Annotated in this window: 56 protein-coding genes and 2 pseudogenes (1 of these 58 cut by a window edge); 20 read left to right on the forward strand and 38 right to left on the reverse strand. The window is 61.8% G+C overall.

All coding sequences use genetic code 11. The features are described 5' to 3' along the window. The first annotated feature begins 391 nt into the window (after positions 1-391). The 4 genes from IFT44_RS13080 (at position 392) to yfcF (ending at position 2,807) form a co-directional block, all read left to right on the forward strand. Complete coding sequence (locus IFT44_RS13080) at positions 392-598, forward strand: hypothetical protein (protein ID WP_192176012.1); 207 nt, start codon at positions 392-394, stop codon at positions 596-598. A gap of 162 nt (positions 599-760) precedes the next feature. Beyond that, complete coding sequence (locus IFT44_RS13085) at positions 761-1,018, forward strand: DUF3077 domain-containing protein (protein ID WP_192053035.1); 258 nt, start codon at positions 761-763, stop codon at positions 1,016-1,018. Between the two features lie 262 nt (positions 1,019-1,280). Then, positions 1,281-1,724, forward strand: a complete 444-nt coding sequence (locus IFT44_RS13090) for a hypothetical protein (RefSeq protein WP_122476218.1) — start codon at positions 1,281-1,283, stop codon at positions 1,722-1,724. 456 nt (positions 1,725-2,180) lie between these two features. Then, entirely contained in the window at positions 2,181-2,807 is a 627-nt protein-coding gene (gene yfcF, locus IFT44_RS13095) for a glutathione transferase (RefSeq protein WP_192058031.1), read from the forward strand. 52 nt (positions 2,808-2,859) lie between these two features. Here the strand turns inward: yfcF and IFT44_RS13100 are convergent, their stop codons facing one another. From IFT44_RS13100 to IFT44_RS13135, 9 genes and pseudogenes are all read right to left on the reverse strand, one after another. Continuing rightward, positions 2,860-3,321 carry an SRPBCC family protein gene (locus tag IFT44_RS13100; RefSeq protein WP_192058032.1) on the reverse strand — a complete coding sequence of 154 codons (462 nt, stop codon included), beginning with the start codon at positions 3,319-3,321 and terminating at the stop codon, positions 2,860-2,862. An 84-nt stretch (positions 3,322-3,405) separates the two neighbouring features. Further along, positions 3,406-3,507, reverse strand: a pseudogene (locus IFT44_RS21275) (NAD-dependent dehydratase); the annotation flags it as partial. A 59-nt stretch (positions 3,508-3,566) separates the two neighbouring features. Then, positions 3,567-3,953 (reverse strand): nuclear transport factor 2 family protein, encoded by a 387-nt coding sequence (locus IFT44_RS13105; protein ID WP_192053041.1) that lies wholly within the window; start codon positions 3,951-3,953, stop codon positions 3,567-3,569. Between the two features lie 63 nt (positions 3,954-4,016). Beyond that, the gene (locus tag IFT44_RS13110; protein ID WP_192058034.1) at positions 4,017-4,760 is read right to left on the reverse strand and encodes an SDR family oxidoreductase; all 744 of its coding nucleotides are present in this window, start codon (positions 4,758-4,760) and stop codon (positions 4,017-4,019) included. 98 nt (positions 4,761-4,858) lie between these two features. Then, positions 4,859-5,962, reverse strand: coding sequence for an alkene reductase (locus IFT44_RS13115; RefSeq protein WP_192058036.1), 1,104 nt, complete (start codon positions 5,960-5,962; stop codon positions 4,859-4,861). A 59-nt stretch (positions 5,963-6,021) separates the two neighbouring features. Next, a complete protein-coding gene (locus tag IFT44_RS13120; RefSeq protein WP_192058296.1) occupies positions 6,022-6,603 on the reverse strand; it encodes a TetR/AcrR family transcriptional regulator in 582 nt (193 codons plus the stop codon). A gap of 282 nt (positions 6,604-6,885) precedes the next feature. Further along, entirely contained in the window at positions 6,886-7,338 is a 453-nt protein-coding gene (locus IFT44_RS13125; protein WP_122476208.1) for a hypothetical protein, read from the reverse strand. A 108-nt stretch (positions 7,339-7,446) separates the two neighbouring features. Continuing rightward, positions 7,447-7,779, reverse strand: a complete 333-nt coding sequence (locus IFT44_RS13130) for a hypothetical protein (protein WP_192058038.1) — start codon at positions 7,777-7,779, stop codon at positions 7,447-7,449. Positions 7,780-7,936: 157 nt separating this feature from the next. Continuing rightward, positions 7,937-8,197, reverse strand: a complete 261-nt coding sequence (locus IFT44_RS13135; RefSeq protein ID WP_122713851.1) for a type B 50S ribosomal protein L31 — start codon at positions 8,195-8,197, stop codon at positions 7,937-7,939. A 280-nt stretch (positions 8,198-8,477) separates the two neighbouring features. On the opposite strand from IFT44_RS13135, the gene IFT44_RS13140 reads away from it, so the two are divergent. Beyond that, positions 8,478-9,326 (forward strand): AraC family transcriptional regulator, encoded by an 849-nt coding sequence (locus IFT44_RS13140; protein ID WP_244647918.1) that lies wholly within the window; start codon positions 8,478-8,480, stop codon positions 9,324-9,326. On the opposite strand, the gene IFT44_RS13145 is transcribed toward IFT44_RS13140, so the two are convergent. Together IFT44_RS13145 and IFT44_RS21280 are read right to left on the reverse strand one after the other, a co-directional pair. Then, positions 9,277-9,864, reverse strand: coding sequence for a LysE family translocator (locus tag IFT44_RS13145; protein ID WP_192176013.1), 588 nt, complete (start codon positions 9,862-9,864; stop codon positions 9,277-9,279). The two genes, IFT44_RS13140 and IFT44_RS13145, sit on opposite strands and share 50 nt — an antisense overlap. A gap of 396 nt (positions 9,865-10,260) precedes the next feature. Continuing rightward, positions 10,261-10,626: pseudogene (locus IFT44_RS21280) on the reverse strand (AraC family transcriptional regulator); the annotation flags it as partial. 208 nt (positions 10,627-10,834) lie between these two features. Here IFT44_RS21280 and IFT44_RS13150 point away from each other — a divergent pair. Next, positions 10,835-11,284 carry a hypothetical protein gene (locus tag IFT44_RS13150; protein ID WP_192053059.1) on the forward strand — a complete coding sequence of 150 codons (450 nt, stop codon included), beginning with the start codon at positions 10,835-10,837 and terminating at the stop codon, positions 11,282-11,284. Positions 11,285-11,372: 88 nt separating this feature from the next. Here IFT44_RS13150 and IFT44_RS13155 read toward each other — a convergent pair whose 3' ends face one another. Next, the gene (locus IFT44_RS13155; protein WP_192176103.1) at positions 11,373-12,704 is read right to left on the reverse strand and encodes an aminotransferase-like domain-containing protein; all 1,332 of its coding nucleotides are present in this window, start codon (positions 12,702-12,704) and stop codon (positions 11,373-11,375) included. Positions 12,705-12,793: 89 nt separating this feature from the next. Between IFT44_RS13155 and IFT44_RS13160 the strand changes: the two genes are divergently transcribed. After that, a complete protein-coding gene (locus tag IFT44_RS13160) occupies positions 12,794-13,711 on the forward strand; it encodes a DMT family transporter (RefSeq protein WP_192137990.1) in 918 nt (305 codons plus the stop codon). On the opposite strand, the gene IFT44_RS13165 is transcribed toward IFT44_RS13160, so the two are convergent. From IFT44_RS13165 to IFT44_RS13185, 5 genes are all read right to left on the reverse strand, one after another. Beyond that, positions 13,689-13,913 carry a YgdI/YgdR family lipoprotein gene (locus IFT44_RS13165; RefSeq protein WP_192176014.1) on the reverse strand — a complete coding sequence of 75 codons (225 nt, stop codon included), beginning with the start codon at positions 13,911-13,913 and terminating at the stop codon, positions 13,689-13,691. The genes IFT44_RS13160 and IFT44_RS13165 overlap by 23 nt on opposite strands. A 106-nt stretch (positions 13,914-14,019) precedes the next feature. Beyond that, positions 14,020-14,406, reverse strand: coding sequence for a hypothetical protein (locus IFT44_RS13170; RefSeq protein WP_192176015.1), 387 nt, complete (start codon positions 14,404-14,406; stop codon positions 14,020-14,022). A 97-nt stretch (positions 14,407-14,503) separates the two neighbouring features. Beyond that, positions 14,504-14,851: a type II toxin-antitoxin system ChpB family toxin gene (locus IFT44_RS13175; protein WP_122794938.1), complete on the reverse strand. Its 348-nt coding sequence runs from the start codon at positions 14,849-14,851 to the stop codon at positions 14,504-14,506. Further along, a complete protein-coding gene (locus IFT44_RS13180) occupies positions 14,848-15,102 on the reverse strand; it encodes an AbrB/MazE/SpoVT family DNA-binding domain-containing protein (RefSeq protein ID WP_192137988.1) in 255 nt (84 codons plus the stop codon). The genes IFT44_RS13175 and IFT44_RS13180 overlap by 4 nt, the downstream gene beginning before the upstream one ends. Positions 15,103-15,302: 200 nt before the next feature. Beyond that, on the reverse strand, positions 15,303-15,914 hold the full coding sequence (locus tag IFT44_RS13185) for a LysE family translocator (RefSeq protein WP_192053062.1): 612 nt from the start codon (positions 15,912-15,914) through the stop codon (positions 15,303-15,305). Between the two features lie 240 nt (positions 15,915-16,154). Between IFT44_RS13185 and IFT44_RS13190 the strand changes: the two genes are divergently transcribed. Together IFT44_RS13190 and IFT44_RS13195 are read left to right on the forward strand one after the other, a co-directional pair. Beyond that, complete coding sequence (locus tag IFT44_RS13190; RefSeq protein ID WP_122476172.1) at positions 16,155-16,418, forward strand: CopG family ribbon-helix-helix protein; 264 nt, start codon at positions 16,155-16,157, stop codon at positions 16,416-16,418. Continuing rightward, positions 16,381-16,671 carry a type II toxin-antitoxin system RelE/ParE family toxin gene (locus tag IFT44_RS13195; RefSeq protein ID WP_192176016.1) on the forward strand — a complete coding sequence of 97 codons (291 nt, stop codon included), beginning with the start codon at positions 16,381-16,383 and terminating at the stop codon, positions 16,669-16,671. The genes IFT44_RS13190 and IFT44_RS13195 overlap by 38 nt, the downstream gene beginning before the upstream one ends. 66 nt (positions 16,672-16,737) lie before the next feature. On the opposite strand, the gene IFT44_RS13200 is transcribed toward IFT44_RS13195, so the two are convergent. From IFT44_RS13200 to IFT44_RS13270, 15 genes are all read right to left on the reverse strand, one after another. Further along, positions 16,738-17,520, reverse strand: coding sequence for a DODA-type extradiol aromatic ring-opening family dioxygenase (locus IFT44_RS13200; RefSeq protein WP_192176017.1), 783 nt, complete (start codon positions 17,518-17,520; stop codon positions 16,738-16,740). Positions 17,521-17,534: 14 nt separating this feature from the next. Next, positions 17,535-18,170, reverse strand: coding sequence for a hypothetical protein (locus IFT44_RS13205; protein WP_207106116.1), 636 nt, complete (start codon positions 18,168-18,170; stop codon positions 17,535-17,537). A gap of 188 nt (positions 18,171-18,358) precedes the next feature. Continuing rightward, entirely contained in the window at positions 18,359-19,510 is a 1,152-nt protein-coding gene (locus tag IFT44_RS13210; protein ID WP_192176019.1) for an iron-containing alcohol dehydrogenase, read from the reverse strand. Between the two features lie 48 nt (positions 19,511-19,558). Next, positions 19,559-20,173: an ANTAR domain-containing response regulator gene (locus tag IFT44_RS13215; RefSeq protein WP_122476163.1), complete on the reverse strand. Its 615-nt coding sequence runs from the start codon at positions 20,171-20,173 to the stop codon at positions 19,559-19,561. Positions 20,174-20,189: 16 nt separating this feature from the next. Next, positions 20,190-21,314 (reverse strand): transporter substrate-binding domain-containing protein, encoded by a 1,125-nt coding sequence (locus IFT44_RS13220; protein ID WP_192176020.1) that lies wholly within the window; start codon positions 21,312-21,314, stop codon positions 20,190-20,192. Further along, a complete protein-coding gene (locus IFT44_RS13225; RefSeq protein ID WP_192176021.1) occupies positions 21,311-22,831 on the reverse strand; it encodes an amidase in 1,521 nt (506 codons plus the stop codon). The genes IFT44_RS13220 and IFT44_RS13225 overlap by 4 nt, the downstream gene beginning before the upstream one ends. 12 nt (positions 22,832-22,843) lie before the next feature. After that, the gene (locus IFT44_RS13230) at positions 22,844-23,548 is read right to left on the reverse strand and encodes an ABC transporter ATP-binding protein (protein ID WP_122476157.1); all 705 of its coding nucleotides are present in this window, start codon (positions 23,546-23,548) and stop codon (positions 22,844-22,846) included. After that, positions 23,541-24,266: an ATP-binding cassette domain-containing protein gene (locus IFT44_RS13235; protein WP_122476155.1), complete on the reverse strand. Its 726-nt coding sequence runs from the start codon at positions 24,264-24,266 to the stop codon at positions 23,541-23,543. The genes IFT44_RS13230 and IFT44_RS13235 overlap by 8 nt, the downstream gene beginning before the upstream one ends. Then, the gene (locus tag IFT44_RS13240) at positions 24,263-25,294 is read right to left on the reverse strand and encodes an ABC transporter permease subunit (protein ID WP_192176022.1); all 1,032 of its coding nucleotides are present in this window, start codon (positions 25,292-25,294) and stop codon (positions 24,263-24,265) included. Before IFT44_RS13240 ends, IFT44_RS13235 begins: the two co-directional genes overlap by 4 nt. Next, a complete protein-coding gene (locus tag IFT44_RS13245; protein WP_185794423.1) occupies positions 25,294-26,163 on the reverse strand; it encodes an ABC transporter permease subunit in 870 nt (289 codons plus the stop codon). Before IFT44_RS13245 ends, IFT44_RS13240 begins: the two co-directional genes overlap by 1 nt. A 10-nt stretch (positions 26,164-26,173) precedes the next feature. Next, on the reverse strand, positions 26,174-27,412 hold the full coding sequence (locus IFT44_RS13250; protein ID WP_192176023.1) for an urea ABC transporter substrate-binding protein: 1,239 nt from the start codon (positions 27,410-27,412) through the stop codon (positions 26,174-26,176). A gap of 488 nt (positions 27,413-27,900) precedes the next feature. Then, the gene (locus tag IFT44_RS13255; protein ID WP_185794424.1) at positions 27,901-29,553 is read right to left on the reverse strand and encodes an AMP-binding protein; all 1,653 of its coding nucleotides are present in this window, start codon (positions 29,551-29,553) and stop codon (positions 27,901-27,903) included. Further along, positions 29,550-30,290, reverse strand: coding sequence for a nitroreductase (locus IFT44_RS13260; protein ID WP_192176024.1), 741 nt, complete (start codon positions 30,288-30,290; stop codon positions 29,550-29,552). Before IFT44_RS13260 ends, IFT44_RS13255 begins: the two co-directional genes overlap by 4 nt. 12 nt (positions 30,291-30,302) lie before the next feature. Next, positions 30,303-31,691, reverse strand: a complete 1,389-nt coding sequence (locus IFT44_RS13265) for an MFS transporter (RefSeq protein WP_122476145.1) — start codon at positions 31,689-31,691, stop codon at positions 30,303-30,305. Between the two features lie 219 nt (positions 31,692-31,910). Then, entirely contained in the window at positions 31,911-32,930 is a 1,020-nt protein-coding gene (locus IFT44_RS13270) for an AraC family transcriptional regulator (protein ID WP_192137982.1), read from the reverse strand. Between the two features lie 213 nt (positions 32,931-33,143). Here IFT44_RS13270 and IFT44_RS13275 point away from each other — a divergent pair, with 213 nt between their 5' ends. The 3 genes from IFT44_RS13275 (at position 33,144) to IFT44_RS13285 (ending at position 36,179) form a co-directional block, all read left to right on the forward strand. Next, positions 33,144-34,118 carry a quinone oxidoreductase family protein gene (locus IFT44_RS13275; protein WP_192176025.1) on the forward strand — a complete coding sequence of 325 codons (975 nt, stop codon included), beginning with the start codon at positions 33,144-33,146 and terminating at the stop codon, positions 34,116-34,118. Beyond that, entirely contained in the window at positions 34,115-35,038 is a 924-nt protein-coding gene (locus IFT44_RS13280) for a LysR family transcriptional regulator (RefSeq protein ID WP_192137981.1), read from the forward strand. Before IFT44_RS13275 ends, IFT44_RS13280 begins: the two co-directional genes overlap by 4 nt. A 493-nt stretch (positions 35,039-35,531) precedes the next feature. Beyond that, on the forward strand, positions 35,532-36,179 hold the full coding sequence (locus IFT44_RS13285; RefSeq protein WP_192053093.1) for a serine protease: 648 nt from the start codon (positions 35,532-35,534) through the stop codon (positions 36,177-36,179). A gap of 94 nt (positions 36,180-36,273) precedes the next feature. Here IFT44_RS13285 and IFT44_RS13290 read toward each other — a convergent pair whose 3' ends face one another. After that, positions 36,274-36,735, reverse strand: a complete 462-nt coding sequence (locus tag IFT44_RS13290; RefSeq protein WP_122476136.1) for a PA2169 family four-helix-bundle protein — start codon at positions 36,733-36,735, stop codon at positions 36,274-36,276. 186 nt (positions 36,736-36,921) lie between these two features. Next, positions 36,922-39,036, reverse strand: a complete 2,115-nt coding sequence (locus IFT44_RS13295; protein ID WP_192176026.1) for an ATP-binding protein — start codon at positions 39,034-39,036, stop codon at positions 36,922-36,924. 287 nt (positions 39,037-39,323) lie between these two features. Between IFT44_RS13295 and IFT44_RS13300 the strand changes: the two genes are divergently transcribed. Both IFT44_RS13300 and IFT44_RS13305 read left to right on the forward strand, forming a co-directional pair. Further along, a complete protein-coding gene (locus IFT44_RS13300) occupies positions 39,324-39,749 on the forward strand; it encodes a cell wall hydrolase (RefSeq protein ID WP_192176027.1) in 426 nt (141 codons plus the stop codon). 294 nt (positions 39,750-40,043) lie between these two features. Next, a complete protein-coding gene (locus IFT44_RS13305; RefSeq protein ID WP_192176028.1) occupies positions 40,044-42,467 on the forward strand; it encodes a glucose/quinate/shikimate family membrane-bound PQQ-dependent dehydrogenase in 2,424 nt (807 codons plus the stop codon). 494 nt (positions 42,468-42,961) lie between these two features. Here IFT44_RS13305 and IFT44_RS13310 read toward each other — a convergent pair whose 3' ends face one another. After that, entirely contained in the window at positions 42,962-43,426 is a 465-nt protein-coding gene (locus IFT44_RS13310; protein WP_122476129.1) for a GreA/GreB family elongation factor, read from the reverse strand. A 122-nt stretch (positions 43,427-43,548) separates the two neighbouring features. On the opposite strand from IFT44_RS13310, the gene earP reads away from it, so the two are divergent. Continuing rightward, the gene (gene earP / locus IFT44_RS13315; protein WP_192137979.1) at positions 43,549-44,691 is read left to right on the forward strand and encodes an elongation factor P maturation arginine rhamnosyltransferase EarP; all 1,143 of its coding nucleotides are present in this window, start codon (positions 43,549-43,551) and stop codon (positions 44,689-44,691) included. Between the two features lie 49 nt (positions 44,692-44,740). Further along, entirely contained in the window at positions 44,741-45,310 is a 570-nt protein-coding gene (locus IFT44_RS13320; protein ID WP_049858924.1) for an elongation factor P, read from the forward strand. Positions 45,311-45,492: 182 nt separating this feature from the next. Here IFT44_RS13320 and IFT44_RS13325 read toward each other — a convergent pair whose 3' ends face one another. After that, entirely contained in the window at positions 45,493-47,232 is a 1,740-nt protein-coding gene (locus tag IFT44_RS13325) for an IlvD/Edd family dehydratase (protein ID WP_192137978.1), read from the reverse strand. A 206-nt stretch (positions 47,233-47,438) separates the two neighbouring features. Between IFT44_RS13325 and IFT44_RS13330 the strand changes: the two genes are divergently transcribed. The 4 genes from IFT44_RS13330 to IFT44_RS13345 all read left to right on the forward strand — a co-directional run bounded on the left by IFT44_RS13330 (position 47,439) and on the right by IFT44_RS13345 (position 51,370). After that, entirely contained in the window at positions 47,439-48,749 is a 1,311-nt protein-coding gene (locus IFT44_RS13330; protein ID WP_192058081.1) for an MFS transporter, read from the forward strand. 21 nt (positions 48,750-48,770) lie between these two features. Next, positions 48,771-49,760, forward strand: coding sequence for an AraD1 family protein (gene araD1, locus IFT44_RS13335; RefSeq protein ID WP_192176029.1), 990 nt, complete (start codon positions 48,771-48,773; stop codon positions 49,758-49,760). Positions 49,761-49,833: 73 nt separating this feature from the next. Continuing rightward, positions 49,834-50,109 carry a DUF5629 family protein gene (locus IFT44_RS13340; RefSeq protein WP_122476122.1) on the forward strand — a complete coding sequence of 92 codons (276 nt, stop codon included), beginning with the start codon at positions 49,834-49,836 and terminating at the stop codon, positions 50,107-50,109. Positions 50,110-50,212: 103 nt separating this feature from the next. Beyond that, a complete protein-coding gene (locus tag IFT44_RS13345) occupies positions 50,213-51,370 on the forward strand; it encodes a lactonase family protein (protein WP_192176030.1) in 1,158 nt (385 codons plus the stop codon). Between the two features lie 57 nt (positions 51,371-51,427). On the opposite strand, the gene IFT44_RS13350 is transcribed toward IFT44_RS13345, so the two are convergent. After that, positions 51,428-55,060, reverse strand: coding sequence for an AAA family ATPase (locus IFT44_RS13350; RefSeq protein WP_192176031.1), 3,633 nt, complete (start codon positions 55,058-55,060; stop codon positions 51,428-51,430). Then, a protein-coding gene (locus tag IFT44_RS13355) for an exonuclease SbcCD subunit D C-terminal domain-containing protein (protein WP_192176032.1) crosses the window boundary here: on the reverse strand, positions 55,057-55,300 show its 3' portion. 998 nt of this gene lie beyond the right edge of the window; 244 of the gene's 1,242 nt are visible here — the last part of the coding sequence; the start codon falls outside the window, past its right edge; it ends in the stop codon at positions 55,057-55,059. The genes IFT44_RS13350 and IFT44_RS13355 overlap by 4 nt, the downstream gene beginning before the upstream one ends.

Consider the following 55,300-nt stretch of genomic DNA (forward strand, 5'->3'; position numbering starts at 1 on the left):
GTCAAATCTTACCTGTAGCGAGATCTTCGATAAAGTGTAGTTTGTTGTCTGCTTCTGGCCGAAAGCGGTCGTTCAACCATCGCCTGGGACCAGCAACGCCTTCCCCCCCCAACCTTGCCTTCCCCCACCACCTCCGCTAACCTCACACCCGTCGCTGCCAATTCAGCGACCGGGTTTAGCAGCTCGAACAATTCGTCAGGCGTACAGCGCCTCCATACCCATTGTCGGCGTTTTTTTTCGCCTACAGTGTCGATCTATGGCGGCTGTGCGTGGGGCACCTTCGGGTGCGCCGGGTGCCTGACGGTCCGGTCTGCTAACCCGCGTACAGCTGCCACCCTTTTCGTTTAGCAGCGGAAGGTGGCGGTTCAATCGAGCCGTCAGGAGTTGCATCATGGTCAAGCCGACCCCCGATCCACCCGTTGTCGATCTTCCTTCCGATCACCCGTTGTTTCATTTCGCAACAGACTTTTCTGAGACCGATGGCCGTGTGCTGGCCGAGCGTTTCCAGCGTCAGCGTGCGTTGATGGAGCAGGCGCGGAGAAATGCGCAGCGCGAGAGTCAGCCGCCGCGGCGCTTTTGGCAGTTCTGGCGGACATAGACCGCGGCGCGGCATTCGCGGGCAGAGCCCGCTCCCACAGGTGCCCGCCTGTGGGCGGGGCTCGCTCCCACAGATGCCTGCCTGTGGGCAGGGCCCGCTTCCACAGGTGCCTGCCTGTAGTTAAGCCTGTTGGCGTGTTCATTGTAGATAAGGAGATTGACCATGATCGAAATCACGGAAACCAACGTCTTGCCGTTCGGCCGCCATGGCTCGGACCAGCAGCCGATATTCAGTGTTAACTCCGGTGTTGCCTTGGAAGATGCCTTGACGCAATTGTCCCATCTGCTGACGTGCGCCCATGCTTCGGCATCTGAAATGTGCGATGCCCGGGTGGTGGATCCAGGACTGGTTGGCGCCACGGTGCATTGCATCGAGGGGGCGAAGGCATTGGTAGATGCGTTGTTGATTCGCGGTGAGTGACTTGGAAGGAGATTGGCGCGATTCATTCTGTTGATCGCGCCAAACACAAGTCTCGCAATGCAGCCAAAGCAGCCACACGGCATGCCAACCGCAGGGATATTCTGGCATCAAGTGATGGCTCATCTCGGTAGGTTGGAAAGGTCTACCTGGACGCGGAATGCAATCTGTCTCAGCAACGATACAATGCCCGCCTCACAGGGCGCTTGGACTGCTACTGAACATGCAATGGAATCATCTGGTCATCAACGGTGTTACCAAGAGTATGGCGCATTTGCAGCCGTTCGAGATGACCTTCGAGGTGGCTGGTAACCAGCTGACCGTCCGTTTCGAATTCGGCTTTCATTGCTTCACGGACGATAAAGGCAACGGTGAGCCGCTGCGGCACAAGCATGAACATAGATATTTCTGCCCTTCGCGGTACCACTGCAGCACCCAGCTGCGTGACTACATAGAGCGCCGCTTCTATACCGGAATGGTAGTGCCGCATAACAGCAAGAACAGTGGCCAGAGGTACTTTTGTCTGGATCTACATGATTACGCGATTTTCTTTTCCATCACCAAGCCCGCCGAAACGACGAATCTACTGCGAATGCACGTCATCAGCGCTTATGAGGTTGATACCTGGGGTCGCCACTCGCTGCCCAAAGGGAAAGCATTCAACACGCGTTACGTACTGGAGATGCGCAATAAAGGAAAGTCGGTGTGACAGGAAGCAAAAAGCCCCTGTGCTTACGCACAGGGGCTTTTTGCGTGTCTCAATATCGGCCTGTTCTTTCGGCTTGCGCCTTATCCCGCACACTGGCTGGGAGAGCTTTCGCTCCGAAATCAACACCCCTTCAAGCGAAGGTTCCGGTCTGTGCTGACGAGGCTATGATATCAAACAAGCTGTCACTTGTGCCAACCTTTAAACGCCTGGTCTGGAATCGCGTAGCCACTGGGACGCTTGATTCGTACCTCGAGACTGCCATGGTCCGCACCGAGCCGGTACTCGCCTGAGCCGATAAACGCGTGGTCTGGGTACTATCGACCCAGACCCTAGCCTATCCAGACCAACACCCCAACACCGCCCATTCCTACCAAGAATACCCCCATGAAAATCATTGATTTCCCTCTCTCTGCTTAATCTCGTAGCGTGGAGTCTTCTGCATAAGGAGATCAGTCCATGAGCCGTTTGCACTTGTACGTCGATTCGCAGTTCACCAGCCCCTATGCCCTGTCGGTGTTTGTTGCACTGCGCGAGAAAGGCATCGATTTTGCGATGAGCGCAGTCGACCTGCAGAAACTTGAACACCAGGCAGATGCCTACGCTGTTCTCTCGCAAACCCAGAGGGTCCCAACCTTGGTGGATGGAGATTTTGCCTTGTCGGAATCTTCAGCAATCACGGAGTATCTCGAAAGCGTTTACCCCGAAGTGCCGATTTATCCGAAAGACGTTCGGCTACTGGCGAAGGCGCGGCAGGTTCAGGCCTGGATTCGCAGCGATCTGCTGCCCATCAGGCAGGAGCGCTCCACTGCTGGGGTGTTCTATGGTCAGCAATATGGCCCTTTGTCGCCGACGGCTCGTGAGTCAGCGGACAAGTTGTTCTATACGGCGCAAGCGCTGCTCAAAGACGGCGCAGAAAATCTTTTCGGCCAATGGTCGATAGTGGATGTCGATCTGGCGCTCATGCTCAACCGGCTGATACTCAATGGCGATGCTGTGCCTTCAGCGTTGGTGGAGTATGCGCAACGTCAATGGCAGCGCCCCAGCGTGCAGGCCTGGGTCGCCCTCGAGCGCCCGCCGCTTTAGATCGCAGGCTGGCCGGTGATGGGGCATCAGTAGTCCTTCAAACCGGCTGGCTTCAGTGCCCGTCTTTACACGGCGGTGACTGAGCGAGGTACAGCACCAGGCTGTCATGGCCATCCACGACCAGCCGGGTGATCAGCGCTTCAAAGTGGGCAGTCATTTCTGCATCGCGGACGTCGAAGCTCGCACGCCATTCAATGACACACTGAAGCTCTCCACTGACCTTGATCACCCTGACGTCTGCTCGATAGTTGTCGAGCGGTAGAGGTGATTCTTCGAATTTGTATGTTAAGCGCATCTGGGGGTTATCCAGTACCAGAAGGCGTTCGCGAAGAACGCCTCCGTCTGCCAGATCAAGCCGTCTGACTGAGCCAATCGTGCTTTCTGATTGCCCATCTTCGAGGCTGCTTTCATTGATTGCCGGGTGCCATTGGGCTATTTCCCCAAAGTTTCTTAGCACTTTCCAGGCGTGTTCTGCAGTGGTTGCGATAACGGCGCTGTATTCAACTGTTGCCATACATCAAACTCCAAAAGCCTTCAAAGCCATATCTTTAAAAATTATCGTTGGCTGAGCGTGCTTGCAGCCAAATCAATCGACGCGCTGCCGATGCAGTGGGGCTACGTCGTGACCGTTGCTGACAAGAAGACTGACAAGGCGTTTGCCGACTTTACCGGCGGCGCCAATGACAAAAACTCTGGACATGGGTTGCTCCTGTTGTGGGGAAGTGCCGGTGCGGCTTGCACCGGCACAGGCCTGCGCAGTCAGCCTTCGAATTGGTGGTAAACCTTGGCAATGACTTTCCAGGCACCATCGATTTTGATCAACGTCAGGTAGTCGTTGTAGTCAGCGCCGATCGCGTCTTTTTCCATATCGACGCGTACGACAGCGGTGGTCGGAGTGATAGCCAGCACGTCCAGACGAGTGCTGATGTCTGGCGCCGTGCCGTTGGTTTCGACGAACGTATACAGGTTGCTGATCGGCCCGCCCAACAGTTGACCGTTGGTGAAGCCGTACATCACGGCGTCTTTATGAAACGCTTCCGCGATGATGGCAACGCTGCCTGCACGCAAGCCTTCGACATAGTTGCTGGCGGTTTCGATGACGGCGTTGTAATCGCTGGTTGGCACGGCTTTGATGTTGTTGCTCATAGGGTGTTTCTCCTGAAGTTGGATTCGACGGATCACTGGGTTACATCGACGTGCATAATCCGATCACCAGTCCTGACGCGTCGGCGAAATGATCAGATCGTTCACAGTTACGTTGGCTGGTTGATTGAGTGCGTAGATCACCGCGCGACTGATGTCCTCGGGCGCGATAGCGATTTCATTCAGCGCCTTGGCGGCTTTGCGGCCTTCGGGATCGGTCACTTTGTCGGCCCAGCCGGTATTGATCACGCCTGGACTTACGGTGTTGACGCGGATGCCGTGGTGCACACCCAACTCCTTGCGCATGGATTCAGTCATAGCCTGAACGAAGAATTTGGTAGCGCTGTAGACACCGGCGGCTGGGCCGACCTGATGCCCTGCCACTGAGTCCATGTTCAAGATCTGTCCGGACTTCTGCTGAATCATGAATGGGAGAACGGCCGCGATGGCGTTCAGGTAGCCCTTGATATTCACATCGATCATGGCGTTCCAGTCGCGGGTGGCGAGGTCGACCCAGTTGGAAAACAGCATCAGGCCTGCGTTGTTCACCAAGATATCCACTGAGCCGTAGGTGTCCTTGGCGAACTGGGCCATCGCCAGTGTTTGCTCTGGGCAGGTAACGTCCGTTACGTAGCTCACCGCTTCATAACCGGCGGCACGTAGCTCGCTGACCAGAACGACGAGGCCCGCTTCTTCGTGGGCCGCGGCGATGACGTTGGCGCCATGGGCCGCCAGCGCTCTAGCCGTGGCGGCTCCAATGCCAGAAGAGGCGCCAGTGACGATGGCGGTTTTCTTGTCCAGGTAATTCATGTCGTGTTCCTTTGTGGCGGTGTTCCCGCGTAGGTGGCGCGTACTAACCGTTGGGGAGTGCCAGATGAACCGGGCAGGGGAGTAGGTAAGTGCTGGTCTTAGTAATTACCCAATGGCCAGTCGGTGTAGCCTTCGGCGCCACCGCCGTAGTACGACTCACGAGGCGCGATGGTCAGCTCGGCACCGTGGCGCAGGCGCGCGACGAGGTCTGGGTTGGAAATGAACAGGCGGCCGAATGCCACAGCGTCGATCTTGCCCGCTGCACGCCGCTCGACCGCCATCTCCAGGTCGTAGTTGTTGTTGCCAATGAACCGACCATTGAACTGGGCACTCAATGCGTCCATGTCGACACCTTCCGGCACTTCTCGGGAGGTGGCTGTGGCCCCTTCGACAAAATGCAGGTAGGCCAGATCCAGCGCGTTGAGCTGTTGGATAAGGTAGCCGTGAAGGCCCATGACGTTGCTGTCCGGTGGCGTGTTTCCCGCATCCGGTGTCACCGGTGACAGGCGAATGCCTACGCGGTCATTGCCCCAGACATCGACGATTGCTCGGGTCACTTCAAGGGTCAGACGCGCGCGATTCTCGATGGACCCGCCGTACTGGTCTGTACGCTGGTTGGTGGAATCGCGGAGGAATTGGTCCAGCAGGTAGCTGTTGGCCGAATGCACTTCTACACCGTCGAAACCCGCGCGCTTGGCATTCTTGGCCGCGTGTTGGTACTGCTCGATGATGCCGGGAATCTCGTCGGTTTCGAGCGCTCGCGGCATGGACACAGGCACAAACCCATCGGCTGTGTAGGTATTACCCTCTGCCTGGATAGCGGAAGGTGCTACCGGCGCCTCGCCATTGGGTTGCAGGTCGACGCTTGAAAAGCGCCCTACATGCCAGAGCTGACTGACAATCTTGCCACCTGCAGCGTGCACCGCATCGGTGACCTTTTTCCATCCCGCTACCTGCTCCTCGCTCCAGATGCCAGGGGTCGCCGCGTAGCCGCGGCCTTGAGCCGAGATGTTGGTCGCCTCAGCCACGATCAATCCAGCGGTGGCCCGCTGAGCGTAATAAGTGGCGTGCAACTCAGTGGGGATACCTGCTTCGCCGTAACGACTACGGGTGACGGGCGCCATGACAATGCGGTTAGCCAGTTCGATGGCACCCATGCGTACGGGAGAAAACAGGTCAGTGGTATTGCTGATGTCGTTCATGTTCTAAGCCTTAGTAGTGGACCGGTCGTCTACTGAATTGGGTAAATAAAAAGCGCGTACTAGTGCAGCAAGCGCTTGGTCATGATCAGAGCTTTTGAAAAGGACTCTGTGGATCTGTTCACCTTGACCAGCAGGGAGGCGCCCAACCATAGCTGGTAGAGTGATTCAGCAAAGGCTGCAGGGTCACCTTCTGGATGAATGCTGCCGTCGGCTACGCCCATGTCCACGCATGCTGTGATGCGCTGAATGATCTTCGCCGTACCGACTTCGAGCACAGCGCGCATGTCTTCAGACAAATCGCAGACCTCTGCGCCTAACTTGACCACCAGGCATTTGCCCTCGGGCAGGTCAGTGCCTTGGGTTTGAGTCCAGTAGTTGAAATAGGCCAGCAAGCGTTCGGCGCCGCTTCCAGGCTTTGCCATGAGCGCGTCCACGCGGCCCAGGTACTCGGAGAAATATTCTTCCAGCAAAGCCTGGCCGAATTCTTCCTTCGACTTGAAGTAGTAATAGAACGACCCTTTGGGCACACCCGCCGTGCTCAGCACTTCGGCCAAGCCAACGGCCGTATAGCCTTTGTTGGTCATCAGCGAACGAGCCACATCGATGATGTGCTGCCGCATGTCTTGAGCTGGTTTCTTCATGATGGGCAGCATGGTAAACACATACCGACCGGTCGTCTACAAAATTTTTCTGTGCAGTGGTATCGCCGGGCTTGCGCGCAGGTAATCCGCAATGGCCTTTGCCGCGACATCAAGTGTGGGGTTTTACACCAGGCTAAAAACACCCACTTCGTCAGTCTCCATGTCATACGCAATCAACGCTTCATGCTCTGCACCAGCACTGCAGAGGCTTTCGCCTCGACTGTTCCAGATCGAAGAACCACCCGCCGCTACGAAGTCGTCGGCGGTGCCGACGTCCGATTTTCATTCAGTCAGGCGGCGATACTGCTGAACAACGAACGTCGCTACTACGATGAGGCAGGCAATCCAGGCGCAAACTACCTGCCAGTGTCCTATGGCCGTTACGTCGCCCATGAAGAAACCAGCGGAGACGAGAAAAAGCAGCAGTGAAAGGCCCGCCAGCAGCATTCGCGGAATGGCCATTGCGAGGCGCCACCAGACGCCCGGAGCGAACCGTCGGGCGACCCAGCGATTGAGTGCTGTCATTCCTGCAAGGACCATGGCGAAAATCGTCAGCAGCAGCGGTATCAGAATAAGCGCCATGGCAGGCTCAGCTTCACCACCATCTTCGCCTGGCGTGTAATGGGCTGCGTGCCACATATCTGCGCAGAGAGCCGAAAGCGCGAAAATCACCACGATGGGAGCAATGGGGAATATCAACGTGCTCACCAGCGCATGGTTGTCCTGATCCTTCATCTCGCATCTCCTAATCGAGGATATTGGCCATCGAAGCATCTCCGATGCCTCATCACCCGATACTGTAAGGATCAATTCCGAGCAGAGGGGCCAGCAGCCTGCCGCTACTCAACCGCTGCAAAAAAGCCGCAGTTTTCCGGACACCCAGGAGATCATCATTGCAGGGATGGAAAGGAGAGCGACATAGATGACCCCCACAGCCAGCAAGGGCGAAACGCCGGCAGACACTACGACCACCGGGAGTTGGGCAAACATGACTATCGCGCCTGCTATCAGGCTCAGGCGTAGAAAAATTGCCCCCAGAATGGCTGACAGCACCAGCGCCGCTGGATAGACAGTGGTCCAGTAACCCGCTGCGTCCCACGGCTCCGCAGTGCCTGAGAGCCATGACACAGTGGTCCAGAAGATGATGCACACAATGCTGATCAGAATCACGCTCACGGCTCGGGATCCATACCTGAAATGTGTGCACAGTCTAACTGCATACCGTCGCGATAGAGGGCTTGGCACGACGGTCTGTGACGTGCAGCCGAGTGGACGTGTCGCCAGGACCAAAGCCAGCGGGGCGCACTGGCTTCACGACACAGGTTATGAGGGGTCACTTGTTGTTCGACGCGAAACCGGCAAAACGCTTGTTGAACCCGGCAATACGGCCTTCCGCCTGTGTCTTGCGGACCTGGCCGGTGTAGACAGGGTGTGAAGCACTCGAGACATCGAGGGCGACATACGGGTACACGTTGCCATCCGTATGGGTCTGGGTTCGATCCGTTTCCACTGTCGAACCGATCAGGAAATAGACGTCCGCAGCCGTATCGTGGAACAGGACGGTGCGGTAGTCAGGGTGGATTCCGGGTTTCATAGTCATTGCCTCAGGTGAGTAGTAATATGTTATACCGTAACATATTGGCAGCTGATTTTTCCAGTACTCACTTGCTGATCTCTTTTAGGGTCGCACCAGCGGCGTGCTTATTACGCAGCAGCAATGAGTGCGCCGGCTTAGCATCGCTACTCCTTCATTGCCCTCACGACGGCAGTTGGCCGAGAGCCGACCCTCGGTATAAGCTCAGGATCAAGCTGAATCGTGCCCAACGGCAACGCTGCCCCTTTCTGCATGCCAGCCCCACGGGATGGAAGGACCTATGTCTCACTACTGGCGTCATCCTGCGCTCGCACACCTGGAAATCCGCAACGTCGAGGACGGTCGCACGTTCAGCCACGCGCGCCACTCTCATTCGACGTTCTCCATTGGCGCGATCATGCAGGGGCAGAGCACTTATTTGAACGGCGACAGTAGCCGCCTGATCAGTGCCGGCAGCGTGGTGCTCATGAACCCCGGTGTGGTGCATGCCTGCAATCCCGTGCACGAACAGCCTTGGGCATACCGCATGTTCTACGTGGATGCCCAGTGGCTCGCGACGCTGCAACAGCCGGGTTCCGGTACGCAAAAAGACTTCGTGCCTTTTGCGCAGACCTATAGCGCCGACGTCAGTCTGTTTGACGAGCTGGACGATCTGTACCGCACGCTCACGGCCAGCGACTGCCCGCCAAACATCATGCAGGGTGCAACGCTGGGGTTCTTCCAGCGACTGGTGGCGCGGTTGCAGCCGGTCAGCAATGACGCCAAAAGTGAACCGCACAAGATGGCCCAGGCAGCGGAATTCATCCGTGAGCATTGCGCTGATGCACTGCGGCTGGAGGATATAGCGTCGGCCGTACAGCTTTCACCTTCCTATCTGATCCGCGCGTTTAAAGCGTGCCATGGGCTTACGCCTCATGGGTACTTGATTGATTGCCGCCTCAAGCTGGCCCGCGATGGCCTGCGCCAGGGGGAAGACATCGCCCAGGTCGCGGCGCGCGTTGGCTTTGCGGATCAAGCGCACTTGCAGCGGCTGTTCAAGCGCGCCTTGGCGACGACGCCAGGGCACTATCGCGGTGTGCCTACTCGAGCAATAGATACACGGCGCAGCCCCCGAGCAGCGCGGCCATGACGCGATTGAACCCGCGCAGTCTGGCAGTGTTGCTCAAATAGTCGCGCAACGAGGCACCGGCCCAGGCCCAACTGGCCAGTGATAGCCAGCAGACCACCAGATAGATCAGTGCGAACATCCACACCATTCGCACATCGCCATCGGCAACGAAGGCGCCCATGCCTGCAAGGCACGCGAGCCACGCTTTCGGATTGAGCCATTGCATCAGCGCGCCGGTGAAGGCGGAAGGTCGGGTCTGCACGTGCGCCGTGTCCAATCGCCCGTCACTGCTTGCCAGTCTGTAGGTCAGGTACAGCAGGAATATCACGCCGGCCATGCGAATCAGCTGCGTCAACCATGGCCAGCGGTTCAGCATCTCGTGCAGTCCCAGGCCCATGAGCAAAAGCAGCAGGATGAACCCCAGAGTCGCCCCCGTGACGTGGGGCAGGGCGGCCCGCAGTCCGTGGTGGGCACCGCAACTCAAAGAGACCAGGTTGACCGGGCCGGGGCTTATGGAAGAGGCCAGTGCAAAAACGGCCATGGAAACGACGATACTCATCAGGCACCTTCAAAACGGGCGAGGGAGCACTGACGGTAGAGATCATGGGAGGGGCTGTATTGAAGGAAATTGCTCCCGGACGCTGTCGTTGCCGGTGTTGGTTTCCTGCAACGTCCAAGACAGTTGGCGCGATTCTGCAGATCGCGCCATAAATCGCGCCAGAAATTGGCGCGATTCTCGAAATCGCGCCACAATTGCGCCATCCTTGTTTCGAATCGCGCCAAAACACTATGCCAAATTTGGAAGCTCTGAAGGAAACCATCCTTGAATCGGCGTCTGGCCTGACATTGGCAGAGATCCTTGCGCAGCATCCTCAGCTAGCCCGACGTACCGCGCAGCGGCGGCTGAGTCAGCTGGTCGATGCTGGTCTGATCGAAGCTCGCGGCGACGGCCGTGCAAGACGCTCAACTGTGGAGCGTCCAAGGCTAGTCGCTTGTTGCCGATGAGCTCGGCGAACTCGATGAGCCGTCGTGTCGCAGGGGAGATAGGTACGTACGTCTTTCGAGCCAGATGCTCCATCTGAAGTGTCTCCAGCAGAGCCGGCGCGCAGTCCAGCACCAGAAAACAGCTGTCTGCGCGGCTGAGCTGAGAGTGCACCGAGCCTGGCCTCACCACGGCGGCCAATGACTGATCAATGCTCCCGCCGCGACCGTCTACATCGATTTCCATCTGGCCACGAACCGGCAGGACCAATTGAGCATGATCGTGGGAGTGATGAGGGTTTTCACACTCATAGCTGCGGATTTCGAGATTCAGGAGCATGAGTGCATCACTCGGGCGGAGTCCAGGGACGAGGGATTTTAGCACCCGAGCCGGGCGATAGATCGCGCGAGAAGGGGGCGTTGACACCACTGCCGCATCATATTCCGATGGCGGGTACCGGTGTTAGTATTGAGGTCGTGGGAGCCACAGCCTGATCGGGAAATGGTAGATCGGTGTTCTGCCCAGTTTTGCTAATGCGGGGCTTCATATGATCCTTGTTCTTATTATTGGGATGCTTGCTTTTTGCTCCGGCTATTTGGTTTCCCTCGAAGATAGATTACAGAGGGACCGTACATTTCATCCTTTCGATGTATTCAACAATTTTCGGGCGTCGCCAAGATGCCGAAAAAAAATGGCTTATGTGGGCATGTTGATTTTTGTCTTGGCAGGCGTGGTTTACCTTCTTGAGCCAGAGGTCATCTACTCATCCAGAGACAAGATCAAAGCATTGGGCGCGGTCATGCTTCTCTGGTCGTTCATGTTTTATGGCTACTGCCGCGAACTGGAGTTCAAGAAGTCAGGAAGCTCGCCTGCGTCGCTGCAGTGCATGGACTGTGTTGAAGGAACAGAGTGGTATTCTTTGGCCCTTAAAGGGTTTTTGGCAACTTTCAAGATCCTGGCTGTTTTTGCTTTTATGTACGCAATCAAACGTGTTTGATGGCCACATGTCCAAACTCACCTCATATCGCATTCGGCGGTCGAGTAGACGACGTGGTGTCTCGTTTTCTTACCTGGGTGAACTGGGATCAGATATACGCCCCCACCACCCGCTTTACGGTGCCCAGCGCCTCACCCAGGGCGTCCATGCTCACCGACCCAAGTGCCAGCCGTAGTGCATGAGGGACGTGCACCGAGATCGAAAACGGCTCGGCCGTCGAGACCGACACATGCTCGCGCATCAGTTCCAGGGCGATTTGATCCGCCCTTGCATCCTCCGCCAACGGCAGCCATAGAAAGTACGAAGAGGGATGACGCACCACCGGTAACCCTGACAACAACGTGTCAGCCAACGCCTGCCGGGCCTGCGCGTCCGCGCGCTTTTTCGTCTCCAGCGCGGCGACCGTGCCATCGTCGAGCCAGGCGCAGATGATGGCGGTCATGACGCCGGGTGTGTTCCAGGTCGTGGCCTTGACCGTGCGCTTCAACGCGTCCACTCGATGCACAGGGGCTGCGACGAAGCCGACGCGCAAGCCGGTGGCGATGTTCTTGGAAAATCCTGACACGTAAAACGTTCTTTCAGGCGCTAACTCAATGATGGGTGGCGGCGGATCCTGCGCCAGAAACGCGTAGGCTGCGTCTTCAATAATCATCAGGTCATGCTCGCGAGCGATCCCCACCAACCGCTCGCGCTGCTCGGCAGGCAGCACCCAGCCCAATGGATTATGCAACGTGGGCATGGTGTACACGGCGCGCACCGAACGACGGCGGCAGAGCGAGGCGAGGGCATCGAGATCCGGCCCCTGAGCAGTGACAGGAATCGGCAGCACTTCAAGGTGCAATGTCTTGGCCAGCAACTTGAAGCCAGGATAGGTCAACGCATCGGCCGCGATCACGTCCCCTGGTTTCAGCAATGCCATCAGGCTTATCGCCAAACCGTGTTGGGCGCCGCTGACAATCAGAATCTGCTCGGGATCGACCGTGACGCCACGATGAATCAGATGACGGGCGATTGAAGCCCGTTCATGCAGGCGACCCGCATGTGGCTGATAGCGTAAATGCGCTTCCAGGTCGCCGGACAACGCCAGCTGGCGCAAGGCACTGCGCAACAGGTCGGCCTGACCTGGCATGGCCGGATAGTTGAAGTTGAGGTCGATCACACCCGCAGCAACGTCCGGCTGATCGATACCTTGGCCGGGCGGCAGTGAGGTTTCCCGCACGAACGTCCCGCGCCCGGTCTCGCCGCTGACCAGTCCCATGGCTTCTAACTCCGCATACACCCGGCTGGCGGTGACCAAGGCCAATCCATGGGTCGCTGCGAGTTGGCGGTGTGTCGGCAAGCGCGCGCCGGGAGGTAGACGTCCGGCGCGAATATCGGCTGCAAAGGTATCTACCAGGGACTTGTACCGGGGACGAGCCATCTCGAAGTGTATCCATGACAATTTTTTGATTGTCACGATAGTCGGTCATACGATGCGCTACATGCAACCCGACATGGAGTGGACACTCAATGGAACGCACCTCTGACGTGCACAGCCAGGCGACAGCAAAACCCGCGAGTGGGGTGGTCAATGGTCTCATCGGTGTCGTGATCTTCAGCGGTTCGCTGCCCGCCACTCGCATCGCTGTGCTGGAACTCGACCCGGTATTTCTGACCGTGGCACGGGCAGCCATCGCCGGCGTGCTCGCGCTGTGCCTGCTCATGCTGTTCAAAGAGCGGCGACCGGCACGTCAGCAGTTATTACCTTTGATCATTGTGGCGATGGGCGTTGTGATCGGTTTTCCGCTGCTGACGGCGTTGGCATTGCAGCACGTGACGTCGGCCCATTCCATTGTGTTCGTCGGCCTGTTGCCACTGGCGACTGCCGCGTTCGGCGTCCTGCGCGGTGGCGAGCGCCCTGGGGCGGCGTTCTGGTTTTTCTCGGTGCTGGGCAGTCTGATAGTCGTCGGGTTTGCCGTCACCCAAGGGCTGACCGCCTCACCGACCGGCGACATTCTGATGCTCTTGGCCATTCTTGCCTGCGGCCTCGGCTACGCCGAAGGGGCAAAAATTTCCAAAACATTGGGTGGTTGGCAGGTGATCTGCTGGGCGCTGGTGTTGGCGCTGCCGGTCGTGATGCCACTGACAGCATGGTTGGCGCCCGCTTCGTTTTCCGGCATCAGCACACCGGCGTGGCTGAGCCTGGCTTACGTGTCGTTGTTCAGCATGCTGATCGGCTTCGTGTTCTGGTACCGCGGCCTGGTGCAGGGCGGCATCGCCGCTGTCGGCCAGCTACAACTGCTTCAACCATTTTTTGGCCTGGCACTGGCCGCGGTACTGCTGCACGAACAGGTCAGCCTTGGCATGTTCGGCGTCACCGTGGCGGTGATCCTCTGTGTCGCCGGGGCCAGGCGTTACGGCAGGATCAATCCTCTTCCTTCACGGTAGCCACTTCATCTGCCTTGACTCTTACCCGCTTGCCCGAAACATCTTCGAACTCATAGAAGCCGTCTTTCGTTTTGGCGTCAGGTACATCCTTGGTGATGTACTGTGTGCCGTTCTGCAACGTGACGACCGTGTTGGTGGAGCAACCAGCCAACGTAGCCGCGCACAGGAAAGCAGTGCAATAGTAAAAAGCTTTCAGTTTCATGAGGTGACCTTCTTCGATCGATTCGCTGGGTTGCGGATGCTCTTCTTAGGTGAGCTGCGGTGTTGTGAGTCGGGCGTTTTATACGCGTTGTGAGCATACCATCGACCTATTCACTCCGACTCTTCTGCTTGCACAACTGCATGGCGAGGCTGTCGAACTCTCGGTCGAAACTGGCTTTTTCCGCTGCGCTCAAGAAGCCCTGCTGATGTACGAATTGGTCGGTTTGATGACGGACGGCTTCGACACGTTCGATCATACGATCGGCTTCAGCTTGGCTGATCTTGCGGGCCTTTCGCGTGGTGCCGATGTCCGCGCTGAGAATGTTGGCTCGTACCGAGATGTGGGCTTGTCGGGGGTCGGTGATCTTTCCGCCGGTTTCTCCCACCAGCTCGCGTTGGGCTTTGATGTCGCAACTGGGTAGATCAAGACTCTGTTGAGCGGCCGATGCGTTCAGGCTCAAAGCCAACAGCGAAGCCAGGATGCTGTATTTCATGGGTGTATCCAGTGTGGGCCGGTAGGTGTCGCTGCCGATATTGCAGCGTATTTTCCAATGGATTCTTCCGCGAGGGCCGGCGCTGGTATTGTTTTCCTTACTCAATCAACACCTGAATGCGGGCCAGTACATCGTCCATCACCACCTCAGGGGCCGTCTCTACGCGTTTGCCTCCACGAGCCTCGAGGTCAACGGTGCGTAGTTGATTGCACAACACCACGCCTTGCGTCTCGGTGCCGGAACCACTTAGTGGCACGGCAAAACCAGCATGGCGGGCAAAATCCCCGCCTTGGGTGATGGGCGCAATCAGGACCAAGCCCGACACGTTGAAGGCCGCAGGCGAAATGATCAGCGCCGGACGGAAATCGCCTTGCTGCTCACGGCCGGCGGTGGGGTTCAGGTTCAGGCGCACAATATCGCCACGGTTGAACTTGGCCCGCCTCACGCCTCACGCCCAACGGCCGACATGGCATTCCACGCTGCCATGTCGGCAGGTTCCGGCGCGCTCAAGTCACACTGCGCCATCAGCTCGGCCAGCGAGTAATGCGGCTTGGCTTTCGCAGGCTTGAGGGTCATCACCTCGGCGGACACATCGAGTTTCAGCACATCGCCGCTGACCAGATTCATCATCTTGAGCACAGTTGCTGGCAGGCGAATCGCCGCGCTATTGCCCCACTGCTGCACTTTGACTTCCATGGCAACCTCCTGAAAAGTGTACACATTGTAGATACATGGCGAGCCAGTTACAAGCGTTTTGTATAAACATAGTATCTACAATGCTAGCTCAAAAGCGCGTTGTAAAACCGTCGCCTACATTGCATATCGCAAGACTGGGCCATCAGGGAATAGCCCAATACATCGCCTGAACGCTAATACGCGGATGACTTTCCAACACCTCACACCGGCGCCGGGCTCTGCAGCAACGGATACAACGACAGCACCAGCAACCCCGCCATGCCCCAGTTGAACAAGCGCAACCAGCGCGGCACGCGCAGCACGTTGCGCAACACACTGCCGAAACCTGCCCAGACGCACACGCTCGGCAGGTTGACCAGTGCAAACACTGCAGCGATGACCATCACGTTATAAACGTAACCCTGCGCCGGCACATAGGTGGTGATGGCGCCAACCGCCATTACCCAGGCTTTAGGGTTGACCCATTGAAAGGCGGCGGCGCCGAGGAAGGTCATGGGTGTGCTGTTCTGTTCTCCCGCCTCGCTCATGCTGCCCGAGGTGGCGATGCACCATGCCAGGTAAAGCAGGTAGGCCGCGCCTATCCAGCGCAGTGCGGTGTAGGTCCAGGGCACGGCGGTGAATATTTCACCCAGCCCCAGTCCGACTGCCAGCACCAGCAGCATGAAACCCAGGCTGATGCCCAAGGCATGGGGAATGGTGCGCAGGAAACCGAAGTTCACCCCCGAGGCCAGCAGCATGGTGTTGTTCGGGCCTGGGGTGATGGACGACACCAGAGCGAAAAGGGCGAAGGCAGGCAGCAGGTCGATGAGCATGTCCGTATGGTCTCTGGGTTGTTGTAGCAGTGAAACTACCTGACGAATTGGCAAGTAATACCGTACAGCCAGTGGTGATTTAACCAGTACACACCAGGCTTTTCAGCAGCCTGGTATTCGAAAGCAGCAGCTGACTTCCGGATCAGTCACGACAGGGATTGCTCAAGCAGCTTCCAATCGGTAGTGTGTACGTTGCGCATAAACGTATACATCGTAAACAAACGTGCCAGGAGTACTGCCATGGGTTCGCCCGTTCTTTCTTTCCGTGTGGAAGCCGAGCTGATCGATCAGCTCGATCAGCTCGCCGAAGCCACCGATCGAGATCGTCAATACCATTTGAAACGTGCTTTGGCTCGCTATGTGGAATCCGAGTCGTGGCATTTCCGTGCTGTAGCCGAAGGCATCGCAGATGCAGAGGCAGGCAATCTGGTCGATTTGGATGCCGTAAAGGCTAAGTGGGTGGCGCGTGCCGAAAGTCGCATTAACCAGCAAGGCGGCGAGTGATCTCGACGGTATTCATGAGCACTACGAAGCGCTCAGAGGACCTGAAAAAGCAGAAGAAACCATGTTTCAGATGTTGGATGGTTTGAGCCAGCTGGAGGCGTTTCCTCAACTGGGCAAGGCGTCGGGCATCCCCGATTGCCGTGAGTTGATCTTTGCGAAGTATCCCTACCGTGCGATCTACACCTTTAAAGGCAATGCCATTCTGGTGTATCGAATCTTGCACCAACACGCAGAGCGCAGTGAGGATTGGTAGCAGAACGTTCCACTTCGGCAGGGCTGGCCATTCCAGTGGCCGCCCGTGTAGCTCACGCTTGCTGCTTTACGTGAACAAATAACTGTCCATCGCCAACACCCCATACTCGACGCCGCCCTCGATCACCCGCGTTTCATACTGCTCACCCGCCGCGCCGAGTGCGATGAACAACGGCATGAAGTGCTCGTCCGTGGGGTGCGCGCGTTCTGCCGAGGGGGCGTATTGCCGGTAGTCCAGCAGCGCGTGCAGATCACCCGAGGCCAGGGTCTTCGCCGTCCAGGCGGCGAAATCCTTGACGTATTGCGCGCCATGGGGCGTTGCGCCACGGAATTCGTAGAGGTTGTGCGTCAGGCTGCCGGACGCCACGATCAGTACGTTCATGTCGCGCAGTGGTTGGAGCGCCTGGCCGAGCTTCCAGGCCTGATGAGTATCGAGCGCAGCGGGCATGGAAACCTGGATGACCGGTATGTCCGCGTCCGGCGCCAGATACAGCAGCGGTACCCAGGCCCCGTGGTCCAGGCCCCGCTCGGCATCCAGGCGGGATTGCCAGCCGCCGGCCTGCAGCATGTCGACGATCCGCGCGGCCAGGGCCGGTGCGCCCGGTGCTGGGTATTGAATCCGATACAGGGCGTCGGGAAAGCCGCCGAAATCGTGAATGGTCGGCGGGGCTGCACTGGCGGTCATGCGAATGTCGCCGCGGGTCATCCAGTGCGGGGAAAGAATGACGATGGCCTCGGGCCGCGGCAACTCACGACCCAGCTCGGCCAGGTGTTTGCCAGCCAGGCCGGGCTCGACCGCGAACATGGGGGAACCATGGGACACGAACAGTACGGGCGATCGAATAGTCATCAGCGGACTCCACATCAAGACGTTGCGGTTTGAGGACTCCAGCTTTCGCCAAGCCGGCATTTGACCCAGTACTCGAAGCTGGCGCACAGCCAGATGCCATATGCCAGCAGCTCCACGCCTTCTTCGGCCGTGGTTTTCGCCAGGCGCTGGTAGCCGTCACCCATGACCTGGTGCCAGAACGCACCCATGCCGAAGATCCTGGAAAAGATCAGCACCGCGAAGCCCGTGGCCAGCGCGGCGAACGTTGGCGTGCGCAGGAAAGCGCCCAGGGACTGCAGGGTCTGCCGTCTGTGCCTGGCACCTGCCGCCTTGCCTATGGCGACTGCAGCGATAGCCAGGAACGGCCACAGCCACGCACTGTGGCTGATGGGGTCGAACAGACCGTCCAGCTCTCGGGTCAGCAGGCAGGCGAAAAATCCTGCGGCGAGGTATTCGAAGCCGCCTTTGCGGGCCGGTCCCGGTGCGCTCCAGAACAACAGGGCGCACAGCGCGAGCATGAGCTCCTGGGTGATCTCGGTAAACGATATTTCAAGGATATCGGTATGAAAGACTGCGATGTCCAACCACACCATGGCAAACGACAAGCCAGCAATCGAACATTTGGCCAAAGCGAACAGAAGCGAGTATTTCAAATCAGGGCGGGCGTACACGTGAAGCTCCAAAGCGAGACAGTTGCTATAAGTCGCGCATATAAACGTCTGGCACCGCGAAAAGAAAGCGGACTTTCACGATAGTAAACATTGATGGAGTTGATGCGATGGGTTGCTCGCAGGCAGACAGCCCCTTGGTATGGGGCTGTCTGCCGTGCAGCACAGGAGGCGCGGTGTTCGGCCGCGACCTAGAACGCCGCGGTATAGATCGCCAGCGCATCGGCCTCGCTGACTTCGCGCGGGTTGTTGACCAGCAGGCGCTGTTGCAGCATTGCGCTGCGAGCCAGTTCCGGCAGGCTCTCGCGGGTCACTCCGGCATCACCCAGGCGCAGCGGCAGGCCGGTGGCCACATGAAGCCTGAGCAGTTCGTCGATGAACTGCTGCGCCGCGTCGCCCGGTTGCAGGCGATCGCCCAGCACAAAGGGCGCCAGCTCGGCGTACAGGCCCTGGGCGGCCGGCAGGTTGAAGCGCAGCACTTGCTGCAGTACCAGCGCATTGGACAGGCCGTGGGGCAGGTGGAAGCTGACGCCCAGTGGGTAGGCCAGGGCGTGCACGGCCGCGACGGGTGCGTTGGCGAAGGCCTGGCCGGCCAGGCAGGCGCCCAGCAACATCGCCTGGCGGGCTTCCAGGTCCTGCGGTGTATTGACCGCGCGTTCCAGGTTCGCCGCCAACAGGCGCAAGGCTTCGCGCGCCAGCAGGTCGGAGAGCGGGTTCTTGCGGTGCCTGCTGGTGTAGGCCTCGATGGCGTGGACCATGGCGTCGATGCCGGTGGCAGCGGTGACCGGGGCGGGCAGGCCGATGGTCAGTTGCGCGTCGAGAATTGCCAGGTCCGGCAACAGTTGGTTTGCCACCACGCCGGACTTGCCGGTGGCCGTGGTGACGATGGAGATGGGCGTGACTTCCGAACCCGTGCCCGCGGTGGTGGGTACCTGAATCAATGGCAAACGCGGGCCGGTGGCCTGGTTCACGCCGTAGATGTCGCTCAGGCTCTGCCGTTGCCCAGGGTGTGCCAGGTAGGCGACCAGTTTGGCGGTGTCCATGGAACTGCCGCCGCCGAAGCCGACGATCAGGTCGGCGTTCATGCCCCGGGCCTGCTCGGTGGCTGCCAGCACCAACGCTTCCGCCGGGTCGGCGAGCACGTCGCTGTACACCGCCAGTTCGATGCCCGCAGTGGCGAAGCCCGGCAGCACGCTGTCGAGCAGGCCGTGCTTGAGGATACCGGCGTCCGTGACCAGCAATACCCGCTGGGCGCCGCGGCTGGCGCACTGTTCGGCCAGGCCAGCGGCGCTGCCGGTGGCGCAGATGAGGTGGGCAGTGCTGCTGAAGGTGAATCCTTGCATGGGGTGACCTCGTATTCTTGTGGTTGGGGGCGCTGGTTCAGCACAGGGCTAGGGCAGCGGCTGTTCGGGTTCGGCAGGTTGATCGGCATCGATGATCTGCTGGGCGATGGCCTCCATGCTGGTGCGGCGCGTCATGGCTTCGCGTTGCAGGCGCCGATGAGCATCGTTTTCGCCCAGGCGATGGCGCGCCATCAACAGTGCCTTGGCCATGGAGATTTTCGACACGGCCGGTTGCCGGCTTTGCAGCTTGCGCAACTCGGCGAGCATGTCGATGCGCGCCCGCCAGGCGGCCCGCGCCATCAGCAACTGGGTCAGCAGGCCGAAGGGCCGCAGGGGCCGCTCGATGACCGCCGCCGGTTGCGTCTCCAGCACCAGTTGCAGCATCGACGGGTTCTCGTAACCGACCACGGCGATGATTGGCGGCGCCTGCTCGCTCAGGCCTTCCACCAAGGTTTGCGTGTTCAACCGCTGGCTCAGTTCCACGGCCAGCAGCACCACGTCGACCGCTTCGGGCAGTGTGGTGGGCACCGGCCAGCGTTGTTCGACGATGCAGCCGATGCGCTGCAGTTGGTCGAGCACGATGCGTGCCTCACCGTCCTGTGGGTGAATCACCAGTACGCGCAGGCCCTTGAGTTCGCGCAGCAGGGACGGCGCGCTGGTCATCTCGGCCTCCGGCAGGTCATGGCTGCACGTCCATCTGGTAGTCGACCATATAGGGGCTCGGCTGCACGGCTTCGGCGCTCTCCAGCACCAGCTGGAATCGCCGTCGCTGGTCGAGCCGGGCGATGCGCGGCCACAGCCAGGTGTGCTGGGTCTGGGCGTCGATCTGCACGGTGCCTTGAGGCGCCTCGAAGCTTGCCCCGGCCAGTGCTTCGCGCAGGGCCTGCACTGAGTCATCGGACGCGCGGCGCGCGGCTTGCGCGAACAGGTGAACCTGAAAGTAGGCCGCTTCGGCACCCGAGGTAATCGCGGCGTGTTCGCCGAAGCGCGCACGGTAGCGTGCCACGAACGCCTGGCTGGCCGGCGTCTGCAAGGTCGAGAACCAGGGCGCGGCGGAGATGTGGCCTTCGGCTTCCTCGTCGCTCATGGCTTGCACGTCGACCTCGTTGGTGGCCAGGCTGACGATGGGCACGACCGCAGGATCGAACCCCGCCTGGCGATAGGCGCGGTGCAGCGACGGAATGTCGCTGCCGACGATGGTCGAGTAGATGGCGTCGGGAGCGGTTTCGCGCACCCGCTGCATGACCCGGTCGAAATCTTCGGCGGTGGCGTGGAAAGGCAGGTAGATCTCGTCGACGACCTCGCCGCCGGCCTGTTCGAACAGCTCGCGCATGATGCGGTTCGATTCGTAGGGGTAGACATACGAGCCCCCGACGAACAGCACCCGCCCGCCATGGGTTTCCAGCACGTAGCGGGCCAGCTGCAGCGAGTTCTGATTGGGTGCCGAGCCGGTATAGAAGCAGTACGGCGAGTATTCGAAACCTTCGTACAGGGTTGGGTAGAACAGCAATCGACGACGGCTTTCGACCACCGGCAGAACGACCTTGCGCGTGCTCGACATGTGCGTGCCGAACAGCACCTGCACCTGATGCTGGTCGCACAGCTGCAGTGCACTGTCGCGGTAATCGTTCGGATCGGCGCCGGGATCGCCGTCGACGGCCAGCAGGCGCCGGCCGTCGAGGCCGCCGCTGTCATTGATTTCGGCAATGGCCAGGTGCGTGGCATTGGCCTGGGCGGTTTCCGACGCCGCCGTCAGGCTAGCGCGGGAAAACAGCAGGCCTACCTTGTAGTCTTCGCCGCTCATGAGGTCAGGCTTTCCCAATCGATATGCTGTTCGAAGTGATGCGCAGCCTGGTAAAGGGTCGCCTCATGGTAATCGCGGGCTATGAGCATGAGTCCCACAGGCAACCCTTGCGCCAGCCCGCAGGGAATCGACATGGCCGGGTGGCCGGTCACGTCGAACGGGGCGGTGTTGGCGTTCATTTCCAAGGCACGGGTAACCCAGGTTGCGGGCGTGGCATCGGCTGCGGGAAGCTTGGGCGCCTTGAGCGGCACGGTCGGCATCAGCAGCAGATCGTAGCGGGCCAACTGCTCGTCGTAGGCGGCGCGCAGCTGGCGTGCGGCGTTCTGCGCCTTGGCATAGTACTGGCCGGCGAATCGCTGATGGGCATAGTGGCCTGCCAGCAGGCAGGTTTTCAGATCGTGAGGGAAGGCGTCGGCCTGCTGTTGCCAGTCTTGTTGCGCGCGCATCAGGCTCTCCACGTACAAGCCCTTCCAATTGGAACCGTAATTGTAGCCGCGCAGCAGTTGCGTGGTGCCCTCCACGGCAATCGGTGTCCAGATGGTATGGCCCAGTGCGTGCAGGGGGATGGAAGCCTCTTCCACCAGGGCGCCCCATTCGGCGAACAGACCGGCAGCGCGGCGCACGGCGGCGTCGACATCGGCTTCGGAATTGGCGTGGCCGAAGCCTTCGCTGACCACGCCGATGCGCAGGCCCGCAACACCTGCGCCCAGGGCCTGGGTATAGGCCTGCACCGGCATCTGCCGATCCTGGCGCGGATCCAGGCCGTCGGCGCCGGCCAGCACCTCGAGCATCAGTGCGTTGTCGGCCACCGTGGCGCTCATGACGCCAGCGTGGTCCAGGGTCATTTCGATGGGCATGATGCCGGTGTAGGGCACCAAGCCGTGGGTCGGCTTCATGCCGTAGATGCCCGAGTAGGCCGCTGGAATGCGCACCGAGCCGCCTTGATCGGTGCCGATGGCCAGGTCCACTTCACCGGCGACGATCAGCGCGGCGCACCCCGACGACGACCCCCCGGTGGAATGCCCTGGGTTGCGCGGGTTGTGCACTGCGCCGGTGGCGTTGGTGTGGCTGCTGCCCGAGACGCAGAAAAACTCGCAATGGGCCTTGCCCAGAATGCTGCCGCCGGCGTCCAGCACGCGCGTGGCCACGGTGGCGTCGACATCGGGCACGTAACCCTGCAGGGTCGACGAACCATTCATCATGGGCACACCGGCCAGGCAGATGTTGTCCTTGAGGGCAATGCGCTTGCCGCTCAGGGTGCCTTCGGCAGCGCCGTGCAGGTCGGTACGTACGTACCAGGCGTTGTAGGGGTTCTGCGCCGGCGCGGGAATCTGCCCGGCATTCCTGGGATACCGCTGCGGCGGGCTGACCGGTTGCAGCTGATCCAGACGGTCATAGTCCTGCCAGACCGCTTCGAGAATGTCGGCATACTGCGCCAGTAACGGCGCTGGCAGATGCAGGCCCAGTTGGTTGCCGGTTTCGGCAAGCTCGACCTGGGTTGGACGTTGAATGGACATGACGATGAATCCTTAAGAATGAAAGCCCATGAAACGCTCGGCAAGCGCTTCGGTGGTGGTGCTGGCAGGGTCGACTTCATCGACCAGTCGACCGTTCTCGATGATCAGGATGCGGTCGGCCAGCGCCGTCAGAAAGTCGATGTCCTGCTCCACCAGAATGATGCCCAGGCCCTGTTCGCGACGCAGGCGCTGCAGGGTTTCGATGATCTCGTCGCAGATGGAGGGCTGGATGCCCTCGGTCGGTTCATCGAGCAGAATCAGCTTCGGGTTGCCGCACAGGCAGCGAGCCAGGGCCAGCAGCTGTTGTTCGCCGCCCGACAACGCGCCGCCGGGCTGGTCGAGCAGCCGTTGCAGCCGCGGGAAATACGTCAGGATCCGCTCGATGGTGGCGCTGGCCTCGGTGAAATTCTTCACGCAGCCCATGCGCAGGTTTTCGCCAACAGTAAGAAAGGGGAAAATCTGCCGGCCCTGGGGCACGTAGCCGATACCGGCCCGTGCCCGCTGGCTGGCGTCGGCGCGGCTCAGGTCCTGGCCGGCGAACCGCACGCTGCCTGACAGCGCCGGCAACTCGCCGATCAGCGCGCGCAGCAGGGTGGTCTTGCCCATGCCGTTACGGCCGAGCACGCCGATGCAGCTGTCGGTGGCGCTGCGCAGACCGATGTCGCGCAACACCGGCACGCGCCCGTAGCCGGAACACAATCCGTTGACTTCAAGCATGTTTGATCTCCTGTTTGCCCAGATAGGCTTCGCGCACCAACGGGTCTTGGGTCACCTCGGCAAAGCTGCCCTGGGCGAGGATTGCCCCCTGGTTGAACACGGTGACCGTGCCGGCGATCAGGCGAATGAACTCCATGTCGTGCTCGACCACCACCACGGTGCTGTGCGCATTGATCTCCTTGATCAGCTCGGCGGTCTTGCGCACTTCCTGATAAGTCATGCCGGCGGCCGGCTCGTCCAGCAGCACCAACGTCGGCCGCGAGGCCAGGATCATGCCCAGTTCGACCCATTGACGTTGACCGTGGGCCAGGTCGCCGACCAGACGATGACGGTGCTCGGCCAGGTCGATGCGCTGAAGGGTGTGTTCGGCGCTTTGCCGGGCCTGATCGGCGCTCTGCGTACGGCTGGCGGCCAGCCGCAGGTTCTCGAATACATCCAGGCCGTCGAACACGCTGGGCGTCTGGGTCTTGATGCCGATACCCATGCGGGCGATGCGGTGCGGGGGCAGGCCACTGATGCGCCTGGCCTGAAAGTGGCAGGTGCCGTGGGTCGGCTTCAACTGCCCACTGAGCAGTTTGAAAAAGGTGCTTTTACCCGCACCGTTGGGGCCGATGAGGCAGCGCAGCTCACCGCTGTGAAGGGTGAAATCCACTGCCTTGACGGCGTGAACACCCCCGAAACTGACCCCCAGGCCCTGGGTTTGCAGTAGCACGCTCATACGACGCTCTCCGGTGGCACGACAGGGCTGGGCGCCGGGCGGCGCTTGAAGAGGCGCGAGGCCAAAGCCCCCAGGCTTGGCAGCAGGCCGCGCGGCAGCAGCATGACGAAGGTCAGCAGAATCGCGCCCAATACCAGGCCGCTGTCGACCGTCTGCTGTTCGCCCAGGCGTGCCATCAGCGCCTGCAGGCCGATGCAGGCCAGGATCGGCCCGAACAAGGTACCGCGACCGCCGACGATGACCCAGATGATGATCTGCGCCGACTGTGCCAGGCCAAACACGCCCGGGCTGACGAACGCACCCCAGTTGGCGAACAGGCATCCGGCCAGCCCGGCAATGCCGCCGCCCAGGCTGAACACGATCAGCTTGTGCAGGCGCGTGTCGTAGCCCAGCAGCCCGGCACGCTGCTCGTTTTCACGGATGGCCACTACCACCTTGCCGAAGCGACTGGCGAGCAGCCCGCGCAGGCCCAGGTAGCAGAGAATCAAGGCGCCGCCGATCACCTGGAACAGGGTTTCAGGTTCCAGCACGCGCTGCGGATCGAACGGCACGTTGAGCGTCGGGATCGCCGGAATGCCATTGAAACCACCCAGCAGCGCGCTGCCGATGTGGTATTCGCTGCCCGAGGTGGAGTTCATCACGTTGAACAGAATCAACGTCACCGCCAAGGTGATCACGCCCAGGTACACATCACTGATGCCGCCATAGAACATGAAATAGCCCATGGCCGCGGCGAACAGTGCGGGTACGGCAATGGCCAGCAGCACCGGCCAGGTGCTGTCGCCGATGTTCAGCACGCCGATGGCATAGGCATAGGCGCCCAGGCCGAAGAACGCAGCCTGGCCGAAACACAGGATGCCGCCAAAGCCCCAGATGAACGCCAGGCTCAGCGCCAGCAAGGCCATGACCAGGTAGATGGTCAGCGAGAGCAGGGTGAACAGGTCCAGCCACTGCGGTAGAGCGCCGACCAGCACGGCCGCGAGCACACAGCCCAGCACCGGCAGCAGATCACGAAATGCGACAGGCATCAGAACGCCCTCCGAAAGAAACGACCGGTGATGCCTTGGGGCAACACGCGGATCAGCACGATGGCGGCCAGCAGCAGGGCCACTTCACCGAACACCGGGGTACTGAAGAAGGTCACCACTTGGCTGATGACGCCGAACGCGCCGGCCGCACTCAGCGTGCCGGTGATGACCGCGCTGCCGCCGCCGATCACGGTGATGAAGGCCTTGGCGATGTAGCTGGCGCCCAGCGTCGGGATCACCCCGGTGAGTGGCGCGAGGACCGCGCCGCCGAGCCCGGCCAAGGCCGCACCCAGGCCAAAGGTAAGGCTGTAGATGCGCCCGGGGTTGGCGCCCAGGGCGGCGGCCATCTTGGCGTTCTGCATGGTCGCCCGCGCGCACAGGCCAAACTGGGTGAAGCGCAGCAGCGCCCACAGGCCCAGCAGGACCGCCACGGCCACGGCAATCACGAACAGTCCGTAGCCACTGGTTTGATAGGCGCCCAAGGTAATGCCCGGCAACGGTGAACTGATGCCCACCGTGGTGTTGCCGAACAGCATGGTCGCCGCACCGGTCAGCCCCAGGCTCAGGCCCCAGGTGGCCAGCATGGTGTCGATCATGCGGCCGTAGAGGTGGCGTATCAGCAGGCGCTCGACCAGCATGCCGAACAGGCCCACGGTGAGCGGCGCCAGCACCAGGATCGAGATCCAGATCGGCACGTGCCAGTGGTGGGTGGCCAGGACGGCCACGTAACCGCCGAGCATCATGAACTCGCCATGCGCCAGGTTGATGATCTTCATCATGCCGAACACCACCGCCAGGCCGATGCTGAGCAGCACCAGCGTGGCGATGGCGCCGACTATCTGCAGGGAAAAAATCGCAGCCCAATCCATGTCCGTCTCCTTACAGCGCGATGCTGTATTGCTTGGCATCACGGGGGTTCTTGATCAGGTCGCAAACCGCGGCGGTGTCCGAAGGGGCCTGCTGGGCGAAGCTTTCAACCACCTCCAGGCGGCGATCGCGCACCTCGGCGATGTGCACGTCCAGAATGCAGTGGTGGGTGGCCGGGTCGATGCTGACCTTGCCGCTGGGCAGGTCCAGGCTGATGCCTTTCTCCAGCGCTTCGATGACCGGCATGCGTTCGATCGAACCGGCCTGGCGCACGCCCTCGGCCCACAGCATCATGCCCTGGTAGGCGCCCATGGCCAGTTCGGTGATGTACGGGTAGTCGGCGCCGAAGCGCTGGTGGAAGCGTTCGACGAACGCCGTGTTGAGCGGGGTCTGCAGTTCCTGCACGTAGTTCTGGCAGATCAGGATGCCGTTGCACTCTTCGGGCGAGAGCACGATGTGCTCGTTGCCACCGGCGAAGGTGGTCGAGGCGATCGGCAGCTTGCCGGTCATGCCGGCGGCCTTCCACTGGCGGTAGAACGACATGTGCGCGCCGCCGACCAGGGCCGACCAGACGAAGTCCGGCTTGGCTTCCTGGATCTTCGAAATGGTCGCGCCGAAGTTGGTCACGTCGAGCGGGAAGAACTCGATACCCACGCTCGACCCGCCGGCCTGCTCGACGTACTTCTTCACCCAGGCGGTGACGATCTGCCCGTAGTTGTAGTCCGCCGCCACGATGTAGACCTTCTTGCCCCACTTCTGGGTTACGTGGGACACCAGCTTCTCCACGGTCTGCCCCGGCGTCACGCCGGTGCCGAAGAAATTGCGATCGCACACGCCGCCTTCGTACTGGTTGTCGTAGAAGTACAGCGTCTTGTAGCGGTCCAGTACCGGCCGTACCACTTCGCGTGACGCCGAAGTGATGCCCGCGTGCACCACGGCGGCACGATCCTTGAGCGCCGCCTGCTGGGCGTACTGCGCGTACAGCTGCATGTTGGACTGGGTGTCGTACTTGATCAGATTCAACGGCCGACCGAGCAGGCCGCCCTGGGCATTGAGTTCCTCGGTGGCGAATGTCAGCGCGTCCACGATCGGCTTGCCATAGATGTCCAGGCCACCCGAGCTGTCGTACAGCGAGGCGATCTTGATGGCGTCGTCGGCGGCGAAGGCCGACAGGCTCTTGAAGCTCAGCGCCGACAGTGCGGCAGCGGAAATGGCGGACGAACGCAGGAAGGTACGACGATTGATAGCCATGCTCAGTGCTCCTGGAACCAGCCCTGCGTGCCATCGCCTGCCGGTTTGCGCACAGCCGAAGGGGCTGCCCGTGCAAGCACCGGGAAACAGGAATGGAGTGGGGGCTGGATGAGATGCAGGCGAGGGGGGTAGGGCCTGATCTCACGTACCGACGACGCTGTCGGCTGAACGGGTGTCGAGCGTTTCGCTTGTGACCGCAGCCGCATCGTTGGGGCCGGGTCGCCCAGGGCATGAGGGCCGCTGGAGGAAACAGATGTCGCGTGGGGCGCGACGTCTCAAACGAAGCAATAATCAGGCCGCTGTCAGTAACTGGATGTTTTCACTGAATATTTTCTGCTGGTGCGCTTTTGAGAGCGCAATAGTGTGCTCCAGAATGGGAATCCTGCACTCAAACCGAGCAGGGTCCAACTGATGGGTAACAGGGGAGGCAGTGCTCAGGATGGGTCGAACACTGCCCCTCTGTATTGAACGCACACCTACGAACGGCTTCACCCTCCGGACGCGAGCCTCGAGATGGCAGCCTTGCTGCCTGCACGCTCGCGCAGCACGAATTTCTGGATTTTGCCGGTGGCCGTCTTCGGCAGCTCCGTGAAGATGACCTGTCGCGGGCATTTGAACCTGGCCAGTCGCGTTTGGCAGAACGCGATGAGCTCGGCACCGGTGGGCGCCGCGACACCGGCCTTGAGTTCGATGAAGGCGCACGGTACCTCACCCCATTTGTCGTCGGGCTGGGCCACGACAGCCGCGTGCAGGACGCTGGGATGGCAGTGGATGACATCCTCGACTTCGATCGAGGAGATGTTCTCGCCGCCTGAGATGATGACATCCTTGGAACGATCGGTGATTTGCACGTAGCCGCCTTCATGCACCACCGCGATGTCCCCGGTATGAAACCATCCACCCGCGAAGGCCTTGCCGGTGGCCGACGCGTTCTTCAGGTATCCCATCATCACGGTATTGCCGCGCAGCAACAGTTCGCCAGTGGTGACACCATCGTGCGGCACCGCGATCAAGGTGTCCGGATCGGCCACCATCATCCCTTCGAACGTTGCCGCTCGCGTGCCCTGGCGAACCCGGAATGCGCGTTGTTCGCTGTCCGTCAGCGCGTCCCAGCCGTCTTGCCACACGCAGCTCACCGGGGTCCCGGATACCTCGGTGATGCCATAGACGTGATCCACGTCGAAGCCCAGTGCAACCACCGCGCTGAGCACCGAAGCCGGTGGAGGGGAGCCGGCCGTGAGCACGCGCACAGGTGATCGCAACACCTCGCGATCACGCGCATCGGCAATCATGGCCATGACCACGGGTGCGGCGCAGAAATGGTCCACACCGTGGGTATCGATGGCATCGAACACGGCCTCGGCACTGACCTTGCGCATGCACACATGAGTGCCTGCCGCTGCGGTGATCGCCCAGGTAAAACACCAACCGTTGGCGTGGAACATCGGCAGCGTCCACAGGTAGCGCGGCGCACGCGGCAGCGGCCAGTTGGTCATCTGCAGCAGGCTCATCAGATAGGTCGCGCGGTGGCTGGTGACGACCCCCTTGGGATCGCCCGTGGTACCGGAGGTGTAGTTCAGGGCGATAGGGTGCCATTCATCGACAGGCCAGACGCCGGCGAAGTCCGGATCGCCGTTGGCGAGCAGCTCTTCATAACCCACCACGCCGATCGATGGCCCCAACGGCGCGAAGGGGTCGTCGATATCGATCACGATCAGCGCCTGATCCAGCCGCTCGAGCGCCGCCGCAACCAGGCTTGCGTATTCGCGATCCACCAGAATGGCCTTGGACTCGGCATGCCTGAGAATGAACGCCACGCCTTCGGCATCGAGCCGGCAGTTGATGGTGTTGAGCACTGCGCCTGATAACGGGATGCCAAAATGCGCTTCGAGCATGGCCGGCGTATTCGGGCACAGAATGGAGACGGTATCGCCAGCCCCTAATCCTCGAGCGACCAGAGCACTGGCCAGTCGCAGGCAGCGCTCGCGCGTCTGCGCCCAGGTCCGTGTGATGGGTCCATACACCACCGCAGCCCGTGTCGGATGGGCCAACGCAGCCCTTTCCAGAAACCCCAACGGGGTCAGGGGGAGGTGATTGGCCGGGGTCTTGTCGAGGCACTCGTTGAGGGCTGCAGGCTTCATGGGCGAGTCTCTTTGTTATTGTGATGAAAGGTGGTGAATGCACTGACCGGTTCGCGCTCGGTGACCAGCTCGTTCTCGACACTGGACGCGTCCGCATAGCCCAGGCTCATGCCGCAGACCAGCATTTGCTCGTCGGGAATGCCAAGGACTTCGGCGATGACGTGGTGATACTTCAGAAAGGCGGCCTGAGGGCACGTGTGCAACCCGCGAGCCCTGGCAGCCACCATCACGCTCTGCAGGAACATGCCGTAGTCCAGCAGGCTTCCTTGCTGAAGCACGCGGTCGATGGTGAACAGCAGGCCTACCGGCGCATCGAAGAACCGGTAGTTGCGGCCGTGCTGCTCATGCATGCGTTGCTTGTCGCCCTTGGCGATGCCCAGCAGCCCGTACAGCTCCCAGCCGACTTTCTTTTTCCTGTCCGCATAGGGCGTCACCCACTCTCTGGGGTAGTACTCGTAGGGGGCGAGCAGCTGGTTGGCATGGGCGGGATCGTTGTCTATATCCGCTATGGCGTTGGACAGCTGCCGTTTGGCGTCGCCAGTGACCACGTGCACACGCCAGGGCTGCATGTTCACGCCCGTCGCGCAGAAGCGGGCGACATCGAGGATGCTTTCCACGTCTTCCTGGGCCACGGGGTCGGGAAGAAAAGCCCTGATGCTGCGCCGAGACCTGATCGCCCAGTCCACAGCCTCCACAACCAGGGCGGGGCTTGACGGCGGTTGAGACAGTCGATTCATAAGTGCCCCCAGTCAGGTGGATTTGGAGGTTGCAGGATTCAAGGCCGCACTGTCGGTGGCCGATGGCGCGCGGCGGGTCGAGCGTGCCTGGGAAGAATCGGCGAGGGACTGATTGATCAGCGAAACCGCCGCCGCACCGATCAGCCCGGCAAGGGCGATGGCCATGAAGTTCTGCTCCAGCGGCAAGTGCATCGAGATCAACCAACCGATCAGTACCGGGGCCACGATGGCGCCTATGCGGCCCACGCCCGATGCAAAGCCGACGCCGGTGGCCCTGATGGTCGAAGGGTAGAAATCGCCGGCGTAGGCGTAGGCCAGCAGTTGCGTACCCAAGGTCGATGCGCCGACCGTGAACACCACGGCGTAGAGCAGGCCCGGCGAGCGGGTGTAGGCAAGCATGACCAGCGCCAGGGCGCCGACGATGTAGAAGCACACCAGCACACGCTTGATGTTGAACCTGTCGCCCAGCCAGCCACCGCCCAGCGCGCCGACGATGGCACCGACATTGAACACGATCACAAAATTCAGCGCCGAACCCAGGCTGAAACCCGCCATGGCCATCAGCTTGGTCAGCCAGGAGTTCAGCGCGTAGACCATGAACAACCCGGTCATGAATGCCGCCCAGATCATGACCGTGCTGAAACCGCGGCCGTCGGCGAACAGGTTGCGCACCGGGGAATCCTGTTTATCGAGGATCTCCGGGTTGCCGGCCATCACCGCATCGTCAGGAATCATGTTGCCGGGATCGAGCTTTCGCGCCACCTCCCTGAGTGCGTCCTGCTGGCCCTGTTTGAGCATGTAGCCGATGGAGTCAGGCATGCTCTTGAGAATGAACGGGATGAGGATCACGGGCAGGCCCGCGACGTAGAACACCCATTGCCAGCCGTGACTTTCGATCAGCTGTTTTGCGGTGAGGGCGACCAGGATGCCACCCACGGAATAACCGGCGAATACCAGCGTTACCAGGCGGGTGCGCAGTTTCAATGGCGAAAACTCGCCCATTTGCGCGGTGCAGATGGGCAGTACGCCGCCAATGCCCAGCCCTGCGATGAAACGCATGACGCTGAAGCTGATGGGGTCGTTGGTCAGCCCGGCACCCGCAGTGAACAGACTGAACAGCGCAACGCAGATGGCCGTCATCTTCGGCCGACCGATGCGATCGGCCAGCGTGCCGAGAAAAATTGCCCCGAGCATGGTGCCGAACAGCGCCGAGCCGGCCATGATGCCGGCACTGGTCGCCTCGATGTTCATGTCCTTCATGATGGCCGGCAGTGCCGCACCCACAACGGCGAGGTCATAGCCGTCGATGATCAGGATGAGCACGCACCAGAACAGGATCAGGCCATGGAAGCGGTTGAACCTTGAATCCTTTGCCAGCGCGAAAACGTTCACGGGTTGCATAGCGTGTCTCCTTCGGTTTTATTTTTGTTTTGAAGTGCACAGGTGTTCTGCCGACCAGGCCATGGGCAGCGGCCATGGCTGGGGTTCGGCTATCGTAGGCGCCGGCATGGGCTACGCCCATGTCCAAAGTCGTCGTTCTGATTGGGGTGTTTGGACAGTCCGGGGCGGGGACAGGAAAGGGACGGATCGTGAATCTTTCAGAAGGGGGAGCAGTGAGGCCTACGTTTCATCGGCTTCGTTGCGGCGATAGCAACCGGGACTGACGCCCGTCCACTTCTTGAACGCGCGATGGAAGGCACTGGCATCCTGAAAACCGGTTTGCAGTGCAACTTCCACGACCGTCAGCTCTTCACGGCCCAGCAGATGGATGGCCATGTCCCGACGAAGATCGTCTTTCAGCCGCTGGTAGCTCAAGCCTTCGATGTGCAACCGTCGTTGTAGCGTCGAACTCGACGTGCTCAGCGATTTTGCCAACCTGTCGAACTCGGGCCAGTCCTCCGGATCCACACCGCGCAGCTTCTGACGAACCTTCGCTCCCGTGCTTTCATCGTTCCGATACTTGACCAGCAAATTGCCGGGCGACTCCTCCAGGAAGGGTGTGAGGGTTGCGGGTGTCTGCACAACCTTGAGGGCGAGGAGGCTGCGATCGAACCGGACGGTGGTCTGGGCGACACCGAACACCAGCGACTCGCAAAAGCGCAGGCGGTAGTCGCTGTCGTCCAAAGGTTGCGCCGGCCGGAAGCCGATGCTTTGGATAGGCAAGCGCCGGCCGCCCAGCCAGCAGAGCAGTCCGTGCACCAGGATCAGCCAGGTGCCATAGCTGAACAGGCGTCTTTCCACGCCGTGGTCGTGAATGACCAGCACCGCCGAGTCGTCTTCGTACGTCAGCTCGCCGTAGACGTCGTCCAGGGCGCTGCGCAGAAACATCAGGATCCGCCGCAGCGCCTGCTCCAGCGAGTGGCAGCCCAGGGCCACGTGGCACATGAGCCGAAAGCTGCCTCTGCGCAGCGGATGGCTGTCGATGGCGAAAAACTCGTCGTCCAGCGCATTGGCCAGCGCAATCCAGAGTCGAGAAAACGCGACTGCGGAGACTCTGGCCTGGGGCGCATCGAGCAACCCTGGGTCGATGCCCGCGTCTCGCAGCACCGGCTGGATGTCGAATCCGCGCTGCATTGCACCGTGCAGGGCTTCGTGCACCAGGCCTATGGAAGTCGTGCCTTTGTCTGCAACTACAGCCATGACGTGTCCCTGTGAGCGATGCACCGAGTGTCGACCAGTGGCCTGAACGGTAAACAAACCCGCAACGACAGGCAATCGGTCCGAGCACAACACATCAATCGTCCTCTGATCATTGCTGCACCCAGTGCAGGTATATACTGCAGATTCACCGTCTTGTGTAACGTTGGGCGCGTTTCCATACTCGTCGGCACTATTGACCGACTGGAGAACGACATGGCCGCAGTGATCCGTTTCAATCAACCCGGTGATTCCTCCGTGCTGTGGGAAGACACCGTGGTCGAGCAGGCGCCGGGCGAAGGGCAGGCGTGGCTGCAGCAGGCGGCCGTGGGCGTGAACTACCTGGATGTCACCCAGCGCAATGGTGCGGTTAAGGTACCGCTGCCGTCCGGCTTGGGCCTGGAAGGCGCGGGCACCGTGATCTCGGTGGGGCCAGGGGTGACCAACGTGCAGCCAGGCGACCGCGTCGCCTATGCCACCGGGCCCTTGGGCGGCTATGCGGCGCAAAGGCTCTATCCGGCCGAACGGCTGGTGAAGCTGCCGGCCGGGGTCAGCTTCGAGCAGGCCGCGGCCGTGTTGTTCAAAGGCATCACTGCACAGTACCTGTTGAAATCCACCTACCCGGTAGGCCCCGGTACGACGATGCTGCTGTACGGCGTCGCCGGCGGCCTGGGCCAGATCATGGGGCAGTGGGCCAAACACCTGGGGGCGTACGTCATCGGTGTGGTGTCCAAACCCGAGAGCGTCGAGCGGGCAAAGGCGGTGGGCTGCGACGAGGTGCTGGTATTCGATGCGGCCACGCTCGCCGCGGACGTGGCCAAGCTCACCCAGGGGCGCAAGGTCGATGTGGTCTACGACCCGATTGGCCGTATCTCCTTCGAAGTGTCGCTGGACAGCCTGCGTCCGCGCGGCCTGATGGTGTCGTTCGGCGCATCGTCGGGTGCGCCCAGCGCGGTCGAGCTGTCGACCCTCAACGGCAAGGGCTCGCTGTTCCTGACCCGACCTTCCATCGTTGCGCACACCGCGTCCACAGCCGAATACCAGGAGCGCGCAGCCGACGTGCTGGCGGCGGTCGAGGCGGGCATCATCACCCCGCGGATCTGGAAGACCTATCCCTTGACCGAAGCGGCTCGCGCCCATGAGGCGCTCGAATCGGGTCAGTCCGGCGGGGCGATCATTCTCGCCCCATGACCCCGGACCTGCTCGACAGTCAGCACAGCGACGAGATCGCCGCCTTCCTCGCCGTGGCCAGCCAAGGCTCGTTCGTCGCTGCCGGTCGCTTGCTCCAGCGTCATCCTACGGTGATCTCCAAGCGTCTGGCCGCCATGGAAAAGCGGCTGGGCGTGCGCCTCATGGAGCGCTCCACTCGCCAGGTCCGGATTACCGAAGTCGGCGCCAAGCTGGAACAGCGCCTGCGCGCAGCCCTGAGCCAGATCGTCGAAGCCGAGCAGCAGGCCACGTCAGGCGTTTCTCAGGTGCGCGGGGTCCTGCGCCTGGCGCTGCCAGCGGCCATGGGGCGCCTGTGGGTGGCCCCGTTGCTGCCCGAGTTCTTGAGCGCACACCCCGGTGTGTCGATCGTTGCCGACTACAGCGAGCACGTCGTCGACATCATCGAGCAAGGCTATGACCTGGCCCTGCGCATCGGCGAGCTGGAAGACAGCCGACTGATTGCCAACAAGCTCTGCGACCATCGCCGCATTCTCTGTGCATCCCCTGCCTACGTGGAACGCTGCGGCATGCCGCTGATGCCTGCAGATCTGGTCAGGCACAACTGCCTGCGTTTCAGCGGGCTGGCCTCGTTTCCGGAATGGAAGCTGCACCGCGCAGACCGTCAGGAAAGCGTGACCACGCAAGGCACCCTGACATCCAACGACAGCGAAACCCTGCTCAGCGCCGCAATGGCTGGCACGGGCATTCTGGGTGCGGGCGAATGGCTGATGAGCCGCCAGCTGGCGTCCGGCGACCTGGTTCAGATACTGCCCGACTGGCGATTGGACTCAGTGGGCGGAATCTACCTGATACGACCCTCTTCGAAGTTTCCGGCAGCGACCGTCCTGGCATTCAAGGCCTGGATCGAATCGCACTTCGTTGATGGGCCGCCTTGGGAGTAGGTGTGCGGCGCAAGGGTCATGCTGGCGTCCGCCAGCGAAATCGGAACCACGTCACAGTAGTAGCATATTGCTATTAAAGACTTCCTCGACCCGTCCGATACCCTTTTCACTGTGCAACCAAAATAAATGGCCATGTGCCATTATTCATGTTGCCGGTGAAAGATGGATGATGTCATAATGTCATCATCGGCCACCACGTTCCGAATTTTGGAGCGTTGAGGCTTTGGTTGGCCGGACGTGGCGTTCGAAGGCTCGCAATGCTTCGCGATCATGCCCACCAAGACCCGATCACGCTGTCAGTCACGATCCGACAGGATCGCCAGGGAACAATGGCGGCCTGGAACACCGCGTAGCGCACGGCATCAACGCGCCGGTTTCCAGGGTCTTTACAAACACTCGCGCACGCGAACCTATTCTCGTCCAGAGGGATGAGAACCACGCAAGCAAGGTTGCTTCAATAGTCCCAGAAATGGGATTGCTACACTGGAACACGATGAATCGATCTATCTGCCTGATGTTCGGCCTGCTTCTGTCCGGCTGCAATGGCATGCCAACTCCCTTTGTCAGCGATGCCGCCTACAAAGACGCTTTCATGGTCACCTCGAGTCTTCCCGCCCCTCTCCTGTATCAGGCCTCGGCCGTGCAATGGAATGAGGATTACGCGGTTTCTGCCAAGCACACCCCTTACCTCAGTGACGTTGCGCACCGTGGTCGTGGCGATGTGGTCTTCATCAAGCGCAAGGCTCCGACGGCTCCTCACTGGCGTCAGGCGTCGGTCGGTGAAAACGTCACCGCCGTCGGCTTCAGTCCACTGTTGATGCCCGTCAAAGGCAGCGGCAAGGTGAAGGAAGGCAAGCTGTTGCTCAGCAACCTCAACGACGGCGTGCTCTATTCCATTCACGACGGTCCGAGCGCCATGGGCATGTCGGGCGGTCCGGTGTATGCAGATGACGGCTCGGTAGTCGGTATTACGGTGGCATTCGTGCCGACGCGCTACACCCAGTCCATGACCAATACCGACCTGGCCGACGCCAAGCGGGTGAGTGTGTTCATGAGCTACAAGGAAATCGACAAGGAATGGCATCGCTTTCAGGGCGACGTCAAGGTACCGGCCCCAGTCATGGGCTATGTGACACGTTGAGTGGATCGGGTGAAGGCGGGGATGTTGTCAAGGCGGGGGACGTTGCGGAAGAAGCACGGCTCGGGCGGCCTTGGCAGCCGCCCAAGCCCCTCACTCATTTCTGAGCGCGAGCTGCGTCACGCAGTGCCTTGATCTTGTCATGGTTGCGCATGACGCCATCGAACTGCTTCTGGATCACGGCGCGTACCTCAGGGGTCACGTCATGGTTTTCCAGCGCTTTGGTGTAGCTCTTCTTGGCAACGTCTTCGCCGCGCTCTGCTTCGTTGAGCAGTGCGACGTCGTCCTTGCCGGTGATGGCCGACTTCAGGTCGACCCAACGACGGTGCAGATCGCCTGCAACGCTGGTGGTGGTTTCGGGTTCGCCACCGAGCTTGCGTACTTCGTTCTGCAGTTCTGCAGCACCGCTGGCGGTGTCGGAAGCGGCGGCTGCGAAGACTGCCTTCAGCTCAGGGTTGTTGGTGTTTTCGGCGAGATCCTTGAAACCAGCCTCACCATCTTTCGATGTTTCGATGAGGTCGTTGAGTACCTTGATCGTTTCTTTATGAGCGTCGGTCATTTCAAAATCTCCTTGGTGGACGGTCTGGCTCAGACCCAAGAGGCAGCCATGGCGTAGGCATGGTACGTACGCTGTGTTTAGGTCGCCCTGTTTGGCGGAAGGTTCCGATTTTTTTGAAATGGGCGGCTTGCCAGTCTTTTCCGGCACGTTGTCGTGGATCGCAAATCGGCCAAATGTACGTCGCCGTCAGGCGTCCGACCCAGGCGCGCCGGCCAACTCCCTGACCAGTCGGTCCAGCTCGTCGAGTTCAAACGGCTTGCGCAGCACCACGGCGCCGGCGATGGCATCCAGTGCAAGGGTGTCGGCATAGCCACTGATGAAGATGATCGGTAACTGCGGGACGAGTTGGCGTGCCTTGCGCGCCAATTCGGCGCCGTTCATCTCGGGCATCAGGAAATCGATGACCGCCGCGGCGCAGCGCGTGTTGCCCAGTATCGCCAGGGCCTTGCCGCCACGATCGGCTTCGAGCACCTGATAGCCCCGCACCCGCAGATCGTCGACCAGCACCGTGCGCACTGCATCGTCATCGTCGACCACCAGCACCGGTTGGGCGAGAGGGGCGAGCGCCACCGTGACGCTGGTCGGCTGCGGGTTGATGGAATTCGCGCGTGGACGCTCGGCCATGGGCAGTACCAGTTCGAAGGTCGAGCCTTGGCCCGGTTCACTGGTGATCTTCAGGTCGCCGCCACATTGACGGCACAGGCCGTAGACCTGCGCCAGACCCAGCCCGGTGCCACGGCCCGATTCCTTGGTGGTGAAGAACGGCTCGCACGCCTTGGCCAGCACTTCCGCGGACATGCCGGTACCACTGTCACTGACCCGGATCGATACGCTGGGCGGTGTAACCGGCGGAGCGGTCGGCGAGCATTTGACGGTGAACCAGCCGCCGTCGGGCATCGCGTCCCTGGCGTTCAGGGCGAGGTTGAGTATGGCCATTTCCAATTGCAGGGGGTCGGTGCTGACGAACAGGCTACGGTCAGGCGTCTGCATGTCGATATTGATGTCGGGGCCCAGCGCGTTACCAACCAGTTCGAAGGCCGCAGTGACGGTGTCGGCAAGGCTGACTGCCGATACGTTCAGCCGTTGCGTACGCGAGAACGCCAGCAGCTGCCCGGTCAGGCGAATGCCCTTTTCCGTGGACAGCGTCGCCCGAGTCACGTACTTCGAGGCCTTGGGATCGCTCTCGACGTGGCGATGCAGCAGCTCGAGGTTGCCTGAAATGCCCATCAGCAGGTTGTTGAAATCGTGGGCGATACCGCCCGTCAGTTGTCCGATTGCATCCAGGCGTTGGGCGCGGTTCATCACCTGTTCGGCGACGATGCGTTGCGCCGACTCCTGTTCCAGTTCGGCGCGCTTCTGATCCAGCTCCAGTTCCAGACGCTGCCTGATGGTGGTTTCCAGGCGACGCTGCTTCTGCCGTTGCAGGTCCAGGCGCGCCGTGACCCGGCCGTCCTTGATGATCAGGATGACCAGCGGCAGAAACACCGTCGCCACCACCAGGGCCAGGGCAGCGGGCGCACCGATGGCGCGGGCGTTGATGGCCGACAGCAACAGCCAGCCGATCACTGGCAGGATGGCCGTGAGCAGCAATTGCCGACGGGTGACGGCGCCTGCACGGTTGCTCAGCGTGACCACGTTCAGCCAACCCTGATCGGCCTGAAAAAGCATCGTTGAAACAGCCAGGCAGGCCAGCGCTGCAGCGGTGTGGACCGCCATGGCATTGAACAGCAGCACCGAGTACAAATCCTTGACGCCGTAGGCATAGCCCAGCAGGCCGATGCCGGCCAGGCCGAAGGCGAGCAGGGCAAGCACATCGCAGGCTTTGTGGCGGCCAGCCAACTGGGCCATGCGGGCCACGCCCAGCAAAGCCAGGCAGCTCGCCGTGGCCGGCGAAACGCTACCGACCAGGAGCGCCGAAGGCGGAAACAGCCAGGCGTTCAGCGCCGGGCTCAAGACGTCTGCACCGAGCAACAGGTGTGTGCCCAGCAAGGCGAATGCGCTGCTCGAAGCCAGGCCGGCAAGCAACCAGCTGGGTCGCGCGCGACGTCCCAGAAGGCTGGACAGCGCCAGAGCGCAAAGCGCCATGGCGGTCAACGGCGACATGCCCATCAGGCCCGGCACCAGATAGCCCAGCAATGGCTGGCCCAGCAGGTATTCGCAGAGCGCGGTGGCACCGGTGAGCAGGGCCACCCATGACAACAGCTTGGCTACCCACCTGACTGATGTTGCGGCATGCAGACGGCTCAGTCCCCAGCCGGAGGTGTGGGCACCGGTGTCCAGGTCGTCGTCGGGTGCGTGCATCGGCAATGGGACTCCGTGATGGGATGGTCGATCGAGGGCAGGTCGGCGCGGGGCGACGGACCGGGCATGGCGATGACATTTGTAGAGCCAATGCCGCCAATTCTCAAGCCTTTGGCATCGACCCTCGCCACGGGAAACTGCAGCCACGACTTGGCAGGCGGGGAATTGCTGCCGGCTGGCAAACCCTCGTGGAGCTCAGCAATCTGGCCACGCGGGCAAGGCAATCGGGACTGCCACGAGGCTTCGCCCAGCCTTGTCGCCTTGGCCATTCATATTCAGAGATCACCATGACACACATTCAGCAGGTACACGACGTCGTTGCGCGAACGCTATGGGGGGAGGCCCGTGGCGAAGGTATCGCCGGGCAGATAGCGGTGGCGTGGGTCATCCGCAACCGTGTGCATGATGCCAACCGCCGATCCTGGTGGGGCGAGGGCTACATCGGCGTGTGCCATAAACCCTGGCAGTTCAGCTGCTGGAACCCTGATGATCCCAATTACCCCTGTGTCAGCGGCGCTCGGCCCATTGCGCAGGCGCAATGGGCCCAGGCACTGATGGTGGCCGAACAGGTCATCGCCGGCGGTACGGCGGACCCCACCGACGGGGCCACGCATTACCATGCGTTGCGCTTGCCCAGGCCACCGGCCTGGACAGCCGGAGCGACCTGTACGCTGGTGCTGGGCGGTCATGCGTTCTTCAAGGATGTGCCTTGATCGCGGGTGCCGTGGGGCAAACCCGAGGCAGCTTTACAACCTGTGCAACAGTGTTTCACCGGCCAGCGCTAGGGCGATTTGTCGCAGCTGCCGGTTTTTTTTGATATCGTTGTGTAACTAACTAATTAGTTAATACTGTGGCGGCATCCGGCAGTCCTTTGTGGAACACGGCCGGGAGGCCGTGCAGGTCGTGGAAGTATTCACCGAGATCGTCCCGACAAGCATGTCGCACAGGCTTGCCTACACTTTGCTCAACCTTCCAGAAACGTTCATGCGTCAACAGGATCATGCAACATGACTAAGCCTCAACCTTCACCAGCGGTGCGCCGCTGGCCCATCTGGGTCGCCGCCTTGGGCGTACTCGTGTTCGGACTGCTCTACCTTGCGGGCGGGGGCTACCTCGCCACCCTGGGCGGCAGCTGGTATTTCCTGCTGGCCGGCCTGGGCATGACCGTTGCCGCCATTGCTCTGTTCAAGTCGCGCCTGCTGGGTGCCTGGCTGTTTGCCACGGTGATGGTGCTCTCGGTGATCTGGGCACTGGTCGACGCCGGGCTTAATTTCTGGCCGCAGATTTCCCGCCTGTTCGCGCTGGCTGTGCTGAGTCTGGTCGTGGCATTGGCCTATCCCACCTTGCGTCGCGCCAACGGGCTTAGCGGCGGTCGCGCCGGCTATGCGCTTGGTGCGCTGCTGGCAGTGGCCGTCGTGGCGGGCGCCGCCGGCATGTTCGTGCCGCATGCCTCGGTCGCCCCGACCGGCGAAGGCCCAGGCCTGACCCAGGTCACGCCGGCCAACGCGCAGAAGGACTGGGCCCATTACGGCAACGATGAAGGCGGCAACCGCTTCGCCGCTCTCGACCAGATCAATCGCGACAACGTCGCCGATCTGGTTCCAGCCTGGACCTACCACACCGGTGACGTCGCCATCAGCAATGGCAACGGCGCTGAAGACCAGGCCACGCCGCTGCAGGTGGGTGACAAGGTGTTCATCTGCACTCCGCACAACAACATCATCGCGCTGAACGCCGACACCGGCAAAGAGCTGTGGAAAAACCAGATCAACGCTCAGGCTGCGGTCTGGCAGCGTTGCCGTGGCCTGGCCTACTTCGACGCCAGCAGTGCGGTGGTGGAGTCGAGCGAAGGCAATACGCCGGTCAAGGCCGTTGCGGTCGCGCCGGGTGCCAATTGCCAGCGTCGCTTGTTGACCAACACCATCGATGCTCGCCTGATTGCCGTGGATGCCGACACGGGCGAGTTCTGTGAAGGTTTTGGCAACAAGGGTCAGGTGGACCTGAAAGCGGGCCTGGGGAATGTCCCGGATTCCTACTATCAGTTGTCCTCCGCGCCGTTGATGGCCGGTACCACGGTAGTGGTCGGTGGTCGTGTCGCCGACAACGTCCAGGCGGACATGCCGGGCGGTGTGATCCGCGGTTTCGATGTGGTCACTGGCGAAATGCGCTGGGCGTTCGATCCGGGCAACCCCGAGGACAAGCAGGCGCCGACCGGCGACAACACCTATGTGCGCAGCACGCCCAACAGCTGGGCACCGATGTCGTACGATCCGAAGATGAACACCGTGTTCCTGCCCATGGGCAGTTCGTCGACCGATATCTACGGTGTCGAGCGCACGCCGCTGAATCACCGCTATGGTGCTTCGATCCTGGCGTTGAACGCGACCACCGGTGAAGAGAAGTGGGTCTACCAGACCGTGCGCAACGACCTCTGGGACTTCGACCTGCCCATGCAGCCAACCCTGATGGACTTCCCCAAGCCTGACGGCAGCAGTGTGCCGGCAGTGGTGATCGGCACCAAGGCGGGGCAGATCTATGTGCTGGACCGCGCGACCGGTCAACCGCTGACGGCCGTGCAGGACATTCCAGTCAAGGGCTCGGACATTCCTGGCGAACCCTATGCCAAGACCCAGCCGTTGTCGGTGGGCATGCCGCAGATCGGCGCGCAACACCTGACCGAGTCGGACATGTGGGGTGCGACTCCGTTCGACCAGATGCTGTGCCGGATCTCGTTCAAGAAAATGCGCTATGAGGGTCTGTACACCGCGCCGGGTACCGATGTGTCGCTCAGCTTCCCAGGGTCTCTGGGTGGGATGAACTGGGGCAGCCTGTCGACCGATCCGGTGCATGGCTTCATCTTCGTGAATGACATGCGTCTGGGCCTGTGGGTACAGATGGTGCCTCAGCAGAAGGATGCCAAGGCGTCTTCGGGTGGCGAAGCGCTCAACACCGGCATGGGCGCGGTACCGCTCAAGGGCACGCCGTATGCGGTGAACAAGAACCGCTTCCTATCCATCGCCGGCATTCCGTGCCAGGCGCCGCCGTTCGGTACCTTGACCGCAATCGACATGAAGACCCAGAAAGTTGCCTGGCAGGTGCCAGTGGGGACCGTGGAAGATACCGGGCCGATGGGGGTGAAAATGCACCTGCCGCTTCCAATCGGCATGCCGACACTGGGCGGCACGCTGTCGACCCAGGGCGGCCTGGTGTTCATTGCCGGTACCCAGGATTACTACCTGCGTGCGTTCAACTCGGCGACGGGTGAAGAGGCGTGGAAAGCCCGTCTGCCGGTTGGCAGCCAGGGCGGCCCGATGACCTTTGTTTCGCCCAAGACCGGCAAGCAATATGTGGTCATCACCGCCGGTGGTGCGCGCCAGTCGCCGGATCGCGGTGACTACGTGATCGCCTACGCCCTGCCCGACAAGAAGTAACCCCCACGCCGCGTGCATGGCACTCGCCGTGTACCCGGCAAACCGCGCCGAGGCCGGACGCGGCTTGCGCCGCTGCTACAGGGGATCGCAGCGTCAATGTTGCACGCGGTGTGCCAAACAAACCGCGTTGCACACAGAGGCGGCTTGCACCATCCCTGTAGCAGCGGCGCGAGCCGCGTCGGCGGCGCATGCGGTGTATCAGACAATCCGCGCCGAGGCCGGACGCGGCTTGCGCCGCTGCTACAGGGGATCGCAGCGTCAATGTTGCACGCGGTGCGCCAAACAAACCGCGTTGCACACAGACGCGGCTTGCACCATCCCTGTAGCAGCGGCGCGAGCCGCGTCGGCGGCGCATGCGGTGTATCAGACAATTCGCGTTGAGGCCGGACGCGGCTTGCGCCGCTGCTACAGGGGATCGCAGCGTCAATGTTGCACGCGGTGTACCAGGCAAACCGCGTCAACGGTTCACGCGGTGTGTCTACTTGCGCCGGGCGTCAAATCACCTGGGCAATGACCTGAACATTGCCCGCCATGCTGACCTCATCATCCACGCTCTTGCCCAACAGGCTTTGCCCCAAGGGCGAGCGCGGGGTGATGACCATGACCGGGCAGCCTTCGAAATCCAGCTTCAACCCCGCCGCATCGGGCCCCAGGAAAAACCACTGGCGCACACCGCTTTCCGAATCCAGCGCCACCAGTGCGCCCAGTTCGATCCCTGCCTGAAGATCACGCAACTGCAGTGCACGGAATTTCGCCAGCCCGTGGCGAATCTCTTCCATGCGCCGCGCTTGCCCGGTGGCCAGGTAGGACGCCTCCAACCCGAGCGTGTCGTACTTGTTCTCGGCCACGTTCTCTTCATGGGTGGCGGTTTCATAGGCCGTCTGCGCGGCACGCTGAGCCACGTCCAGATCAACGGTCAGGCGTTCGATGATGGCTTGCAACAGGGCAGGTTTGTTCATGGTTGGACTGACGGTGGGAACGAGCGGGCAATTGTCGCACGAACCGCCTTTAGTGCTTCTGTGCGCGGACGTTTATGCGGACAATAGCCGGCTTTGTGTAAACGTTTGCGTTGGAGTCAGCCATGAAGGCCACCTGGGACATTTTCTGCACGGTCGTGGACAACTACGGCGACATCGGCATCACCTGGCGCCTGGCCCGCCAACTGCAGGTCGAACACGGTATGCAGGTGCGCCTGTGGGTCGACGACTTGGTGCCATTCGCCCGTCTGTGGCCTGCCGCCAGCGCCGAACAGCCGCAGCAGTGGCACGACGGCGTGGAAGTCCGCCATTGGCGCGGCGAATGGCAGGCCACCGAGGTTGCCGATGTGGTGGTAGGTGCCTTCGCCTGCAAGCTGCCTCCTGAATACGTCGACGCCATGGCAGCGCGCAGCCGGTCCCCGTTGTGGTTGAACCTTGATTACCTCAGCGCCGAAACCTGGGTCGATGGCTGCCATGGCCTGCCGTCGCCGCAGCCGGGTGGGCTGCGCAAGTTCTTCTTCTTTCCCGGCTTCACCACCGGTACCGGCGGTTTGCTGCGCGAAGCCTGCCTGGTCGAGCACCGCAAGGCCTTCGAAGCCGATCCCGCAGCACGGCAGACGTTTCTGGCCGGGCTGGGCGTCGAGCCCCAGCCCGATGCCCGCCTGTTGTCGTTGTTCGCCTATGAGCACAGCGGGCTGGGGTCGTGGCTGGATGCCCTGGCCGATGACACGCGCAGCAACCACCTGCTGGTCCCCGAAGGCCGAGTGCTGGCCGACGTGCGCCAATGGTTGGGCGAGGCATCGCTGGACGTCGGCAGCCAGGTACAACGGGGCAGCCTGAAGGTGCAGGTGCTGCCGTTCGTCCGTCAGAGCGAGTACGACCGGCTGCTGTGGTGCTGCGATTTCAATGCCGTGCGCGGTGAGGACTCGTTCGTTCGCGCCCAGTGGGCGGCCGCACCGATGGTCTGGCATATCTACGTCCAGGAGGAATACGCGCACTGGGAAAAACTCGAGGCGTTTCTCGATCGCTACGGCCAGGGCCTCTCGCCCGCAGCCTACGCCGCGTTGCGCGGGCTGTGGCGGGCCTGGAACCAGAGCGTGGAGGGCGCCGACATCGGCCCGGCATGGCGCGAGGCCATTCGGCACTGGCCGGAACTGGTCGCGCACGCGCGGCAATGGTGCGCCACACAGGCCGCTCAGCCTGATCTTGCAACGACGCTGGTGCAGTTTTACCGAAATTGGCTATGATACGCGGCCTAGATTTTTGTAAATCACCATCCAAATTCGGATATTCGTAATGAAAACTGGTAAAGAACTGAAACCCGGTACCGTGATCCGTATCGACAACGACCCTTGGTTGGTTCAGAAAGCTGAATTCACCAAGTCGGGCCGTAACAGCGCGATCATGAAGACCAAGCTGAAGAACCTGCTGACCGGCTACAAGACCGAAACCGTCTACAGTGCCGACGACAAGCTGGACGACGTGATCCTGGACCGCAAGGAAGCGACCCTGTCGTTCATCAGCGGTGACAGCTACACGTTCATGGATACCACCGACTACACCATGTACGAATTGAACGCCGAAGACATCGAGGCCGTTCTGCCATTCGTCGAAGAAGGCATGACCGACGTCTGCGAAGCCGTGTTCTTCGAAGAGCGTCTGGTCAGTGTCGAGCTGCCGACTACCATCGTGCGTCAGGTCGACTACACCGAAGGTTCCGCTCGCGGCGACACTTCGGGCAAGGTGATGAAGCCTGCCAAACTGAAGAACGGTACCGAGCTGAGCGTTGCGGACTTCATCGAGATCGGCGACATGATCGAGATCGACACCCGTGAAGGCGGTTCGTACAAAGGTCGCGCCAAGTAAGCTTCCAGCCTGCTTGACTGCGATGCAAAAACCCGACCTGGAGTCGGGTTTTTTATGCCCAATCACCGCCTATTCCGTAGGAGCGGTCATCGGCCGCGAAAAATTCACCACGGTATACCTGTCACACCGCGGTGCTCTTTTCGCGGCCACTGGCCGCTCCTACAGGCCGGCGGGGCGGGGGGTCAGTGCGAATGCCGCGGCACCTCGGACCCCCTGCAGCCGACCAGGAAATCGAAATCACAGCCCTGGTCAGCCTGCATCACGTGGTCGATGTACAGTTGCCGATAGCCGCCCACCAGCAACGATTGCGCCGGTGCCTGCCAGTCGGCCAGGCGGGCCTGCAGCTCGCTGTCGGAGATGTCCAGGTGCAACCGCCCGCTGGCGCAGTCCAGCTCGATGAAATCACCCTCGCGAACCACTGCCAGTGGTCCCCCGGCGGCCGCTTCCGGCGCCACGTGCAGCACCACCGTGCCGTAGGCCGTGCCGCTCATGCGCGCATCCGAGATGCGCACCATATCGGTCACTCCCTGTGCCAGCAGCTTGGCCGGCAGGCCCATGTTGCCGACCTCGGCCATGCCTGGATAACCCTTGGGTCCACAGTTCTTCATGACCAGGATGGAGCTGGCGTCCACGTCCAGGTCCGGATCGTTGATGCGTGCCTTGTACATGTCGAAGTTTTCGAACACCACTGCGCGGCCGCGATGGGTCATCAGCGCCGGGGTCGCGGCCGAGGGCTTGAGCACTGCCCCCAGCGGCGCCAGGTTACCGCGTAACACGCAGATTCCGCCGTCGGCCACCAATGGGTTGTCGATAGCGCGGATCACCTCGTCCTCGCCATAGATCGGCGAATGCTGCACGTTCTGCCACAGTGACTGACCGTTGACCGTCAAGGCGTCTGGATGAGGAATCAGGCCGTTTTCACCCAGGCGTCGCAGCACGGCTGGCAGGCCGCCGGCATAGTAGAACTCTTCCATCAGGAAGCGCCCGGAGGGCTGCAGGTCCACCAGGGTCGGCGTGCCACGGCCGATCCGGGTCCAGTCGTCGAGCTCCAGCTCGACGCCGATACGCCCGGCAATCGCCTTGAGATGGATCACCGCATTGGTCGATCCGCCAATGGCCGCATTCACCCGGATGGCGTTTTCGAACGCCTCTTTAGTCAGGATCTTGGACAGGCGCAAGTCTTCGCGGACCATCGCCACCGCCCGCATGCCGGACATGTGCGCCAGCACGTAGCGGCGCGAATCCACCGCCGGAATGGCCGCATTGTGCGGCAGCGAGGTGCCCAGTGCCTCGGCCATGCAGGCCATGGTGGAGGCCGTGCCCATGGTGTTGCAGGTACCGGCCGAGCGCGACATGCCGGCTTCGGCGGAGAGAAATTCGTCCAGGCTGATCTGGCCGGCCTTGTACGACTCATGCATCTGCCAGACGATGGTGCCAGCACCGATGTCCTTGCCCTTGTGCTTGCCGTTGAGCATCGGCCCGCCCGTGACCACGATGGCCGGTACGTCGCAGCTCGCCGCGCCCATCAGCAGGGCAGGGGTGGTCTTGTCGCAGCCGGTGAGCAGCACCACGCCGTCGATCGGGTTGCCGCGAATGGCTTCCTCTACGTCCATGCTCGCCAGGTTGCGGGTCAGCATCGCCGTGGGCCGCAGGTTGGACTCGCCATTGGAGAACACCGGGAATTCCACCGGAAAACCACCGGCTTCGATCACGCCCCGCTTGACGTGTTCGGCGATGGTACGGAAGTGGGCGTTGCACGGCGTCAGCTCGGACCAGGTGTTGCAGATGCCGATGATCGGCTTGCCGTTGAACTGGTGGTCGGCAATGCCTTGGTTCTTCATCCAGCTGCGGTACATGAAGCCGTTCTTGTCTGCCGTACCGAACCATTGGGCCGAGCGCAGGGGCGTTTTGTTATCAGGCATGGTGGCTCTCTTATTGTAAGACTTGTTTTTGTGTATGCCCTAAAAATAGGCCATTGAAACGACGATTGGAAGAGCTTGTGGAGTAAATAGTAATACTATAAAGTCGATTTCAATGAGGGCTGCAGGTTTCAGCGAGACACCGGCGAGTGTCCGTACAGCCGTCGCACGTCAACGACCATAAGAACAAGAAAGTGGAGATCGATCCCATGAGCCAGGAATTGGGGCTTATACGCCGCATCACCTTCAAATTGATTCCGTTCCTGATTCTGCTGTACCTGATCGCCTACGTGGATCGCTCCGCAGTGGGCTTCGCCAAGCTGCACATGGGCGCAGACGTGGGCATCGGCGATGCGGCCTACGGCCTGGGTGCCGGCTTGTTCTTCATCGGCTACTTCCTCCTGGAGATTCCCAGCAACCTGATGCTCGAACGCTTCGGCGCCCGTCGCTGGTTCGCCCGCATCATGATCACCTGGGGCGCCATCACCATCGGCATGGCCTTCGTGCAGGGGCCGCACAGCTTCTATGTCATGCGCTTTCTGCTGGGCGCTGCCGAAGCGGGCTTCTTCCCCGGCGTGCTGTACTACATCACGCAGTGGTTTCCGGTCCGTCATCGCGGCAAGATCCTCGGCCTGTTCATCCTGTCCCAGCCCATCGCCATGATGATCACCGGGCCAGTGTCCGGTGCGCTGCTGGGCATGGACGGCGTACTGGGCCTGCATGGCTGGCAGTGGCTGTTCATCGTCATCGGTACCCCGGCCATCCTCCTCACCTGGCCGGTGCTGCGCTGGCTGCCCGACGGCCCGCAGCAGGTCAAATGGATGAACCAGGAGGAAAAGAACTGGCTGGCCAGCGAACTCGAGAAGGACCTGCAGGCCTATGGGCAGACCCGGCATGGCAACCCACTGCACGCGCTCAAGGATTTTCGCGTGTTGCTGCTGGCGCTGTTCTACCTGCCGGTCACCTTGAGCATCTATGGCCTGGGCCTGTGGTTACCGACCCTGATCAAACAGTTCGGCGGCAGTGACCTGACCACCGGTTTCGTGTCGTCGGTGCCTTATGTATTCGGCATCGTCGGTCTGTTGCTCATCCCGCGCAGCTCGGACCGCCTCAATGACCGCTACGGTCACCTGGCCGTGCTGTACGTGCTGGGCGCTGTCGGCCTGTTCCTCAGCGCCTGGCTGAGTGTGCCGGCGGCGCAGCTGGCGGCTTTGTGCCTGGTAGCGTTCAGCCTGTTCTCGTGCACGGCGGTGTTCTGGACCCTGCCGGGCCGCTTCTTCGCCGGCGCCAGTGCGGCGGCGGGCATTGCCCTGATCAACTCGGTGGGCAACCTGGGCGGCTACATCGGGCCGTTCGTGATCGGCGCACTCAAGGAGTACACCGGCAACCTGGCCAGCGGCCTGTATTTTCTCAGCGGCGTGATGGTGTTCGGGCTACTGCTGACCGCAGTGGTCTACCAGCTCCTGGAGCGCCGCCACGTGCTGCCGGCCGATGCGTTCGCCGCCAGCGCCCGTACCTGAATTCAGCAAGAGGAAGCGATCATGCATCTGGTGCAATTCGAATTGAAAGACGGGCAACGTCGGGTGGGGTTGGTCGATGGCGACCGCGTGCACGAAGTGCGCGGCGCCCACAGTGTCCGCGAGCTGGCCATGAACGCCATTGCCGCAGGCCACGGCTTGGCCCAGGCGGTGGACGGGTGTGGCCTGGGTGAACAGCATGACTACGCGCAGCTGCTCGAACAGGGTCGCGTTCTCGCGCCTCTGGATCACCCCGACCCGGCCCATATGCTGGTGACCGGCACCGGCCTGACCCACCTGGGCAGCGCCGCCACCCGCGACAAGATGCACCAGCAAAGCGGTGACGCCGCCGTTACCGACAGCATGAAAGTGTTCCAGTGGGGCGTGGAGGGCGGCAAGCCTGCTGCAGGCCGGCCTGGCGTGCAGCCGGAGTGGTTCTACAAAGGCGATGGCAGCATTGTCGTGCGGCCCGGCCAGGCATTCCCGGTCCCGCCGTTTGCCGAGGACGCCGGCGAAGAGCCCGAGCTGGGTGGGCTGTACGTGATCGGCCCGGACCGACGGCCGTATCGCGTGGGGTTCGCCCTGGGCAATGAGTTCTCCGACCACGTGATGGAGCGCAAGAACTACCTTTACCTCGCCCATTCCAAGCTGCGCAGCTGCAGCTACGGCCCCGAGCTGCGCGTGGGTGAGCTGCCCGAGCACCTTGCCGGTACCAGCCGTATCCGCCGGGCTGGCGAGGTGATCTGGGAGAAGGAATTCCTCAGTGGCGAAGCGAACATGTGCCACAGCTTCGACAACCTCGAGTACCACCATTTCAAGTACGCGCAGTTTCTCAATCCTGGCGACGTGCATGTGCATTTCTTCGGCACCGCCACGCTGTCGTTCGCCGACGGCGTCGTCACCCAGCTGGGTGACCAGTTCGAAATCAGCCTGCCCGCCTTCGGCGCCCCTTTGGTGAACAGCATCGGCCAGGCCGAGGCCGCTTTCGCACCGGGCAACGTGGGCATCCTGTAGCGCGTACTGGCGAGCAGGCCAGAGGCGCGCATCGCGGTTATCATGGTCGGATATCACCCCCGGAGATCCGACCATGAGCCTGCCTATCGCGCTGCAAACCTGCGACATGCTGCTGATCGACACCCTGCACGCCTTTGATTTTTCCTTCGACGAGGAGCACACCCTGCACATCCAGTGCATGGACGGCCGCGAACTCAAGCGCTGGCAGTTCACCCTGCAAGAACAGCAGGCCGCCCAGCCCGGCGCCGAACCGAACAGCTTCGTCATCAGCCAGGCCGGCGTGTCTCACCAACTGACGTGCCTCAGCGCGTTTTCGGCCCGCGACGAAGAAGATGAAACCCAGGCTTGAACGCGGCGGTCTCTAGAGTCCGATCCACGTTCGCTCCTGCTGCCGCTACAACACTCGGTGCCACGAAAAATCGGCCACTCACAACAGGCTCGGAGAGACCTTCATGAAGCGAGTTCTGCTATCTATGCTTGTCAACGGTTTGGTCCTGACCTCACTGCACGCCGGCGCAGCCGAAAAATACGACCTGCTGGTGGGCACCTATACCCAGGGCGCCAGCGAAGGCATCTACCGCTATGCCTTCGACAGCGCTACCGGCCAGATCGAGGCGCAGCCACGGCAGACATTCAAGAGTTCCAACCCGTCCTGGCTGACCTTGTCCCAGGACCAGCGGCGCCTGTTCGTGGTCAACGAAAACGGCCCCGGGCAGAAAGAGGTGGTCGGCAAGGTCAGCAGTTTCACAGTGGACGGCAACACCCACGAACTCAGCCAGGTCGGCCAGGTGGCCACCCGGGGCGATGAACCGACCCATTCCAGCCTGAGCCAGGACGGGCGCTACCTGTTCGTTTCCAACTATGCCGTGAACGCCAACCCAGGTGGCAGCCTGAGCGTGTTCAAGGTGGCCGAGAACGGCACGCTCAGCGATGTGGTGCAGCAACTCAAGCACGTTGCCAGCCAGGTGAATCCCGAGCGTCAGGCCGGGCCGCATGTGCATTCGGTGGTATCGCTGCCCTCTGGCAACTACGTCTATGCCAGCGACCTGGGCGCCGACCGGGTGTACGTGTACCGCTACCAGCCCGAGTCCGCCGAGCGTCCACTGGTGCCGGCGCAACCTGCCTCGGTCCAGCTGCCGGACGGCAGTGGCCCGCGTCATCTGCTGTTCAGTCGCGATGGCAAGCACGCCTACCTGACCCTGGAAATGAGCGGCCAACTGGCCATGTTCGACGTCAGGGACGGCAACCTGGTACGCCAGCAACTGCTCGAACTGGGCACGGCCGGCAAGCAAAGCGCCAGCGGCGCGTTGCACCTGTCGGCCGATGGCCGCTTTCTCTATGTGAGCAACCGCGGCACGGCGAATCAGATGCTGGTATTCAGCGTTGCAGCCGGCAATGGCCAGCTCGAGGAAATCCAGCGTCGTGACGTGGACGGCGATCATCCGCGTGAATTCACCCTCGACCCTACCGGCCACTTCCTGTTGATCGCCAACCAGAAAAGCAACCAGATCACCGTGCTCAGGCGCGATGCGAGCACCGGCAAGCTGGGTGAGACGGTGCAGCGCTTCGCGCAGGATGCCCCGTCGGACGTGAAATTCCTGACCCGATGATGGTCGGCCGTTGACCCCCGGCTGCGCGGCAGTATGCGCAACCGGGGGAACGCCGACTCAGCCTGTGACCTGCACGCTGCTCAAGCCGTTGCCCAGGCGCCGCACCTGAATCTGCACCGGAATGCGCTCGTGCATCTCCTGCACGTGGGAAATCACTGCCACCTTGCGGCCCTGCGCCTGCAGGCCGTCGAGGGCGTCCATGGCCAGCTGCAGCGACTCGGGGTCCAGGCTGCCGAAGCCCTCGTCGATGAACAGCGACTCGATGCGCAGTGTGCTCGAGGCCATCGACGCCAGGCCCAAAGCCAATGCCAGTGAAACCAGAAACGTTTCCCCGCCCGACAACGAATGCACCGAGCGCAGTTCGTCGCCCATTTCAGTGTCCAGCACCAGTAACCCGAGCATGCTGCCGCCGCGCTTGAGCCGGTAGCGCCGCACCAGTTGGCGCAGTTGCACGTTGGCGTGGTGCACCAGCAGGTCGAGGTTGTAGGCCTGGGCAATCTTGCGGAAGCGATCGCCCTCGGCCGAGCCGATCAGCGCCGCCAGTCGCGCGCAGCGCTGGTAGAGCGCATCGGCCTCGGCAATCTGCGTCTGCAGGGCCTGGTTGGCACCGTGCCGGCGCTGGTCTTCAGTCTGCCGGGCGCGCAGTTCGGCGCAGTGATGTTCCTGCCGTTCGGCGTCCAGCAGCAGGGCGGCGTGTTGTGCGTCCAGTGCTTCGGCGCTGGCGATCGCGTCGAGCTCTGCGCGATGGGCCTGCTGGCGCTGTTCGCGTTCGTGCAAGCGGATGCGCGCCTGTTCCAAGGCCTTTTCCGTGGTTTGCAGGCGGCTGCGCAGCGCATCGACCTGGGGTTCATCGATGGCGAGCAGTGCCCGCAACCCATCGTCGTCCAGGTGCGGACGCTGCTCGCGCCAGGCGTGCAGGGCTTGCTGCACGTCGGCCAGGGCTCGCTGCAGTTGGGCCTGCTGCTGAGTGTCGGCCTCCAGGGCGCTGGCGGTCTGCACTGTCTGGGTTCGTAGATCCTGTTGCTGGCGGTCGACTTGCCGTTCCTGCTCGCGCGCCGTCTCGACCTGATCGTGCAAGGCCGTCTGCCAGGCGGCAGCCTGGGCATGCTCGCCCAGCAATTCGCGCAGCCGTGCTTCGCAGGTCTGCAGGTGCGTGGACAGTGCCGCGACCCGCTGGCGTTGCTGCTCGCAGTCGGTTCGGTGCCGCGCATGCTCGCTGCGGGCCTGCTCGATGCGGCGCGCGCGGGTGTCGAACTCGGCCTGTTCCTCGTCCCGTTGCTCGATCTGTGCCAGACGCTCGCCGATGCTCTGCTCCAGCGCCATGAACGTCTGTGCCGGTTGCTCGCGCAGCGCCTGCAGACGAGCGGCGGGCAACTGGCTGGCCAACGCCTGCAGCTCTTCGTCGAGCCGTTGCCGGTCGGCGTCGACGTGGGCCTGATGCGCCTGCAGCGTCTGCCGCGCCTGCTGGCTGGTTTCCCCGGCTTGCGCCACGGCACGCTGCAAGGTGGTTGCCTGCTGTTGCAAGGCCAGCAGGCTGTTCTGCTGCCGTTCATCCTCATCGATCAGGCGAGTGTGGCTGGCCACGGTGTCGCGCAGCCAGTCATCCGCCTGCTCGGCGTCGGCAAGGGCAGGGTAGAGCGGATGCCGGGCCAATTCGGCGCCATCCGGCTGGTCGAGCAATTGTTGCTCCTGCGCCTTGAGCTGCTTGTGCTGCTCGATCAGCGCGCCGACTTCGGTACGCAGCTCGATCAGGCGTTCGGACAGCGGCTTCAGCGCAGCGCGCGCGCGTTGCTCTTCATCGTCATCGTGGGCCGATAGCGCCTGCAACAGCGCCTCGGGAGCGTGATAGGGGTGTTCGACACTGCCGCAGACCGGGCAGGGCTGTTCGGGCTGCAACCGTTCGCGCAACTGTTCGACGCTTTCGCTGCGCGCCAGGCGCTGGCGTTCGAGCAGTTGCAGGGTCAACGTCAGGGCTTGCTCGGCCTGTTCGTGGGCCGCGCGGACCTCAAGCCCCTGCGCGGTCAGTTGCTCGCGCCGGGCCAGCAAGGTGGCCTGCTGCTGGCGTCCTTGTTCAAGACGTTCCTGGACAGCGTTGCGCCGCTGCCACAGCCGTTCCAGTTCCTGTACACCGCGCAGCGCCAGGCGTTGCTGTTGCAGACGTTGGGTCAGTTGCTGCAAGCGCTCAGGCAGCACCTCGACGCCGCACGGGGCATGCTGAAAGACGCGGGCAAGGTCCGTTTGATGCGCTTCCAGGCTCGTCTGTGTGGCGTGTGCCTGCGCCTGCAAGTCTGGCAGCTCGGTCTGACCCTGGCGCAGGCGACTGCTCAGCGTCACCACGTGCTGCAGGCGTGGCAGGTAGGCGTTCCAGGTGGTGGCCAGCGGTGCCAGCTCGGCGCTGCGTTCGAGCGAGTCGGCGACCTGCTGCAGGCGTTTGCCAGTCTCGGCCTGTTGCTGCTCCATGCCCAGCAACGCCTGCGCCCCGGACGAAAGCTGCCGCTCGGCTTCGGCCAGCGCCGGGCTCAGGGGTTCTAGCTCGGCCTGCAATCGGCTCCGGTTCGACTGCTCGTCGAAGGCCTGCTGCAACCGGGGCTGCGCCTCGGCCTGTTGCGCCAACGCCTGTTGCAGCGTGCGCCCGGCCTGTTCGCGTTGCTCGTCCAGTTGCTGGCGCTGCAGCGCTTGCTGTTGCTGCCGCGAACCCGACAGCGCGATGCGTTCGGCCAAGGGCAGGAGTTGGGTGCGCACCTCCTGCTCGCGGCCGAACAGGTAGCGTTGCGGTGCCAGTTGTTCGAGCATGTGCAGTTGCAAACGCTGCTCGGCGCCTGCTTCCCACGCCTGGGACGCGTCTTCCACCTGCTGCCGGGCCGCCTGGCAGTCGTCGGTCAGGCGCTGGTCTTCGCGGTGCCACTGCTGCTGCCGTTCCACCTCCTTGAGGCGCGCTTGCTGCTGGCGCAGTTGCTCGCTGGCGCTCTGGAACTCCAGGTCCAGGGCCGTACGGGCCTCGACCGCCAGTGGCGCGATACCGGTGGCCTGGTCTTGCCAGTGCTTGAGCTGCTCGCGGGCGTCGCGGCTCTTTTCGAAGGCGCGCTTGCCCAGGCGGGTGTACAGCGCCGTGTCGGTAAGCTTTTCCAGCAGCTCGCTGCGCTCGTTGTCATCGGCCTTTAGAAAGGCACTGAACTCGCTCTGCGCCAACATCACCGCACGGGTGAACTGTTCGAAGTTGAGCCCCAGGCGAGCCTCGAGCAGTTGCTTGTATTCACCTTTCTGGCTGGCCAGTAGCTGGTCGTTGTCCAGGTCGCGCAGCGACTGCCGGCTGTTCTGCAACTTGCCGCCGGGTTTGTCCCGTGCGCGGTTGGCTTCCCAGCGCGCGCGATAGCGACGACCGTCGACGCCGAGGAAATCCACTTCCGCGTAGCCTGCCCCGGTACCACGACGCAGCAAGGTGCGCGGGTCGTAACTGCCGATCTCGCCATCGGCGTCCGGCACCTTGGCGCTCTGCGACGCGTTGCCCAGGCGCGGCACGGCGCCGAACAAGGCCAGGCACAGGGCATCGAGCAACGTGCTCTTGCCCGCGCCGGTGGGGCCAGTAATGGCGAACAGACCAGCACTGGCCAGTGGTTCGGCAGTGAAATCCAATTCGAACGGGCCGGCCAGCGAGGCCAGGTTCTTCAGGCGAATGGCCAGGATCTTCATGGGGTTTCGCCCTCCAACTGCACTTCCTGCAACAACCGAGCAAAGTCATCCAGGGTATGTTCGTCCACCTCGCTGCCATAACTGTCCAGCCAGGCGCGGCTGAACAGTTCGTGGGGGCTGAGCTGATCCAGTTCGATCAAGACGCCGACGTCTTTGTTGTCAGCGTTGGCGCGCCCGGCGTACTCGGCGGCGATCCGCACCAGACGCACGGCCTTGCCTTGCAGGGCGGTTTCGATGTGC

This window comes from Pseudomonas sp. CFBP 13710 (genome assembly GCF_014842235.1).
GTDB lineage: Bacteria > Pseudomonadota > Gammaproteobacteria > Pseudomonadales > Pseudomonadaceae > Aquipseudomonas > Aquipseudomonas baltica.

What these genes read in the sequence shown, in the direction of transcription:
- IFT44_RS13080 (WP_192176012.1), top strand. Translation starts at nt 392, where the DNA reads ATGGTCAAGCCGACCCCCGATCCACCCGTTGTCGATCTTCCTTCCGAT.
- IFT44_RS13085 (WP_192053035.1), top strand. Translation starts at nt 761, where the DNA reads ATGATCGAAATCACGGAAACCAACGTCTTGCCGTTCGGCCGCCATGGC.
- IFT44_RS13090 (WP_122476218.1), top strand. Translation starts at nt 1,281, where the DNA reads ATGGCGCATTTGCAGCCGTTCGAGATGACCTTCGAGGTGGCTGGTAAC.
- yfcF (WP_192058031.1), top strand. Translation starts at nt 2,181, where the DNA reads ATGAGCCGTTTGCACTTGTACGTCGATTCGCAGTTCACCAGCCCCTAT.
- IFT44_RS13100 (WP_192058032.1), bottom strand. Translation starts at nt 3,321, where the DNA reads ATGGCAACAGTTGAATACAGCGCCGTTATCGCAACCACTGCAGAACAC.
- IFT44_RS13105 (WP_192053041.1), bottom strand. Translation starts at nt 3,953, where the DNA reads ATGAGCAACAACATCAAAGCCGTGCCAACCAGCGATTACAACGCCGTC.
- IFT44_RS13110 (WP_192058034.1), bottom strand. Translation starts at nt 4,760, where the DNA reads ATGAATTACCTGGACAAGAAAACCGCCATCGTCACTGGCGCCTCTTCT.
- IFT44_RS13115 (WP_192058036.1), bottom strand. Translation starts at nt 5,962, where the DNA reads ATGAACGACATCAGCAATACCACTGACCTGTTTTCTCCCGTACGCATG.
- IFT44_RS13120 (WP_192058296.1), bottom strand. Translation starts at nt 6,603, where the DNA reads ATGAAGAAACCAGCTCAAGACATGCGGCAGCACATCATCGATGTGGCT.
- IFT44_RS13125 (WP_122476208.1), bottom strand. Translation starts at nt 7,338, where the DNA reads ATGAAGGATCAGGACAACCATGCGCTGGTGAGCACGTTGATATTCCCC.
- IFT44_RS13135 (WP_122713851.1), bottom strand. Translation starts at nt 8,197, where the DNA reads ATGAAACCCGGAATCCACCCTGACTACCGCACCGTCCTGTTCCACGAT.
- IFT44_RS13140 (WP_244647918.1), top strand. Translation starts at nt 8,478, where the DNA reads ATGTCTCACTACTGGCGTCATCCTGCGCTCGCACACCTGGAAATCCGC.
- IFT44_RS13145 (WP_192176013.1), bottom strand. Translation starts at nt 9,864, where the DNA reads ATGAGTATCGTCGTTTCCATGGCCGTTTTTGCACTGGCCTCTTCCATA.
- IFT44_RS13150 (WP_192053059.1), top strand. Translation starts at nt 10,835, where the DNA reads ATGATCCTTGTTCTTATTATTGGGATGCTTGCTTTTTGCTCCGGCTAT.
- IFT44_RS13155 (WP_192176103.1), bottom strand. Translation starts at nt 12,704, where the DNA reads ATGGCTCGTCCCCGGTACAAGTCCCTGGTAGATACCTTTGCAGCCGAT.
- IFT44_RS13160 (WP_192137990.1), top strand. Translation starts at nt 12,794, where the DNA reads ATGGAACGCACCTCTGACGTGCACAGCCAGGCGACAGCAAAACCCGCG.
- IFT44_RS13165 (WP_192176014.1), bottom strand. Translation starts at nt 13,913, where the DNA reads ATGAAACTGAAAGCTTTTTACTATTGCACTGCTTTCCTGTGCGCGGCT.
- IFT44_RS13170 (WP_192176015.1), bottom strand. Translation starts at nt 14,406, where the DNA reads ATGAAATACAGCATCCTGGCTTCGCTGTTGGCTTTGAGCCTGAACGCA.
- IFT44_RS13180 (WP_192137988.1), bottom strand. Translation starts at nt 15,102, where the DNA reads ATGGAAGTCAAAGTGCAGCAGTGGGGCAATAGCGCGGCGATTCGCCTG.
- IFT44_RS13185 (WP_192053062.1), bottom strand. Translation starts at nt 15,914, where the DNA reads ATGCTCATCGACCTGCTGCCTGCCTTCGCCCTTTTCGCTCTGGTGTCG.
- IFT44_RS13190 (WP_122476172.1), top strand. Translation starts at nt 16,155, where the DNA reads ATGGGTTCGCCCGTTCTTTCTTTCCGTGTGGAAGCCGAGCTGATCGAT.
- IFT44_RS13200 (WP_192176017.1), bottom strand. Translation starts at nt 17,520, where the DNA reads ATGACTATTCGATCGCCCGTACTGTTCGTGTCCCATGGTTCCCCCATG.
- IFT44_RS13210 (WP_192176019.1), bottom strand. Translation starts at nt 19,510, where the DNA reads ATGCAAGGATTCACCTTCAGCAGCACTGCCCACCTCATCTGCGCCACC.
- IFT44_RS13215 (WP_122476163.1), bottom strand. Translation starts at nt 20,173, where the DNA reads ATGACCAGCGCGCCGTCCCTGCTGCGCGAACTCAAGGGCCTGCGCGTA.
- IFT44_RS13220 (WP_192176020.1), bottom strand. Translation starts at nt 21,314, where the DNA reads ATGAGCGGCGAAGACTACAAGGTAGGCCTGCTGTTTTCCCGCGCTAGC.
- IFT44_RS13225 (WP_192176021.1), bottom strand. Translation starts at nt 22,831, where the DNA reads ATGTCCATTCAACGTCCAACCCAGGTCGAGCTTGCCGAAACCGGCAAC.
- IFT44_RS13230 (WP_122476157.1), bottom strand. Translation starts at nt 23,548, where the DNA reads ATGCTTGAAGTCAACGGATTGTGTTCCGGCTACGGGCGCGTGCCGGTG.
- IFT44_RS13235 (WP_122476155.1), bottom strand. Translation starts at nt 24,266, where the DNA reads ATGAGCGTGCTACTGCAAACCCAGGGCCTGGGGGTCAGTTTCGGGGGT.
- IFT44_RS13240 (WP_192176022.1), bottom strand. Translation starts at nt 25,294, where the DNA reads ATGCCTGTCGCATTTCGTGATCTGCTGCCGGTGCTGGGCTGTGTGCTC.
- IFT44_RS13245 (WP_185794423.1), bottom strand. Translation starts at nt 26,163, where the DNA reads ATGGATTGGGCTGCGATTTTTTCCCTGCAGATAGTCGGCGCCATCGCC.
- IFT44_RS13250 (WP_192176023.1), bottom strand. Translation starts at nt 27,412, where the DNA reads ATGGCTATCAATCGTCGTACCTTCCTGCGTTCGTCCGCCATTTCCGCT.
- IFT44_RS13255 (WP_185794424.1), bottom strand. Translation starts at nt 29,553, where the DNA reads ATGAAGCCTGCAGCCCTCAACGAGTGCCTCGACAAGACCCCGGCCAAT.
- IFT44_RS13260 (WP_192176024.1), bottom strand. Translation starts at nt 30,290, where the DNA reads ATGAATCGACTGTCTCAACCGCCGTCAAGCCCCGCCCTGGTTGTGGAG.
- IFT44_RS13265 (WP_122476145.1), bottom strand. Translation starts at nt 31,691, where the DNA reads ATGCAACCCGTGAACGTTTTCGCGCTGGCAAAGGATTCAAGGTTCAAC.
- IFT44_RS13270 (WP_192137982.1), bottom strand. Translation starts at nt 32,930, where the DNA reads ATGGCTGTAGTTGCAGACAAAGGCACGACTTCCATAGGCCTGGTGCAC.
- IFT44_RS13275 (WP_192176025.1), top strand. Translation starts at nt 33,144, where the DNA reads ATGGCCGCAGTGATCCGTTTCAATCAACCCGGTGATTCCTCCGTGCTG.
- IFT44_RS13280 (WP_192137981.1), top strand. Translation starts at nt 34,115, where the DNA reads ATGACCCCGGACCTGCTCGACAGTCAGCACAGCGACGAGATCGCCGCC.
- IFT44_RS13285 (WP_192053093.1), top strand. Translation starts at nt 35,532, where the DNA reads ATGAATCGATCTATCTGCCTGATGTTCGGCCTGCTTCTGTCCGGCTGC.
- IFT44_RS13290 (WP_122476136.1), bottom strand. Translation starts at nt 36,735, where the DNA reads ATGACCGACGCTCATAAAGAAACGATCAAGGTACTCAACGACCTCATC.
- IFT44_RS13295 (WP_192176026.1), bottom strand. Translation starts at nt 39,036, where the DNA reads ATGCACGCACCCGACGACGACCTGGACACCGGTGCCCACACCTCCGGC.
- IFT44_RS13300 (WP_192176027.1), top strand. Translation starts at nt 39,324, where the DNA reads ATGACACACATTCAGCAGGTACACGACGTCGTTGCGCGAACGCTATGG.
- IFT44_RS13305 (WP_192176028.1), top strand. Translation starts at nt 40,044, where the DNA reads ATGACTAAGCCTCAACCTTCACCAGCGGTGCGCCGCTGGCCCATCTGG.
- IFT44_RS13310 (WP_122476129.1), bottom strand. Translation starts at nt 43,426, where the DNA reads ATGAACAAACCTGCCCTGTTGCAAGCCATCATCGAACGCCTGACCGTT.
- earP (WP_192137979.1), top strand. Translation starts at nt 43,549, where the DNA reads ATGAAGGCCACCTGGGACATTTTCTGCACGGTCGTGGACAACTACGGC.
- IFT44_RS13320 (WP_049858924.1), top strand. Translation starts at nt 44,741, where the DNA reads ATGAAAACTGGTAAAGAACTGAAACCCGGTACCGTGATCCGTATCGAC.
- IFT44_RS13325 (WP_192137978.1), bottom strand. Translation starts at nt 47,232, where the DNA reads ATGCCTGATAACAAAACGCCCCTGCGCTCGGCCCAATGGTTCGGTACG.
- IFT44_RS13330 (WP_192058081.1), top strand. Translation starts at nt 47,439, where the DNA reads ATGAGCCAGGAATTGGGGCTTATACGCCGCATCACCTTCAAATTGATT.
- araD1 (WP_192176029.1), top strand. Translation starts at nt 48,771, where the DNA reads ATGCATCTGGTGCAATTCGAATTGAAAGACGGGCAACGTCGGGTGGGG.
- IFT44_RS13340 (WP_122476122.1), top strand. Translation starts at nt 49,834, where the DNA reads ATGAGCCTGCCTATCGCGCTGCAAACCTGCGACATGCTGCTGATCGAC.
- IFT44_RS13345 (WP_192176030.1), top strand. Translation starts at nt 50,213, where the DNA reads ATGAAGCGAGTTCTGCTATCTATGCTTGTCAACGGTTTGGTCCTGACC.
- IFT44_RS13350 (WP_192176031.1), bottom strand. Translation starts at nt 55,060, where the DNA reads ATGAAGATCCTGGCCATTCGCCTGAAGAACCTGGCCTCGCTGGCCGGC.